Origin of the sequence: Janthinobacterium sp. HH102 (genome assembly GCF_001758625.2) — a bacterium.
In the GTDB taxonomy this organism is placed as follows: Bacteria; Pseudomonadota; Gammaproteobacteria; order Burkholderiales; family Burkholderiaceae_D; genus Janthinobacterium.
On record NZ_CP062062.1, the window covers coordinates 2057350 to 2114523 of the forward strand.

At 63.5% G+C, this 57174-nt stretch carries 49 protein-coding genes, 2 tRNA genes and 3 rRNA genes (2 of these 54 cut by a window edge); 18 read left to right on the forward strand and 36 right to left on the reverse strand.

Going from position 1 to position 57174, the window contains the following annotated elements; genetic code table 11:
* The 6 genes from JAB4_RS09365 to JAB4_RS09390 all read left to right on the forward strand — a co-directional run.
* A 16S ribosomal RNA gene (locus JAB4_RS09365) occupies positions 1-15 on the forward strand (it extends 1516 nt beyond the left edge of the window).
* A gap of 100 nt (positions 16-115) precedes the next feature.
* A tRNA-Ile gene (locus JAB4_RS09370) sits at positions 116-192 on the forward strand.
* 10 nt (positions 193-202) lie between these two features.
* Positions 203-278: transfer RNA gene (locus JAB4_RS09375), tRNA-Ala, on the forward strand.
* A 245-nt stretch (positions 279-523) separates the two neighbouring features.
* Positions 524-3413 (forward strand): 23S ribosomal RNA (locus JAB4_RS09380).
* Positions 3414-3549: 136 nt separating this feature from the next.
* Positions 3550-3662, forward strand: a 5S ribosomal RNA gene (gene rrf, locus JAB4_RS09385).
* Together the 16S, 23S and 5S rRNA genes with 2 tRNA genes alongside form the textbook arrangement of a ribosomal RNA operon.
* Positions 3663-3777: 115 nt before the next feature.
* Positions 3778-5076: a leucine-rich repeat-containing protein kinase family protein gene (locus JAB4_RS09390; RefSeq protein ID WP_070220058.1), complete on the forward strand. Its 1299-nt coding sequence runs from the start codon at positions 3778-3780 to the stop codon at positions 5074-5076.
* Positions 5077-5130: 54 nt separating this feature from the next.
* Here the strand turns inward: JAB4_RS09390 and JAB4_RS09395 are convergent, their stop codons facing one another.
* Both JAB4_RS09395 and JAB4_RS09400 read right to left on the reverse strand, forming a co-directional pair.
* Positions 5131-6396, reverse strand: a complete 1266-nt coding sequence (locus tag JAB4_RS09395; RefSeq protein WP_070220060.1) for a nitronate monooxygenase — start codon at positions 6394-6396, stop codon at positions 5131-5133.
* A 183-nt stretch (positions 6397-6579) separates the two neighbouring features.
* Complete coding sequence (locus JAB4_RS09400; protein ID WP_034759416.1) at positions 6580-7065, reverse strand: YajQ family cyclic di-GMP-binding protein; 486 nt, start codon at positions 7063-7065, stop codon at positions 6580-6582.
* A 185-nt stretch (positions 7066-7250) separates the two neighbouring features.
* Here JAB4_RS09400 and murB point away from each other — a divergent pair, with 185 nt between their 5' ends.
* Positions 7251-8279: a UDP-N-acetylmuramate dehydrogenase gene (gene murB, locus JAB4_RS09405; RefSeq protein WP_070220062.1), complete on the forward strand. Its 1029-nt coding sequence runs from the start codon at positions 7251-7253 to the stop codon at positions 8277-8279.
* A gap of 111 nt (positions 8280-8390) precedes the next feature.
* Here murB and JAB4_RS09410 read toward each other — a convergent pair whose 3' ends face one another.
* The 15 genes from JAB4_RS09410 to JAB4_RS09480 form a co-directional block, all read right to left on the reverse strand.
* Positions 8391-8705 carry a pyrimidine/purine nucleoside phosphorylase gene (locus JAB4_RS09410; RefSeq protein ID WP_070220064.1) on the reverse strand — a complete coding sequence of 105 codons (315 nt, stop codon included), beginning with the start codon at positions 8703-8705 and terminating at the stop codon, positions 8391-8393.
* 25 nt (positions 8706-8730) lie between these two features.
* Positions 8731-9756, reverse strand: a complete 1026-nt coding sequence (locus JAB4_RS09415; protein WP_070220067.1) for a diguanylate cyclase — start codon at positions 9754-9756, stop codon at positions 8731-8733.
* A 10-nt stretch (positions 9757-9766) separates the two neighbouring features.
* On the reverse strand, positions 9767-10819 hold the full coding sequence (gene cheB / locus JAB4_RS09420; protein WP_070220069.1) for a chemotaxis-specific protein-glutamate methyltransferase CheB: 1053 nt from the start codon (positions 10817-10819) through the stop codon (positions 9767-9769).
* A 10-nt stretch (positions 10820-10829) separates the two neighbouring features.
* Positions 10830-13139 carry a hybrid sensor histidine kinase/response regulator gene (locus JAB4_RS09425; protein ID WP_070290631.1) on the reverse strand — a complete coding sequence of 770 codons (2310 nt, stop codon included), beginning with the start codon at positions 13137-13139 and terminating at the stop codon, positions 10830-10832.
* Positions 13136-13822 carry a chemotaxis protein CheW gene (locus JAB4_RS09430; RefSeq protein ID WP_070220073.1) on the reverse strand — a complete coding sequence of 229 codons (687 nt, stop codon included), beginning with the start codon at positions 13820-13822 and terminating at the stop codon, positions 13136-13138. Before JAB4_RS09430 ends, JAB4_RS09425 begins: the two co-directional genes overlap by 4 nt.
* Before the next feature lie 9 nt (positions 13823-13831).
* Complete coding sequence (locus JAB4_RS09435; RefSeq protein WP_070220075.1) at positions 13832-15079, reverse strand: protein-glutamate O-methyltransferase CheR; 1248 nt, start codon at positions 15077-15079, stop codon at positions 13832-13834.
* Positions 15076-15534, reverse strand: a complete 459-nt coding sequence (locus tag JAB4_RS09440) for a chemotaxis protein CheW (RefSeq protein WP_070220077.1) — start codon at positions 15532-15534, stop codon at positions 15076-15078. Before JAB4_RS09440 ends, JAB4_RS09435 begins: the two co-directional genes overlap by 4 nt.
* 4 nt (positions 15535-15538) lie before the next feature.
* Positions 15539-17350 (reverse strand): methyl-accepting chemotaxis protein, encoded by a 1812-nt coding sequence (locus JAB4_RS09445; protein WP_070220079.1) that lies wholly within the window; start codon positions 17348-17350, stop codon positions 15539-15541.
* A gap of 312 nt (positions 17351-17662) precedes the next feature.
* Positions 17663-18898, reverse strand: coding sequence for an argininosuccinate synthase (locus JAB4_RS09450; RefSeq protein ID WP_034759383.1), 1236 nt, complete (start codon positions 18896-18898; stop codon positions 17663-17665).
* A 73-nt stretch (positions 18899-18971) separates the two neighbouring features.
* Positions 18972-19892 (reverse strand): ornithine carbamoyltransferase, encoded by a 921-nt coding sequence (gene argF / locus JAB4_RS09455; RefSeq protein WP_070220082.1) that lies wholly within the window; start codon positions 19890-19892, stop codon positions 18972-18974.
* 287 nt (positions 19893-20179) lie between these two features.
* Positions 20180-23035: an ATP-binding protein gene (locus tag JAB4_RS09460; RefSeq protein WP_070220084.1), complete on the reverse strand. Its 2856-nt coding sequence runs from the start codon at positions 23033-23035 to the stop codon at positions 20180-20182.
* 174 nt (positions 23036-23209) lie between these two features.
* Entirely contained in the window at positions 23210-23665 is a 456-nt protein-coding gene (locus JAB4_RS09465; protein WP_070220085.1) for a hypothetical protein, read from the reverse strand.
* A 267-nt stretch (positions 23666-23932) separates the two neighbouring features.
* The gene (rsgA, locus tag JAB4_RS09470) at positions 23933-24838 is read right to left on the reverse strand and encodes a ribosome small subunit-dependent GTPase A (RefSeq protein ID WP_034785059.1); all 906 of its coding nucleotides are present in this window, start codon (positions 24836-24838) and stop codon (positions 23933-23935) included.
* Positions 24835-25200, reverse strand: a complete 366-nt coding sequence (locus tag JAB4_RS09475; RefSeq protein WP_070220087.1) for a 4a-hydroxytetrahydrobiopterin dehydratase — start codon at positions 25198-25200, stop codon at positions 24835-24837. Before JAB4_RS09475 ends, rsgA begins: the two co-directional genes overlap by 4 nt.
* On the reverse strand, positions 25197-26477 hold the full coding sequence (locus tag JAB4_RS09480) for a M48 family metallopeptidase (RefSeq protein WP_070220089.1): 1281 nt from the start codon (positions 26475-26477) through the stop codon (positions 25197-25199). Before JAB4_RS09480 ends, JAB4_RS09475 begins: the two co-directional genes overlap by 4 nt.
* Before the next feature lie 56 nt (positions 26478-26533).
* Between JAB4_RS09480 and orn the strand changes: the two genes are divergently transcribed.
* Positions 26534-27130 (forward strand): oligoribonuclease, encoded by a 597-nt coding sequence (gene orn / locus JAB4_RS09485; protein ID WP_170846480.1) that lies wholly within the window; start codon positions 26534-26536, stop codon positions 27128-27130.
* 143 nt (positions 27131-27273) lie between these two features.
* On the opposite strand, the gene JAB4_RS09490 is transcribed toward orn, so the two are convergent.
* Positions 27274-27636 carry a hypothetical protein gene (locus tag JAB4_RS09490; RefSeq protein ID WP_070220091.1) on the reverse strand — a complete coding sequence of 121 codons (363 nt, stop codon included), beginning with the start codon at positions 27634-27636 and terminating at the stop codon, positions 27274-27276.
* On the reverse strand, positions 27633-28577 hold the full coding sequence (gcvA, locus tag JAB4_RS09495; protein WP_070220093.1) for a transcriptional regulator GcvA: 945 nt from the start codon (positions 28575-28577) through the stop codon (positions 27633-27635). Before gcvA ends, JAB4_RS09490 begins: the two co-directional genes overlap by 4 nt.
* A gap of 303 nt (positions 28578-28880) precedes the next feature.
* Here gcvA and JAB4_RS09500 point away from each other — a divergent pair, with 303 nt between their 5' ends.
* From JAB4_RS09500 to JAB4_RS09520, 5 genes are all read left to right on the forward strand, one after another.
* Positions 28881-29780 (forward strand): DMT family transporter, encoded by a 900-nt coding sequence (locus JAB4_RS09500; protein ID WP_070220095.1) that lies wholly within the window; start codon positions 28881-28883, stop codon positions 29778-29780.
* A 194-nt stretch (positions 29781-29974) separates the two neighbouring features.
* Positions 29975-31069, forward strand: a complete 1095-nt coding sequence (locus JAB4_RS09505; RefSeq protein WP_227742129.1) for a ChuX/HutX family heme-like substrate-binding protein — start codon at positions 29975-29977, stop codon at positions 31067-31069.
* Positions 31057-31983, forward strand: coding sequence for a helical backbone metal receptor (locus JAB4_RS09510; protein ID WP_070220097.1), 927 nt, complete (start codon positions 31057-31059; stop codon positions 31981-31983). The genes JAB4_RS09505 and JAB4_RS09510 overlap by 13 nt, the downstream gene beginning before the upstream one ends.
* The gene (locus tag JAB4_RS09515) at positions 31980-33032 is read left to right on the forward strand and encodes an iron ABC transporter permease (RefSeq protein ID WP_070220099.1); all 1053 of its coding nucleotides are present in this window, start codon (positions 31980-31982) and stop codon (positions 33030-33032) included. Before JAB4_RS09510 ends, JAB4_RS09515 begins: the two co-directional genes overlap by 4 nt.
* A gap of 10 nt (positions 33033-33042) precedes the next feature.
* Positions 33043-33831: an ATP-binding cassette domain-containing protein gene (locus JAB4_RS09520; RefSeq protein WP_070220114.1), complete on the forward strand. Its 789-nt coding sequence runs from the start codon at positions 33043-33045 to the stop codon at positions 33829-33831.
* A gap of 21 nt (positions 33832-33852) precedes the next feature.
* On the opposite strand, the gene JAB4_RS09525 is transcribed toward JAB4_RS09520, so the two are convergent.
* From JAB4_RS09525 to JAB4_RS09550, 6 genes are all read right to left on the reverse strand, one after another.
* On the reverse strand, positions 33853-34287 hold the full coding sequence (locus tag JAB4_RS09525; protein ID WP_070220100.1) for a hypothetical protein: 435 nt from the start codon (positions 34285-34287) through the stop codon (positions 33853-33855).
* Entirely contained in the window at positions 34284-35723 is a 1440-nt protein-coding gene (locus tag JAB4_RS09530) for an efflux transporter outer membrane subunit (RefSeq protein ID WP_070220102.1), read from the reverse strand. The genes JAB4_RS09525 and JAB4_RS09530 overlap by 4 nt, the downstream gene beginning before the upstream one ends.
* A complete protein-coding gene (locus tag JAB4_RS09535) occupies positions 35720-36796 on the reverse strand; it encodes an HlyD family secretion protein (RefSeq protein ID WP_070220104.1) in 1077 nt (358 codons plus the stop codon). The genes JAB4_RS09530 and JAB4_RS09535 overlap by 4 nt, the downstream gene beginning before the upstream one ends.
* 26 nt (positions 36797-36822) lie before the next feature.
* A complete protein-coding gene (locus tag JAB4_RS09540; RefSeq protein ID WP_227742130.1) occupies positions 36823-38370 on the reverse strand; it encodes an MFS transporter in 1548 nt (515 codons plus the stop codon).
* Positions 38371-38472: 102 nt separating this feature from the next.
* On the reverse strand, positions 38473-39393 hold the full coding sequence (locus JAB4_RS09545; protein ID WP_070220108.1) for a LysR family transcriptional regulator: 921 nt from the start codon (positions 39391-39393) through the stop codon (positions 38473-38475).
* A gap of 77 nt (positions 39394-39470) precedes the next feature.
* Complete coding sequence (locus JAB4_RS09550; RefSeq protein WP_070220116.1) at positions 39471-40169, reverse strand: UPF0149 family protein; 699 nt, start codon at positions 40167-40169, stop codon at positions 39471-39473.
* 103 nt (positions 40170-40272) lie between these two features.
* Between JAB4_RS09550 and JAB4_RS09555 the strand changes: the two genes are divergently transcribed.
* Positions 40273-41286, forward strand: a complete 1014-nt coding sequence (locus JAB4_RS09555) for a serine/threonine protein kinase (RefSeq protein WP_121670981.1) — start codon at positions 40273-40275, stop codon at positions 41284-41286.
* Between the two features lie 125 nt (positions 41287-41411).
* Positions 41412-43850, forward strand: a complete 2439-nt coding sequence (locus JAB4_RS09560) for a hypothetical protein (RefSeq protein ID WP_070300401.1) — start codon at positions 41412-41414, stop codon at positions 43848-43850.
* 165 nt (positions 43851-44015) lie between these two features.
* Here the strand turns inward: JAB4_RS09560 and JAB4_RS09565 are convergent, their stop codons facing one another.
* The 11 genes from JAB4_RS09565 to JAB4_RS09615 all read right to left on the reverse strand — a co-directional run bounded on the left by JAB4_RS09565 (position 44016) and on the right by JAB4_RS09615 (position 54812).
* Entirely contained in the window at positions 44016-44969 is a 954-nt protein-coding gene (locus JAB4_RS09565) for a hypothetical protein (RefSeq protein ID WP_070224712.1), read from the reverse strand.
* Between the two features lie 273 nt (positions 44970-45242).
* Complete coding sequence (locus JAB4_RS09570) at positions 45243-45617, reverse strand: hypothetical protein (protein WP_070224711.1); 375 nt, start codon at positions 45615-45617, stop codon at positions 45243-45245.
* 126 nt (positions 45618-45743) lie between these two features.
* Entirely contained in the window at positions 45744-46988 is a 1245-nt protein-coding gene (locus JAB4_RS09575; RefSeq protein WP_070224710.1) for a TerD family protein, read from the reverse strand.
* Positions 46985-47971, reverse strand: coding sequence for an HpcH/HpaI aldolase/citrate lyase family protein (locus JAB4_RS09580; protein ID WP_070224709.1), 987 nt, complete (start codon positions 47969-47971; stop codon positions 46985-46987). The genes JAB4_RS09575 and JAB4_RS09580 overlap by 4 nt, the downstream gene beginning before the upstream one ends.
* Positions 47964-49070: a cysteine protease StiP family protein gene (locus tag JAB4_RS09585; protein WP_070224708.1), complete on the reverse strand. Its 1107-nt coding sequence runs from the start codon at positions 49068-49070 to the stop codon at positions 47964-47966. Before JAB4_RS09585 ends, JAB4_RS09580 begins: the two co-directional genes overlap by 8 nt.
* A complete protein-coding gene (locus JAB4_RS09590) occupies positions 49067-49819 on the reverse strand; it encodes an HAD family hydrolase (protein WP_070224707.1) in 753 nt (250 codons plus the stop codon). The genes JAB4_RS09585 and JAB4_RS09590 overlap by 4 nt, the downstream gene beginning before the upstream one ends.
* Positions 49797-50960 carry a phosphoribosyltransferase domain-containing protein gene (locus JAB4_RS09595; RefSeq protein WP_070224706.1) on the reverse strand — a complete coding sequence of 388 codons (1164 nt, stop codon included), beginning with the start codon at positions 50958-50960 and terminating at the stop codon, positions 49797-49799. The genes JAB4_RS09590 and JAB4_RS09595 overlap by 23 nt, the downstream gene beginning before the upstream one ends.
* Positions 50957-51994: an ATP-grasp domain-containing protein gene (locus tag JAB4_RS09600; RefSeq protein ID WP_070224705.1), complete on the reverse strand. Its 1038-nt coding sequence runs from the start codon at positions 51992-51994 to the stop codon at positions 50957-50959. Before JAB4_RS09600 ends, JAB4_RS09595 begins: the two co-directional genes overlap by 4 nt.
* Before the next feature lie 212 nt (positions 51995-52206).
* A complete protein-coding gene (locus JAB4_RS09605; RefSeq protein ID WP_070224704.1) occupies positions 52207-52923 on the reverse strand; it encodes a TIGR00266 family protein in 717 nt (238 codons plus the stop codon).
* Positions 52924-53054: 131 nt separating this feature from the next.
* Positions 53055-53630: a TerD family protein gene (locus JAB4_RS09610; RefSeq protein ID WP_046682304.1), complete on the reverse strand. Its 576-nt coding sequence runs from the start codon at positions 53628-53630 to the stop codon at positions 53055-53057.
* Positions 53631-53729: 99 nt separating this feature from the next.
* Positions 53730-54812 carry a DUF475 domain-containing protein gene (locus JAB4_RS09615; protein WP_070224703.1) on the reverse strand — a complete coding sequence of 361 codons (1083 nt, stop codon included), beginning with the start codon at positions 54810-54812 and terminating at the stop codon, positions 53730-53732.
* Positions 54813-55058: 246 nt separating this feature from the next.
* Between JAB4_RS09615 and JAB4_RS09620 the strand changes: the two genes are divergently transcribed.
* The 3 genes from JAB4_RS09620 to JAB4_RS09630 all read left to right on the forward strand — a co-directional run.
* Positions 55059-55484 carry a divergent PAP2 family protein gene (locus JAB4_RS09620; RefSeq protein WP_070224702.1) on the forward strand — a complete coding sequence of 142 codons (426 nt, stop codon included), beginning with the start codon at positions 55059-55061 and terminating at the stop codon, positions 55482-55484.
* A 238-nt stretch (positions 55485-55722) separates the two neighbouring features.
* Positions 55723-56895 carry an efflux RND transporter periplasmic adaptor subunit gene (locus JAB4_RS09625; protein ID WP_070224701.1) on the forward strand — a complete coding sequence of 391 codons (1173 nt, stop codon included), beginning with the start codon at positions 55723-55725 and terminating at the stop codon, positions 56893-56895.
* Positions 56896-56898: 3 nt separating this feature from the next.
* Positions 56899-57174 carry the 5' portion of an efflux RND transporter permease subunit gene (locus JAB4_RS09630; RefSeq protein ID WP_070224700.1) on the forward strand. The gene runs 2946 nt beyond the window's last position, so only the first 276 of its 3222 coding nucleotides appear in the window; the start codon lies at positions 56899-56901; its stop codon lies off the right edge, out of view.

Genomic DNA, 57174 nt, shown 5'->3' on the forward strand with positions numbered 1-57174 from the left:
TGGATCACCTCCTTTCTAGAGTTTGCACGAATCAGGTAACTGGTTCACGCATCAAATGTTCACACTTATCGGCTGTTAGTCAAAGAAGAAACAGTAGTCGTAGAAGTTCCGCGTTGGGGCTGTAGCTCAGCTGGTTAGAGCACCGTGTTGATAACGCGGGGGTCGTTGGTTCGAGTCCAACCAGCCCTACCAGTCATACCCAGGGGGATTAGCTCAGCTGGGAGAGCACCTGCTTTGCAAGCAGGGGGTCGTCGGTTCGATCCCGTCATCCTCCACCAAGTACTTTGAAAGTGCAAACGTAAGCCGGTCAGTGACTCAGGTTTAGGTTTGATCTTTTAGCGATCAAAGCTGTTTCGTTCTTTAACAATCTGGAAGAAGTAAAGATTATTTATTGATCGGTTTGCCGTAACAAGCGAATCGATGGGTAATGATTGTATGTATCAACAAACAAGCAACAACGTTGTACTTTCTTATCCCTGTAGCGCTCTTTGATTATTTCGATAATCAGAGGCTAACGTTATAGGGACAAGCGAATAAGTGCACATGGTGGATGCCTTGGCGATTACAGGCGATGAAGGACGTAGTAGCTTGCGATAAGCTGCGGGGAGTGAGCAAACACACTTTGATCCGCAGATTTCCGAATGGGGCAACCCACCCTTTTAGGGTATTGCATACTGAATACATAGGTATGCAAGGCGAACGCGGCGAACTGAAACATCTAAGTAGCTGCAGGAAAAGAAATCAACCGAGATTCCCAAAGTAGCGGCGAGCGAAATGGGAAGAGCCTGTACGTGATAGTCGGACCGATAACAGAATCCTCTGGAAATAGGAGCCATAGCGGGTGATAGCCCCGTATGTGAAATCGGACCGGTGGTACTAAGCGTACGACAAGTAGGGCGGGACACGTGACATCCTGTCTGAATATGGGGGGACCATCCTCCAAGGCTAAATACTCGTAATCGACCGATAGTGAACCAGTACCGTGAGGGAAAGGCGAAAAGAACCCCGGAAGGGGAGTGAAATAGATCCTGAAACCGTGTGCATACAAACAGTAGGAGCGGACTTGTTCCGTGACTGCGTACCTTTTGTATAATGGGTCAGCGACTTACATTCAGTGGCAAGGTTAACCGAATAGGGAAGCCGTAGAGAAATCGAGTCCGAATAGGGCGATCAGTCGCTGGGTGTAGACCCGAAACCAAGTGATCTACTCATGGCCAGGATGAAGGTGCGGTAACACGCCCTGGAGGTCCGAACCCACTAATGTTGAAAAATTAGGGGATGAGCTGTGGGTAGGGGTGAAAGGCTAAACAAACTTGGAAATAGCTGGTTCTCTCCGAAAACTATTTAGGTAGTGCCTCAAGTATCACCATCGGGGGTAGAGCACTGTTATGGCTAGGGGGTCATTGCGACTTACCAAACCATTGCAAACTCCGAATACCGATGAGTGCGAGCTTGGGAGACAGACGTCGGGTGCTAACGTCCGGCGTCAAGAGGGAAACAACCCAGACCGCCAGCTAAGGTCCCAAAGATTGGCTAAGTGGAAAACGAAGTGGGAAGGCTAAAACAGTCAGGATGTTGGCTTAGAAGCAGCCATCATTTAAAGAAAGCGTAATAGCTCACTGATCGAGTCGTCCTGCGCGGAAGATGTAACGGGGCTAAGCCAGTCACCGAAGCTGCGGATATTGTTCTGTGATTTATCACAGATATATATGGTAGGAGAGCGTTCTGTAAGCCTGCGAAGGTGTCTTGTAAAGGATGCTGGAGGTATCAGAAGTGCGAATGCTGACATGAGTAGCGATAATGGGGGTGAAAAGCCTCCACGCCGTAAGCCCAAGGTTTCCTGTTCAACGTTCATCGGAGCAGGGTGAGTCGGCCCCTAAGGCGAGGCAGAGATGCGTAGCTGATGGGAAGCAGGTTAATATTCCTGCACCGTCGTATGATGCGATGGGGGGACGGATCGCGGAAGGTTGTCTGACTGTTGGAATAGTCAGTTTCTGTCTCATAGAAGGCGCTTAGGCAAATCCGGGCGCAGGATTCAAGGGGATGGGACGAGTGAATTTATTCACGAAGCAATCGGAAGTGGTTCCAAGAAAAGCCTCTAAGCTTCAGTCATACGAGACCGTACCGCAAACCGACACAGGTGGGCGAGATGAGTATTCTAAGGCGCTTGAGAGAACTCGGGAGAAGGAACTCGGCAAATTGGTACCGTAACTTCGGGAAAAGGTACGCCCCGGTAGCTTGATTGGTTTACTCCATGAGGGTGAAAGGGTTGCAATAAACTGGTGGCTGCGACTGTTTAATAAAAACACAGCACTCTGCAAACACGAAAGTGGACGTATAGGGTGTGACGCCTGCCCGGTGCTGGAAGATTAAATGATGGGGTGCAAGCTCTTGATTGAAGTCCCAGTAAACGGCGGCCGTAACTATAACGGTCCTAAGGTAGCGAAATTCCTTGTCGGGTAAGTTCCGACCTGCACGAATGGCGTAACGATGGCCACACTGTCTCCTCCCGAGACTCAGCGAAGTTGAAATGTTTGTGATGATGCAATCTACCCGCGGCTAGACGGAAAGACCCCATGAACCTTTACTGTAGCTTTGCATTGGACTTTGAACCAATCTGTGTAGGATAGGTGGGAGGCTTTGAAGCGGGGACGCTAGTTCTCGTGGAGCCAACCTTGAAATACCACCCTGGTTTGTTTGAGGTTCTAACCTTGGTCCGTTATCCGGATCGGGGACAGTGCATGGTAGGCAGTTTGACTGGGGCGGTCTCCTCCTAAAGTGTAACGGAGGAGTTCGAAGGTACGCTAGATACGGTCGGACATCGTGTTGATAGTGCAATGGCATAAGCGTGCTTAACTGCGAGACTGACAAGTCGAGCAGGTACGAAAGTAGGACATAGTGATCCGGTGGTTCTGTATGGAAGGGCCATCGCTCAACGGATAAAAGGTACTCTGGGGATAACAGGCTGATTCCTCCCAAGAGTTCATATCGACGGGGGAGTTTGGCACCTCGATGTCGGCTCATCACATCCTGGGGCTGTAGCCGGTCCCAAGGGTATGGCTGTTCGCCATTTAAAGTGGTACGTGAGCTGGGTTTAAAACGTCGTGAGACAGTTTGGTCCCTATCTGCCGTGGGCGTTGGAAATTTGAAGGGGGCTGCTCCTAGTACGAGAGGACCGGAGTGGACGAACCTCTGGTGTACCGGTTGTCACGCCAGTGGCATTGCCGGGTAGCTAAGTTCGGAAGAGATAACCGCTGAAAGCATCTAAGCGGGAAACTTGCCTTGAGATGAGATTTCCCAGAGCCTTGAGCTCTTTGAAGGGTCGTTCGAGACCAGGACGTTGATAGGCTGGGTGTGGAAGTGCAGTAATGCATTAAGCTAACCAGTACTAATTGCCCGTACGGCTTGTCCCTATAACCTTAGCAGGTGCAGAGGATAAGACGGTACAACGTTGCGTGTGTGTTGATACCATTCATTACCCCGATCTTTGCTTCTTCCAGATTCATGGCTTTGTCGTCCAACAGGAGACAAACGCCGGTACAAGTTATGCCTGATGACCATAGCAAGTTGGTCCCACCCCTTCCCATCCCGAACAGGACCGTGAAACAACTTTGCGCCGATGATAGTGCTGCAACCAGTGTGAAAGTAGGTTATCGTCAGGCTTGTTATACGCAGTAAGAGAAAAACCCCACCGGATTCCGGTGGGGTTTTTTTACGTCCAATGATTTATGCATGGCATCGACCGGGTGCCACCTTGAAAGGAATATCTTGTCTGCCTTGCATACACTGGAGCAATTACGCGCCGGCCAACTGGCCGGCCTGCGCCGCCTGAAGCTGTCGTGCGGCTTGACGGATTTCCCACGCGAGATATTCGACCTGGCCGACAGCCTGGAAATCCTCGACCTGTCCGGCAATGCGCTGTCCTCGCTGCCCGACGATCTGCCGCGCCTGCACAAGCTGCGCATCATATTTTGCTCGGATAATCTGTTCACCACCTTGCCAGCCGTGCTCGGTTCCTGTCCTGGGCTGGAAATGATCGGTTTTAAGGCGAACCGGATCGGCCACGTGCCGGCCGCAGCCTTGCCATTGGCTCTGCGCTGGCTGACGCTGACCGACAATGCCATCGAAGTCTTGCCTGATGAACTCGGCAAGTGCGGGCAATTGCAGAAACTCATGCTGGCGGGAAATTGCCTGAGCAGTTTGCCGGTATCGCTGGTGAACTGCCGCAAGCTGGAACTGGTGCGCATCGCCGCCAACCGCTTCACGGCGCTCCCCGATTGCCTGCTGGCCTTGCCACGCCTGAGCTGGCTCGCATATGCGGGCAATCCCTTTACGGAAGCGCGTGAACTGGCGGCCCTGAGCGGCGCCGGGACGGCGGGCCTGGCCTGGCCGCGCCTGCAACTGGCGCAGCCGCTGGGCGAGGGGGCATCGGGCGTGATTTACCGCGCCCGCCTCGATGGTATCGAGGATGTTGCCGTCAAAGTGTTCAAGGCGGCGATAACCAGCGACGGCTTGCCGCGCAGCGAAATGGCTGCCTGTGTCGGCGCCGGCGCCCATCCGGGCCTGATCCCCATCCTCGGGACGCTCGATGCGCATCCGCAAGGGGCGCTGGGACTGGTCATGCCGCTGATCGATGTTGCCTACCGCAACCTCGCCGGGCCGCCCAGCCTGTCATCATGCACGCGTGATGTGTATGCCGAAGGCGTGCGCTTTGAGGCACCGCAAGCCCTGGCCATTGCCCACGGCATCGCCTCGGCCGTGTGCCAGCTGCATGCGCACGGCATCGTGCATGGCGATCTGTATGCACACAACATCCTGCATGCGGACGCCGGCGCCTGCCTGCTGGGCGACTTCGGCGCGGCGTCCATGTTTGCGCCATGCACGCCGCAAGGGGAGGTACTGCAAGGCATGGAGGCGCGCGCCTTTGGCGTGCTGCTGGGCGAGTTGATCGCGCATTGCGCGACGTCGATGCCCAGCCTGCAGGCCATGATGGATGCTTGCCTGCAGGAAGAAGTATTGCGACGGCCCAAGTTCGACGTGATCGAACGGGCATTGCGGCAGATGCTCCCCGCATAAAAAAATGGCGCAGCCTTCGCAGGCTGCGCCATTTTCATGTCAGGCTGACAAGATTCAGCCCGCTACCAGTATTTCTTTTTCCGGCAGGGCGATCTGGTTGTCGACGCTGAACTGGTAATCCTTGAAGACGTGTTCGGCCGTCAGGATCTGGTATTCGCCGTTGTCGAGCTTATGCGTGGTGTCCTTCAGGCGATACGTGTAATGGCCGCAGGTCCAGCAGTTGAAGTTGCGCATGTGCGTGCACAGGCAAGTCTTGTCCATCACGACGACGGTTTTTTGTTCCGGATGGGCCGCCACTTCGCGGTTGTACGAGTTGATGTACGCGCAGTTGCCCGTCGCATCGAGCAGGTAGCCATACGATTCGCAGCCTGGACGGATGCCGGCGCCGATGGCGGGCGTGTTTTTCAGCATGCGCATCGGGTAACCGGTCGGCGAGACGCCGTTGACGATGATGTCTTCTTCCGAGGCCTTGTAGTATTCCTGCTTGACCTTGTTTGGCAAGCCGCATTCCTCGGTGACGGTAAAGCGCGTCGCCACTTGCACGCCGGCCGCGCCCGCTTCCAGGAAGGAGACGGCATCGCTGCCCGTGAAGATGCCGCCGGCGGCGATCAGCGGGATGTCCAGCTGTTCCGCTTTCAGGTAGGCCAGCAGTTCCGCCGTGATCGTGTGCAGGTCGTAATTGGCCCAGTCCATGCCGAAACCCAGGTGGCCGCCGGCCAATGGTCCTTCGACGATGATGAAGTCGGGCAAGCGGTCCAGCTTGGCGTTCTTGCGCAGGAAAATCTGCAAGGCGCGCACGGACGAGACGATGATGCCCAGCTTGGCGTCACGGAAACGCGGATGGTCGGCCATCAGGGCAAACGAACCGAAGTGCAGACCGGCCGACAGGGTGATGCCGTCGATGCCCGCGTCCAGCGCCGCATTCAGGCGCACGCGCAAGGTTTCACGGGGGCCGTTCATGGTCAGCTTTTCCATGCAATTGACGAAGATCAAACCATCGCCTTTTTTCGCTTCCATGGTGCGGCCGATATGCAGGCGCTGCGCTTCCGCCAGGCGGCCCAGGTCGAACTGCACCACGGCCTTGTCGCTGTTATTGATGTTGAACTTGTACAGTTTCGTCTTGTCTTTGACGAAGGTGGTGTCGAAACGGCGATCCGACACGTCTTCCACCATGGCATCGGAGATATGCCCGATACCGTTCAGCCGTGCCGCTTCCAGGGCCAGCTCCGACGTGGAAATATCCACACCCATTCCGCCTATCATGATGGGCACATATTCTTTTTTGCCAAATCGCAGGCGGAAATCATCAACACGTTTCATTGCTATCCTTAGACTACCGTGGTTATCACTGAGCCAGATGTACGGTCAAGCCCGCTGCCGGTCAGGCGCGCGGGCGCATGTAGCTGTGCGCAGCTTCAATTCTACCCCAAGCGGGCAGGTGCTCCGAGGCAGCTTGCCGCCATGCCGGTGCAAGCGCAGGCCGGAGCGTGCGCATCATCGAAATTAATCGCGGAAATTGTTAAATTCCAGCGGCATGTCGGGCACGTCCTTGCGCAGCATGGCCATGGCCGCTTGCAGGTCGTCGCGCTTGGCGCCCGTGACGCGCACGGCTTCACCCTGGATGCTCGCTTGCACTTTCATCTTGCTGTCCTTGATGACGCGCACGATTTTCTTGGCATCATCCGATTCGATGCCATTCTTGATCTTGATAATCTGCTTGACCTTGTCGCCGCCGATCTTCTTGATGTCGCCTTCGTCGAGGAAGCGCACATCGACCTTGCGTTTGGTCAATTTATTGGTCAGCACGTCGCGCACCTGGCTGAGCTGGAATTCCGAATCCGCGAATGCGGTCAATTCGTTTTCCTTGTGTTCGACGCGGGCATCGCTGCCCTTGAAGTCGAAGCGGGTCGTGATTTCCTTGTTGGATTGCTCGACGGCATTCTTGACTTCGATCATATCGGCTTCGGAGACTACATCAAATGACGGCATGGTCTGTTCCTTTTCTTGTTAAAGCGAGCGCGCGCTCGGCGCACTGGGCCTTGGCGGCTGATTCTGCACCATGGGACGGCCCTGTTAAAGATGCGACATTTTAACGGACAACGGGCAAGTCGCCCTTGTCCTGAGGTGGTTTTTTGTCGCTTTCGCTCTATAATCGAGCAAAATTTCCCTATCCCATGCATCCAGAGCTCACCATCGAACACAATTACAACCTCCAGCGCCTGAATACCTTCGGCATCGCGGCCCATGCGGCCGCCTACGTACGCATTACTTCGCAGGCCCAGCTGCAGGCCGCACTGCAAGATCCCGCCCTGTCCGCCATGCCGCGCCTGATATTGGGCGGCGGCAGCAACATCGTACTGACGGGCGATTTTCCCGGCGCTGTGCTGCACATGGCCACGCGCGGCATGCGCCTGGCGCAGGCGGACTTCGAGACGATACTCGTCACGGCCGCGGCCGGCGAAAATTGGCACGACTTCGTGCAGTGGACCCTGGCACAAGGCGTGGGCGGACTGGAAAACCTGTCCTTGATCCCCGGCACGGTGGGTGCGGCGCCTATCCAGAATATCGGCGCGTATGGCGTGGAAATCAAGGATTATCTGCATAAGGTGAGCGTCATGCACAGCGCCAGCGGCATCGTCTTCGACATGGACCGCGACGCCTGCCGTTTCGCCTATCGCGACAGCATCTTCAAGCAGGCCGACGGGCGCGAGCTGATCGTGCTGGAAGTGACGTTTGCCTTGCCCGCCGAGTGGCAGCCGAACTTGCGCTATGCGGAACTGGCGCAGGCCGTGGCCGAGCGCCATCTTGCCGAACCGACGCCGCAACAGGTGGCCGACACGGTGATGGCGATCCGCCGGAGAAAATTGCCGGACCCGGCCGTGATCGGCAATGCGGGCAGCTTCTTCAAGAATCCCGTGGTGTCACGCGAGCAATGTCTTGCCTTGCTGGAACGTTTCCCCGCCTTGGTGCACCATGCGCAGCCCGATGGCACGGAAAAGCTGGCGGCCGGCTGGCTGATCGATCAGTGTGGCTGGAAGGGGAAAAACCTGGGGCCCGCGGGAGTGTATCCCAAGCAGGCGCTGGTTCTGGTGAATAATGGCGGCGCTCGTGGCGCGGACATTACCCGGCTGGCGGAAGCGATACAGGATGATGTAGAGGCGAAATACGGCGTGCGCCTGTCGCCCGAGCCTGTGTTTATCTAAATAGTCAATCCGCGCTTGAAAAAATGTTCAGGGCAAGGCGCATTGCCGAAGACAGTACGCATAGTACGGCGAGGCAGTGCAACGCAGCCATGGACGTTTTTTCTGCGTGGATTAGCCGAAGTGGCAGACGTAATCGAGTGTTTCCACCGTTTCAATATCAAAATAGCTATTGCCCGGGATTTTGAATTCCGTGCCCGCGCCATAGCTGTTCCACTCCGTCGCGTCGGCCAGGCGCACCTTGCACAGGCCGCCGACGATTTCCATCGTTTCCGGCGCGCCCGTGTTGAAGCGCAGCGATGACGGGAAAATCACGCCCACGCTTTTCTTCGTGCCATCGGCGAGGATGACGTTGTGCGAGACGCATTTGCCGTCAAAGTAGATATTCGACTTCTTGACGACGCTGACATTGTCCAGTTGTGTGCTCATGCTTCACTTTCCTTGCTGTTAAAAATCAGTCCTGGACGTCATCGGCGCTCAGCACGCTGTTGCGTCCGCCGCGCTTGGCCGCGTACAGGGCCTGGTCGGCGCGGTTGATCAGTTGCTCGACCGTCGAGTCGGGCGAAGGCACGACGGTGGCCACGCCGATCGAGATGGTGACGATGCCCGTGCCTGCCGCCGGGTTCTCGATCTGCAAGCCTTCCAGATGGCGCCGGCATGCTTGGGCGATCAGCAGCGCGCCGGCCGCTTCCGTTTCCGGCAGGATCAGGGCGAATTCTTCTCCCCCGTAGCGGGCGGCCAGGTCGGCCGGGCGTTTCAAATGTTCCGTGAGCACGGCGGCAACTTTTTTCAGGCACAGGTCGCCGGCCAGGTGGCCGAAATGGTCGTTATAGCTCTTGAAATGGTCGATATCGCAGAACAGCAGGCTCAACGGTGCTTTGTCGCGCTGGCCCCGCTGCCATTCAAAATGCAGGGTTTCATCGAAACGGCGGCGGTTGGCGATGCCCGTCAAGCCATCGAGGGCGGCCAGTTTCTGCAATTCAATGTTCGCGTCCGCCAGGTTCTTTTGGCTTTCGCGCAGGAAACGAAAAGCCTGGTCGCGCTGCAGGCGGCTGATGTGCGCGTTGGAATGGTAGCGTATGCGCGCCAGCAGTTCCAGGCGGTCCGGCAGTTTCACCACATAATCGTTGGCGCCGACGGCAAAGCTGTGGGCCTTCAGTTTCGGGTCGTCCTTGGCCGACATCACGATCACCGGCACGTGCGCGAGCGCCTCGTTTTCGCGGTACTGCTGGATCAAGGCGAAGCCGTCGATGCCCGGCATCACCAGGTCTTGCAGGATGACGGTCGGTTGCAAACGCAGCGCCGTGTCCAGCGCCTGCGTGGCGTCGGTCACATAATGAAATTCGATATCCTGCTGGTCGCTGAGCATGCGGCGGACTGCCTCGGCAATGATCAACTGGTCGTCCACCAGCAGCACGCTGACCTTGAATTCGGTCAATGCGGGTTCATGCTGGGTGAAGCTGGAGGAGAATTCTGGCATTGCATTCTTTTCAGATGTTAGGGGAGGGCTCCCACCCATTGTTGAGTTTGGCGCCCAGGCGGCCGCGCAGGCTGGCGCCTATTCTATCCAATGGCAGGATTTGCTGCGCCGCATCGAGTTCAGCCGCCGCGCGCGGCATGCCGTACACGGCGCTGCTGGCCTGGTCTTGCGCGATCGTCGTCTTGCCTGCGCGGCGCATGGCCAGCAAGCCGTCGCCGCCGTCGCGCCCCATGCCTGTGAGCAATACGCCGATGGCGTCGCCGCGCCAGTGCTGCGCCACGCAGTTGAAGAAGACATCGACGGACGGGCGGTAAACATAGTCGCGCGGTGCTGCATCGTAACCCAAACGATAATTTTGATCTAGCAGCAAGTGGTCATTGGTCTTGGCGATCAGTACCGTGCCGGACACCAGTTCATCGCCTTCGGCGATCACGCGCACGGGCATGCTGAGCTGGTCATCGAGCCATTTGGCGAAGTGCGAGGCGAAGGTTTCATCGATGTGCTGCACCACCACGATGGCGCAGCCGGGCGGCGCCGTCCAGCCGGCCAGCACCTTGGCCACGGCCGAGGGGCCACCCGTCGAGGCGCCGATGGCCACCAGGGTCGATACCTGGCCGTCGCCCCGTTCGCCGTTATTGCCGTTCGCCGGGCGCGGCGGCGGTGCTTCGGCGCTGTGGCGTATCAGCTTGCCGATGGTCTTGATCTTGGCCAGCAGTTCGCTGTCGCCGCCCACTTCCCCCTGCAGCACCGGCGTGGCCGTGACGTCGAGCGCGCCCGCGCCCAGCGCGCGGAAGACCTGGTTGACATTGTCCTGCGGGCGGCCCGTGACGACGAGGATGGCGCACGGGCTTTGCTCCATGATCAGGCGCGTCGCTTCCACGCCATCCATCTCCGGCATGTTCAGGTCCATCAGGATCAGGTCGGGGCGGTTGCCCTCGCACATGCGCACGGCCTCGAGCCCCGTGCGGGCGATCCACAGCACCTGGTGTTCCTGCGTACTGGCGACCACCCGGCGCAGGGCCTCGGCGGCCATGGCGACATCGTTGGCAATGGCAATTTTCATGAATGACGGCTCATAAGCGGGCATCTCCTATCAGGTCGGCCACCGCGTCGAGCAAGGTCTCGTCGTGGAAGCTGCCTTTGGTCAGATAATAATCGGCGCCGGCGGACAGGCCGCGCGCGCGGTCTTCCGGGCGGTCCTTGTACGAGACGATCATCACCGGCAGCTTGTGCAGGTGCAGGTCCTTCTTGATCAGCGAGACCAGTTCGATGCCATCCATGCGCGGCATGTCGACGTCGGTGATCACCAGGTCGTACTCGCCGCTGCGCACCACGTTCCAGCCGTCGATGCCGTCGATGGCCACGTCGACCTCGAAACCGCGCGCCAGCAGCAGCTTGCGCTCCATCTCGCGCACCGTCAGCGAATCGTCGACGACGAGGATGCGCTTGGCGCGGCGCTGCTGCGCGTGGCCCGCCTGCGCCAGCTGGTGCAGGCCGCCTTCGTGCAGCAGCTTGTCGATCGACAGCAGCAAATCGGGCACGTCGAGGATCAGCACCGGCTCGCCGTCGTCGAGCAGGGCGGCGGCGGAAATGTCGCGCATCTTGCCGAAGATCGGATCGATGGCCTGCACCGCCAGGCTTTGCTCGCCGCGGATGGCGTCGACCACCAGCGCATAGCTTTGCTTGCCGCGCCCGATCACCACCACCGGCAAATCGTCGGTCTGGCTGGCCGCTTCGCCCAGTTCCAGCACCTGCGCGGCCGACACAAGGCCCAGATGTTCGCCCTTGAGTTCGAAGAACTGCTTGTTTTCCAGGGTATGGATGGCCGCTTGCGGCACGCGCACCACGCTTTCCACCTTGACGATGGGGATGGCATAGGCTTCGCCGTGCACGTCGACCACCAGCGCGCGCACGATCGATTGCGTCAGCGGCAGGGTGATCAGGGCGCGGAAGCCGCGGCCCGGCTCCGATTCCAGGCGCACCGTGCCGTTTTGCTGGCGTATCGTCTCGTGCACGATGTCGAGGCCCACGCCGCGCCCGGACAATTGATTGGCCGTCGCCTTCAGGCTGAAGGCGGGGAGGAACAAAAACTCCAGCAGCTCGCCCGGCGACAGCGCGGCGGCCATGGCGGGACTGGCCATCTTGCGCTCGATGACGGACTGGCGGATTTTTTCCAGGTCGACGCCGCGCCCGTCGTCGCTGATCTCGATGCTCAGCATGCCGGCGCGGTGGCGCGCCTCCATGCGTATCGTGCCCATCGCTTCCTTGCCCGCGTCGATGCGTTCGTACGGGCCTTCCATGCCATGGTCGATGGCATTCCTGAGCATGTGGTTCAGCGGGCTTTCGATCTTCGCCAGGATGTCGCGGTCGACCAGGGTGTCTTCGCCTTCGATCTCCAGCTGCACTTCCTTGCCCAGGCTGCGCGCCAGGTCGCGCACCATGCGCGGAAACGCATGGATGCCGTCGCGGAAAGGGCGCATGCGCAGGGCCAGCACTTCGTCGACCATGCCTTGCGAGACGGCCAGCAGGCGCCGCTCATAGGTTTCGATGTCGGCGATGTGCTCGAGCATGAACTGCTTCAGCGGTTGCGTCTTTTGCAGCGCCAGCAGGGACTTTTCCATCAGGCCCGGGTCGGCCAAGCGGGCAATGGCTTCGTGCAGGTGCTCGATGGCGGAAAACAGGCTGCTCTGGTTGCGCTTGAAACGCTGCAGGGCACCGACGAACGGGTGCATCTGGTGCGCATTGATGCGCGATTCGCTGGCCAGCGACAGCAGCTTGTCGAAGTTTTGCGCCACAGCCTTGGCCGGTGCGGCACCCGCACGCGGGGCAGGCGCGGCCGCCGACTCAGGCTCTTCGCCTGCCAGGCCGCTGGCCACGGGAGCCTGCAGTTCGGTCGGGTTGGGCGTTTCCTGCGGCAAGGGGGCGGGAGCGGAGGCAGGCAACGAGGGCAGGGCCGGCAATTCGGGCAGGTCGGCGATGCCGGCGATGGCGTTCAGGGTCTGGTCGATCTGCGCCGCATTGGCGGCCAGCCACGCTTCGGCGCCCGCATCGTCCAGGCGCGACAGCTGCACGATCAGGTCGACGCCCGACAGCAGTACGTCGACCCGTTCCGGCGTCAGCTTCAAGCGGCCGTGCTGGGCGGCGACAAAGCTGTCTTCCATGCCGTGCGCCAGCTGCACCACTACCTGCAGGCCGACGATGGCGGCGGCACCCTTGATCGAGTGCGCCGCGCGCATCATCGCCTCGACGGCCGCCGCGTCGCCCGCATGGCGCTCCATGGCCAGCAAGCCGTCGGTGAGAATCTGGGTCTGGCTGTCCGCCTCCATGCGGAACAGGTCCAGCATGGAAAAGGCGCTCAGGTCGCCGTGCTGGTCCTGGCTCATCGTAATAGTCTCGCAAGTTGAAAGCCGATCAGCGCCGTGTCGAGGCAGCCGATGCGCATGTCGCCCTCGGTGATGACGCCGGACAGGAAGCGCGACAGGCCCTTGTTGATGGTCGCCGCCGGCGCCTGCACCTTGGCCGAGGCGTAGCGCACGATGCCGTGCAGGTCGGCCACGGGCAGGGCGTAAGCTTGTTCTTCCCAGCGCAGCAGCAGCAGGCGCGCAAAGGTGTGGCGGCCGCGGGCCGGCGGCGCGCCCTGTTCGTCGATGCCAAGCAGGTGTGCCAGCGACATGCATGGATACAGCTTGCCGCCGATATTGACGATGCCGGACAGGCCGCGCCCGCTGCGGTGCGGCAGCACATGCGGCTTGGCTTGCGGCGCCACGGCGTCGAACACGCGCGTGGGCAGCGCCAGCCATTCGCGGCCGATGCGAAATACCAGCGCCGAGCTGTCGCGCACTTCGCCGCCCGCATCGATCTGGCGGAAGTGGCTGGCCCAGTCGCGCTGGTAGTGTTCGTCCACGGGGCGTTGCAGGTTGCGCTGGGCGGCGCCCGCGTACACGTCGCAGTTGCGGCAATGCACGTTGGCTGGCAGCTTGGGGCAGCTCTGGTCGCCGACCACGCCGATATGGTTCCAGCAGTCGTCGATGGTGGCGGGGGACTCGGTGGCGATGAGATTTGTCATGCTTGCCCCTTAGTTGGACGCCTGGCGGCGCTCGTAAATGCGTGCCGCGCGCGCCTTCAGGGTGGCGGCGGCCGTTTGGTTGCCATTGCGTTCGGCCAGCAGGGCCAGATGGCACAGCGCCTCGTAATGGTCGGGCTGCAGGTAGATGCAGCGGCGCCAGTAGTCGTCGGCCAGGTCCATCTTGCCGGCCAGTTCGTTGATGATGCCCAGCATGAAATACGCTTCCGCCGCCTCGGGCACTTTCGCCAGGTGCGCGTGGCATTTGTCGCCGGCCTCGCGCAACTGGCCGCGGTCGGCCAGCAGGCGCGCCTCTGCCAGCAAATCGGCTTGCGCTGCCGGCGCGGGCGATGGCACGGACACGGGGCGCGTGCGCGGCACCGCCGACGCGGCGGAAGAGGGGGCTGCTACTGCAGCGCGCCCTGGCGCGGGCGGCACGCTGCGCAGGGGACGCGCGACAGGCAGCGGCGCCACTAGCACGGGGCTGGCCGGCGCCGCTGTTTCCTTCTTCAGGGCGAAAGCCTGGCGGAACTGCAGCGGCGCAAAGCCGTTCTGGCAGAACGACGGCACTTCCGCATAACCGGCCAGCAGCATGCCGTCGTCGGCCAGCAGGGCGGACAGGTTGGCGATGGCGGCGCGCGTGGTCGGTTTGTCGAAGTAAATCAGCAGGTTGCGGCAGAAGATGACGTCGTAGTGTTTGCTGCAGCTGGCGGTATCGAACTGCAGCAGATTGCCCTGCCTGAAGGTCACCTGGTCGCGCAGGGAGTCGATGATGCGGTAGGCGTCGTCGGCCACGTGCGTGAAATAGCGTTCGCGGAAGGCCACGTCCTGCGCGCGGAAGGCGTTGCGGCCATACACGCCGGCCTGCGCCCGCTCGATGCAGCCGGGGCTCAGGTCATACGCGTCGATGCTGAACGCCTGTTTCGGCACACCGCCGTCGCGCAGCGCCATGGCCATCGAATACGGTTCCTCGCCGCCCGCGCACGGGATCGACAGGATGCGCGTGGCGCGTCCGCGCGCCCAGCGCTCCTGCACCAGTTCGACGGTGGCGTAGAACGCTTGCGGATCGCGGAACAGCCACGATTCGGGCACCACCACCAGTTCGATCAATTGCGTCATTTCGGCCGGCGTGAGCGCCTGCAGGTAAGCCTGGCTATCGGCAAAGCCCGTCCGCTCCATGCGCTGATTGACGGCCCGCTCGGCCACGGATTTGGACACCGACAGGCCGGTCGCGCGGCGCAGCAGGGCTTGCGCCGTCATGCCGCGCTCGCTTCCTGAAACAGCAGCGCGCGCACGTCCGGCGGCAGCAGGTGATCCAGCTCGACCAGCTGCACGATGCCGTCGGCGTCGCTGGCCACCTGGCCCAGGAAGGGCGCCGTCGCCACGCCGCTGTCCTCAAGCCCTTGCGGGTCGATATCGGCGATGCCGCGCACCTGCGAGGCCAGCAGGCCCAGCGCGTGCGTCGTCCCGCCGCCCGGTGCGCGGTAGTCGACGATGACGATGCGCGTGTCGAATTGCGCGGCGGCGGGCGACAGTCCCGCCAGGCGCGACAGGTCGATCACGGGCACGGGCGTGCCGTGCAAGTCCATCAGGCCGGCCACGTAGTCTGGCGTGAGCGGCAACTGTTTCAGCTCCAGCAGCGGCAGCACGCGCACGATGCCGGCCAGGGGCAGGCCGTAGCGGTCGCGTCCGATGTGAAAGAGCAGCACTTTCATGGGATCAGATGGTGACGGCGAAGGTCGATACGCTCGACTGCAGGTCGCCCGCCGCATATTGCAACTGGTGCACCGCCTCGCTGGTGGCTTTTAATGACTCCACCGTCTGCTGCGTGGCATCGTTGAGCTGCATCATGGTGTCGGAAATCTGCGACGCGCCGATCGCCTGCGACTGCATGCCTTGCAGCACGGCGTCGAACTGCGGCGTGAGTTTCTGCACCTGGTCCATGACGGACGACAGCTGCTCGGCCACTTGCCGCACTTCGCCCACGCTGCGGCGAATTTCTTCCGAGAATTTATCCATGCCCATCACGCTGGCGGACACCGCCGACTGCATTTCCTTGAGCATTTGCTCGATATCCCAGGTGGAGACGGAGGTCTGGTCGGCCAGGCGGCGGATTTCCGTCGCCACGACGGAGAACCCGCGGCCCGCCTCGCCCGCCTTTTCCGCCTCGATGGCGGCGTTCAGCGACAGGATGTTGGTCTGGTCCGCCACCTTCGTGATGGTGATCAGCACGCTATTGATATTGCTGGCTTTTTCCGACAGGGCGGCCAGCTTGGCGTTGATGGAATCGGTGGCCGAGACCATGTGCTGCATGGTCGAATCCATGCGTTTGAGGTTGTTCTGCGCTTCGGCCGTCGCATTCGTCGTGTAGTCGGCCACGGCGGTAGCGTCTTCCATGGTTTTGAGCAACTGGCTCGTGTTGGCCGAGATTTCCTTGGTGGTGCTGAGAATTTCCACGCTCGTTTGCGCTTGTTCAATCCCCGTGGCTTCCTGCTGGCGCGCCGAGGCGGCGATTTCGGTGGCGGATGTCGTCACCTGGATGCCGGCCTTTTGCACATTGTTGAGCAGGCTGCGCAGGTTTTCGAACATCTTCGCCAGGCCATTGCCCAGCTGGCCGATGGCATCGCTGCCCGTGATGCCGACCTTGCCCGTCAGGTCGCCCGAGGCTGCCTTGGACACCACTTCCAGCAGGGAATCGACCTTGGCCCGCAAGGTGTTGGTGGCGGCCAATTCGTTGGCCTGGTTGTCCTGGATGGTTTGCGCCATACGGTTGAACTCTTCCGTTACCTTGCCCAGTTCGTCGCGCGAGAGGATGGCGGCGCGCGCGCCTTGCTCGCCGCCGGCGATGCGCCCGACGGCGTCCGTCAGGCTGTTCAGCGGGCCGAGGATGGCACGGCCCAGCAGATAGGAAATGCCCAGCGCCAGCACCACGCACAGCAGGCCGCCCAGGGCCAGGGTCAGCATCATGGTTTCCTGCAATTTTGCCGTGGTGGCCGTGCGTTCGGCCAGCAGGCGCGATTCTTCCGCCGCAACCTCGTCGAGCAGCTTGTTCGCTTGCGCGACAGCCGGGTAGCCGCTTGGCGGCATGGAGCGCGCCACCGCTTCCGTGGCGCCCGGGGCATTGCCCAGCGCGCGGCGCTTCTCGATCAGGGGAGTGATCCATTCCTTGACCCAGGTGGTGGTCAGCTGGTCGATCTTGCGGAAGCGTTCCGACTGCAGCTTGTTGTCGACCGTCATGGCGATGGCTTTTTGCGTGTGTTGGCTCAGCATTGCCGTTTCATCGGTTTCCGGCGTCAGCGAGGCTTCGTTGCCGGTCAGGATGAAACCGCGCGCTTCCACCTGGATTTGCAGGATGGAATTGTGGATCTTGTCGATCTCGACCAGCACTTCCATCGTATGGCGGTCCCATGCATTAGCCTCGGACAGCCGCGAAAAGCTGTTGTAGGCCACGCCCAGCAGGATCAGGATGATGGCCACGATGGAGCCGAAGCCCAGGTACAGTTTATTCTTGATACTCAGGTCTTTGAACATGGTGGCTCCGGAAGCGGGAAGTTTTCGACTAAGAGCGCCTAACAGAACCGTAGCGAGCGGCAGCGAGTTGCGGCTGAGAAGCGCAACTGTGCGCATGCACAGTGAGCATCGCAGGCCGCAAATCGCGCCGCGCAGTAGGTTATGTTAGGTGCTCTAAATTGCACTGTAGCATTTTGCCACGGGGACAGCAAAATGGGGGTGATCCGGGTGCGCGCAGGGCCGTAAATCGCGGCCGAGTGCGTTTCAAACGCAAAAAAGCCGCCCGTGGGCGGCTTGAGCTGGCGCGGGAGCAGGTGCCCCCTGGCTAACTAATTACTTCTGGCCCCGTTTTTCGCGGGCGATGGCGGCGATGCGCATGCGCAAGGCGTTCAGCTTGATGAAGCCGCCGGCGTCGGCCTGGTTGTAGGCGCCGCCGTCTTCGTCGAAGGTGGCGATGTTCATGTCGAACAGCGAATCGGTCTTCGAATCGCGGGACACAACGATGACATTTCCCTTGTACAGCTTGATGCGTACCCAGCCGTTCACGGTTTCCTGCGTGTGGTCGATCAGGGTTTGCAGGGCAACGCGCTCGGGCGCCCACCAGTAGCCGTTGTAGATCATCGATGCGTAGCGCGGCATCAGATCATCTTTCAGGTGGGCCACTTCGCGGTCCAGGGTGATCGATTCGATGGCGCGGTGGGCCTTGAGCATGATGGTGCCGCCCGGGGTTTCATAGCAGCCGCGCGACTTCATGCCGACGTAGCGGTTTTCCACCAGGTCCAGGCGTCCAACGCCATGCTTGCCGCCAACCTTGTTCAGTTCGGCCAGCACGGTCGCCGGCGACATGCGCACGCCGTTGATGGCGACGATGTCGCCTTTTTCGTATTCGATGTCCAGGTATTCCGCTTCGTCCGGCGCCTTTTCAGGGCTGACGGTCCAGCGCCACATGGTTTCTTCCGCTTCGGCGCTCGGGTTTTCCAGGTGGCGGCCTTCAAAGCTGATGTGCAGCAAGTTGGCATCCATCGAGTATGGCGCGCCGCCGTTCTTGTGCTTCATGTCGATTTCGATGCCGGCGTCTTCCGCGTACTTCAGCAGTTTTTCGCGCGACAGCAGATCCCACTCGCGCCATGGGGCGATGATCTTCACGCCTGGCTTCAGGGCGTAGGCGCCCAGTTCGAAACGCACCTGGTCATTGCCCTTGCCGGTCGCGCCGTGCGAGATGGCGTCGGCGCCCGTGGCGTTGGCGATTTCGATCAGGCGCTTGGCGATCAGCGGACGGGCGATCGAGGTGCCCAGCAGGTATTCGCCTTCATACACGGTGTTGGCGCGGAACATCGGGAAGACGAAATCGCGCACGAATTCTTCGCGCACGTCTTCGATATGGATGTTTTCCGGCTTGATGCCGAATTTGATGGCCTTGGCGCGCGCCGGTTCCAGTTCTTCGCCCTGGCCCAGGTCGGCCGTGAAGGTGACGATTTCGCACTGGTAGTTATCTTGCAGCCATTTCAGGATGACGGAGGTGTCGAGTCCGCCGGAATAGGCCAGGACTACTTTTTTAATGTCGCTCATATTGCTTCCAGTTGTCGTTGTCGATGTATGTATTGCGATGCTGCCAGGTTTTTTTTATGCAGTGCCGGGCGAATTATTCGATTTTACCGAGTAACAGGTATTCGATCAGCGCTTTTTGCACGTGCAAGCGGTTTTCCGCCTCGTCCCACACGACCGATTGGGGGCCGTCGATCACTTCGGCGGCCACTTCCTCGCCGCGGTGGGCGGGCAGGCAGTGCATGAACAGCGCGTCGGGCGCCGCGCGGGCCATCTTCGCGCCATCGACGATCCAGCCGTCGAAGGCGGCGATACGGGCCGCGTTTTCCGCTTCGTAACCCATGCTGGTCCACACGTCCGTGTTGACCAGGTGCGCGCCTTCGCAGGCGTCGGACGGGTTGGCGAAGAAGGTGTAGCGCTCCGTCTTGACTTGCGACAGGTCGATGTCGTAACCCTTCGGCGTCGATACGTTGACGTGGAAGCCGAACACTTCGGCCGCCTGCAGCCATGAGTACAGCATGTTGTTGGCGTCGCCGATCCAGGCGACGACCTTGCCGGCGATCGAGCCGCGGTGTTCGATGTAGGTGAAGATGTCGGCAAAGACCTGGCACGGGTGGTGTTCATTGGTCAGGCCATTGATCACCGGCACGCGCGAATTGGCGGCGAAACGCTCGATGATTTCCTGGCCGAAGGTGCGCACCATGATGATGTCGCACATGCGCGACATGACCTGGCCCGCGTCTTCCACCGGCTCGCCGCGGCCCAGCTGGGAGTCGCGCGTGTTCAGGTAGATGGCGGCGCCGCCCAGCTGGTGCATGCCGGCTTCGAACGACAATCGCGTGCGGGTGGAGTTCTTTTCAAAGACCATCACCAGGGTGCGGTCGATCAGCGGATGGTAGATTTCGTAATTCTTGAACTTGCGCTTGATCAGATGGGCGCGTTCGATCACATATTCATACTCTTCCAACGTGAAATCGGAGAACTGGAGGTAGTGCTTGATCGGTTTTTTTGTCGACATAATGACCACTTGAAGATGCGCAGGCCGCCGGCGGCGTGCCTTTCCCGCCGGGTTGCATCAGCGTACAACATCTCGTCTGATGACTGCCTCGCCCGGCGCGCTGCTGTGTTGATCGGTGCCCGCGCCTGTTTGTCGCGCGGGTCGATGCGGTTTGCCAAGTTGTAAATCATGCAATGGCAGGGACTTCAGCCATTCAATTATAAGGGTTTTGCTTTTAGATTGGAAAGACTGGCCGGACGGGTACTTGTGTAGACAAGTATCCGCGTCCAGCCATGGTCTTGCCGGCATCAATAGATGCTGGCCGGGCTGGCCGCATCGATCTGCGGCGCCACCAGGGGCAAGTCCAGCGTGAAATGCGTGCCGGCGGGGCTGCTGGCCACCTGGATGGTGCCGCCCAGCAGGGCCGTGACGATGTTGTAGCTGATCGACAAACCGAGGCCGCTGCCGCCCTGGCCCAGCTTGGTGGTAAAGAACGGGTCGAAGATGCGCGACAAATGCTGTTCGGCGATGCCGCCGCCATTGTCGGCGAAGACGATCCGCACGCGCGCGCCATCGGGCGTGGCGGACAAACGCATGCAGCCCTTGCCGGCGGCGCCGTCATTGGGCGCGGGAGCGAAGGCGTGCAGCAGGGCGTTGTTGATCAGATTGGTGATCACCTGGCCGAACGGGCCCGGATAGCTGTCCAGCGAGATGCCGAACGCGATATCCGTCTCGATGCGGTGGCCCGAGCTGCGGATGCGGTTCATGACGGTGGCGATGATTTCATTGCTCACCTGCTGCAGGTCGAACTGGCGCCGTTGTTCGGTGGTGCGGTCGACGGCCACCTGCTTGAAGCTGTTGACCAGGTCGGCCGCGCTGTGCAGGCCGCGCATGACCAGCGCCGATGCCTTGCCCGCATCGTCGATGTAGGCGGCCAGGTCCGAGCGTCGCAGGCCGGGACCGTTCATCAGGCGTTCCACGTCTTCCGTCTTTTGCAGCATGGTGCTGGCGATCAGCAGGCTGTTGCCGATCGGGGTGTTGAGTTCATGCGCCACGCCCGCCATCAGCGAACCCAGGGCGGCCAGTTTTTCCTGCGATACCAGTTGCGCCTGGGCGTCTTGCAGTTGCCGGTAGGCGCTGGCATTGTCGAGCGCGATGGCGCCATACGCGCACAGGGTGCGGAAGATCAGGCGTTCGCGTTCGCCGTAGGCATGGGCATGGCAAGCCTGCACCGTCATCACGCCCAGCACGCGTTCGCCCACCGTCAAGGGCACGTACAGCACGCTCTGGTTATGCAGCGTGCCGGGCACGGTGTAGGCGTGGCGCTTGGGCGGTACCTGGTCGATATACACTTCGCGCCGGCCCAGCAGGCAGCGCACGGAATAGGCGCGTGGGTTGCTCAGTGGAATGGCGTTGTCGGACAGGGGGCGGCCCGCTTCCATGCCGTGCGCGCGGCGCAGCGCCGTGCCCGCCGCATCGAGCATGTAGACGGCGAAGGTGTTGACTGGCAGCAAGGCATGCACGTGGCGGTCCAGTACCTGGAACACGGCGCTGGCGTCGAGGTGGGTGGTGATTTCCTGGCCGATGGCCGACAGCCGCTCTAGGGTCTCGCTGGTCTGCTGCAATACTTCGGCGCGGCGCGCTTCGGAGGCGGCCAGTTCGCGGTGGTGATAGCCTTCCGAGCGCGCATGTTCCGTCTGGTGGTAAACCTGCATGGCGGTGGCGCGGTTGCTCGCCTGCTGGGTGTGGCTTTTTTCGCGCGCCACGCCCGCATCGAGGGCGATATCGTAGGCGCGCGCATAGTCGCCAGCATGCGCGTACTCGCGCGCCAGCGCATCGAGCAGTTCGCCCGGCGGCACATAGCCTTCGATGGAGTCGGCCACCTGCAGTGCCTGGTGCAGGAAATGCAGGGCGGGATTGCGTTCCTGCATGCCTGCGGGCGGCGGCAAGTCGTGGCGCGCATGCAGCATGGACAAAACGCGCAGCGCCGCCACCTGGTGCATGGCGTCGCCCTGCGCGGTGGCCAGCTGGCAAGCCCGTTCGGCCGCCTGCAGCGCTTCGTCCGGGCGGTCCAGGTAAGACAGCGCGTGGGCGCTGCCGCGCTGGGCCATGCTGCGGAAATCGGCCTGGCCCAGCGCTTCGGCGCGCTGCGCCAGGCGGCTGAAGGCGTCGAGCGCCGTGTCGTAGTCGCCCTTGTCCAGGCTCAGTTCGCCCAGGTGGAACAGGGCGTTGGCATAGGTGCGCGCGCCGGCCACGGGGGCCAGGATGTGCAGCGCTTCGCGCAGCAGTGTTTCGGCGTCGGCCAGGCGCCCCAGCTTGCGCATGGTTTCGGCCGTATGCGTCTGGCAGGCGCCGATGCTGCGCGGCCAGCCGGTGGGACGCGCCAGGTCCAGCGCGCACTGCATCCATTCGAGGGCCGATTCGTTGTCGTTGAGGCTGGAGAAACAGTCGCCGATATTGATGGCGGCCGTGATCGCGCCGCGCAGTTGGCCGCTTTCCAGGGCCGCCTCATAGCTTTGCATGTAGTGGCCGGCGGCCGTGCCCAGGTCGCGCGACGTGTGCGCCAGCAAGCCGCGAAAGTCGTGCACCCAGGCGGCCAGCGGCGCGGGCAGCTTGCCGCTGGCGCCGTCGGTCTGGAAGTGGCCGCCCCATCGGACCTGGGCGGCCGGCGCGTCGTGCAAGACGGCCCAGCGCGCCGTGGCCGCGTCGGCCAGGCCGGCGCGCATCGCATCGCCGGCGCTACGCGCTTGCTGCGCCGCGGCCAGCAGTTCGGCGTCGCAGCGGGCATGGTCGCCCCGGTCGACGGCGATCGAGGACAGCAGCCAGTGGGCGTCGGCGCAGCCGGCGCCGTCGCCATGCGCGCACAGGATGGCGTGCGCCGCCATGGCCAGGCTTTCGGCCGCATCGAGTGCGCCTTGCAGCCATGCCACTTCCGCCTGCACCAGTTGCAGACGCGCTTGGGCGCTGGCCAAGGCGGGGGGCGGCAGTTGGGCGTGGGGCAGCAAGGCTGCCGCTTCGGCTGCATGGTGCAGAGCCTGTGCGCAGTTGCGCTGGCGCAAATGCCATGCCAGCAACAGCAGCAGCGGTACGCGCCCGGCACCGCGCAACGGCAGCAATGCGCTTTCCCACTGCGCTACGTCATGTTCGAGCGCGAACATTTCCATTCAAGCATTCTCCCCGCAAACAGTGGCGCCAGCCTGCGACCGCACAGGCCATGCGTCATCGCATTGTAAGCTGCATTCAGGGGAATTGTTCAGTCCGCAGGGCAGAATTGTGCGTCCCGCCCGGCCGCCACGACAGGGCGTTTCTCCGGCCGTGCTACGGCCGGCCGCAGGCGTCTAGCGTGACACGAGGCGGATGCGGGCGCTGCCGTCCATGGTGCTGGCGCTGCGCATGTCGGCAGGCATGCGCAAGCCGGGCAGGAACTGGGCGTCGTCGATCACCACGCGCTCGCCCGTATTGCTGAAAACGAAGGTCGAGCCCTTTTTGCTGACAAACTGGCCCGGCCCGGTGGGATAGATTTCCACGCTGGGCTTTGCATGCAATTCCCTGTCGTCGATCAGGCGGCCAAAGAAATGGGTGTCCTGCTGCTGGACTTCCAGCCGTTGTCCATTCGACAGGCGGTATTGCTGCTCGATGTCTAATGCTTCCTGTGCCGTGACGTGATAGTAGGTGCCAGAGGTGACGCGCACGCTGTCTGCGGCTTGCGGCGTCATCGCGGTTTGGGCCTGGGCCGTGCCGCCGGCAAGGGCAAAGATAGCGACGAGGAGGGGGAGTAAGCGTTTGGTCAGCATGACATTCACCTTCGATCAGGATGGCAGGATTGGTTGGAGTTAGATTGTGTGGTCGCTGGCGGGTTTCCGGCAGCGACTGGTGTCAAGTTAGCAAACGCGCCTGGCCATCGCCAGCGGCAGGCGACGGGCGGCAGGTTTGACGCGCTAAAATGCCTAAAACGGCGGATGAACGGTTTTGGGATTAAAGTCGAAAAGCAAGCTCGGCCGCAAAATTAAATTTTGCCGGCCGAGGTTTTGTTGTGGTTTTATTCGTGCTGCGGCATTTTCTTAATACAGTGTCTGCGCCGATTCGTGCAGCAGCTGGCCATACAGGGTATGGCGCATCTTGGCGATCTTGCCTTCCGACAAGGCTTGCAGGATGGCGCATTGCGGCTCGATCAGGTGGCGGCAGTTATAAAACTTGCAGCCGCCCAGGTAGGGCTGGAACTCGCGGAAAGCCCGCTCGAGCATGCCTTCGGACAGGTGATACAGACCGAATTCCTGGAAGCCGGGCGAGTCGATGATGGAACTGTTGGCGCCCAGTTCATCGAGCTTGTACAGCCGCGTAAAGGTCGTCGTGTGTTTGCCCGTGTCGAGCGCGGCCGAGATTTCGCGCACGGCGATGTCGGCGTCCGGCACCAGCAGGTTGATCAAGGATGACTTGCCCATGCCCGACTGGCCGATCAGGATCGACGACTGGCCCGCCAGCAGCGGCGCCAGGGTGGCCACGGCGTGCTCGGGCTCGGCGCGCGCCGACACTTCATCGACGGGATAGCCCATCGAGGAATACGGCAGCAGGCGCTCGCGGGCGCGTTCCAGCGAAGCGGTCACGTCCGTTTTATTCAGGATGATGCGCGCCTCGATGCCGGCCGCGTCGGCCGCCACCAGCGAGCGCGAGATCAGGTCATCGGCAAAGCCCGGTTCCGTCGCCACGACGATGAACAGCTGCGTCAAATTGGCGGCCAGCAGCTTCGATTTGTACTGATCCGAGCGGTACAGCAGGGTCTTGCGTTCCTCGATGCGGTCGATGACGGCCTGGTCGTTCGAGGTGCGCGTCAGGTGCACAATGTCGCCCACGGCCACATTGGTTTTCTTGCCGCGCGTTACGCATTGCAGCTTGGCGCCGTCCACGTCGGCCAGGTAATGGCGGCCGTGGGCGGCGATGATGACGCCCGTCAACTTGCCTTCGCTCATGGGGCCACCTGGCTGCTCTGGTAAATGAGGTCGGCCTTGGCGGCGCAGATGAAGTCGTTTTCGGACAGGCCGCCCGCGCCCTGGTTGACCGAGTGCGTGTCGTAGCGCACGGCGCAGGTTTTGTAAGTAATGATGAGCTCCGGATGGTGGTCTTGCGTATGGGTCATATAGGCCAGGGCGTTCACGAACGCCAGGGTCTGGTAGTAATTCTTGAAGCCGAAGTCGCGGCACAGCTTGCCATTTTGTACTGTCCATTGCGGCAGCAGCGCGTGCAGGGTGGCGACGCCGGTGTCGCCCAGCGCGTGCTGGCGCGGCGCGCAGGACAGTTGGGCCAGCTCTTGCAGTGTGGATGGCGTATTCATGTCGTAGCCCCTTTCAGGTGGCGGATGCGCACGCTGGCCGGCGGGTGGCTATCGTAAAAGGCCGAGTGCAGCGGGTCGGGCGTCAGGGTCGACGCATTGTCTTCATACATTTTCACGAGGGCCGAGACCAGGTCGTCCGCCTGCGTGTGCGTGGCGGCAAAGGCGTCGGCTTCGAATTCGTGTTTGCGCGAGCTGAGCGAGGTCAACGGTCCCAGCAGGAAGGTGAAGACGGGCAAGGCCAGCATGAACAACAGCAGGGCCAGCGCGTCCGTCGGCTGGCCCGTCAATGCCAGCGCTACCGGATCGACGCCCAGGCCCGCGTAAAACCACGGCTGCGTTTTCAGGAAGCCCAGCAGCGCCAGAAAGCCCAGCGAGATGACGAACATCATGGCGATGCGCTTGACGATGTGCTTGAGCTTGAAGTGGCCCAGTTCATGCGCCAGCACGGCTTCGATCTCCTGCGGCGCCAGGCGCGACAGCAGGGTGTCGAAGAAGACGATGCGCTTGTTGGCGCCAAAGCCCGAGAAATACGCATTGCCGTGGGCGCTGCGCTTCGAGCCGTCCATGACGAACAAGCCTTTCGAAGCGAAACCCACGCGCTGCATCAAGCCTTCGATGCGGTTTTTCAGCGCTTCGTCGGCCAGCGGCGTGAATTTGTTGAACAGCGGGGCGATGACGGTGGGAAACAGCACCATCATCAGCAGCTGGAAGCCGCTCCAGACGAACCACGCGTACAGCCACCACAGGCCGCCCGACTTGGCCATCAGGGTCAGCACGACCCAGATCAGCGGAAGGCCGATGGCAGCGCCCAGGCCCACGCCCTTGAGCATGTCCGTGAAGAACAGCTTGCGCGCCATGGTATTGAAGCCGAAGCGTTGTTCCAGCACAAACTGGCGGTAGTAATCGAAGGGCAGGTCGATCAGGCCCGAAATGACGGCAAAGGCGGCGATCAGGCCGATCTGGTACAGCATGGGCGAACCCGCTCCCATCCATTCATTCAGGTGCAGCGCCAGCCATTGCAGGCCGCCCAGCAGGGTAAAACCGATCAGCACGGCATAGTTGACCAGCAAGGTCAGCAGGCCGAACTTGGTCTTGGCCACCGTATAGTCGGCCGCTTTCTGGTGCGCCGCCAAGGGGATTTTTTCCGCGAATTCGGGCGGGACTGCCGCGCGGTGCGCCAGCACGTGGCGGATCTGCCGCGAAGCGAGCCAGAAGCGCACGGCCAGGGTCAAAACGAGGATGGATACAAACAAAATCGAAAACGCGAGTGAATACATTCTGTGCCTGTGAGAAAATGGCTGATTATTTAGTTTGATTAGGCCAAGAGAGAATTATGTCACAAGCGACCGACTTAACCGCATCCACCCCCGCACCCGCCGTGCCCGCACGTCCCAACGAGATGAACCTGGTCTGGGTCGACATGGAAATGACGGGCCTGGAGCCTGATACCGACCGCATCATCGAGGTGGCGGTGGTGGTGACGGACATGCACTTGAACCTGCTGGCCGAAGGCCCCGTGTTCGTGATTCACCAGTCGGATGAAACCCTGAACAAGATGGACGCCTGGAACAAGGGCACGCACGGCCGCTCGGGCCTGATCGACAAGGTCAAGGCGTCGACCGTGACGGAAGCGCAGGCGGAAGCGGAACTGATCGCATTCCTGAAGAAATACGTGCCTGCTGGCAAGTCGCCCATGTGCGGCAACACCATCGGCCAGGACCGCCGCTTCATGGTGCGCGGCATGCCGAAGCTGGAAGCGTTCTTCCACTATCGCAATGTTGACGTATCGACATTGAAAGAGCTGTGCAAGCGCTGGAAGCCGGAAATCGCCACCGGTTTCAAGAAACACCAGAAGCACACGGCGCTGGCCGATATCCTCGAGTCGATCGAAGAACTCAAGTACTACCGCGAGCACTTTATTAAGCTGTGATGGGGTTGTCGGCTTACGCGCTGCGCGCTAAGCCGACCTACCTGCTCTGATCGGTTTCTCCGGTTGCTTTCCGGGTGTTGTCGGCTTACGCGCTGTGCGCTAAGCCGACCTACGGGGCATTGCAACCTCTGGCGTAGGTCGGGTTAGCGCCTTGGCGCGTAACCCGACACAGCCGCCTCAAAGGCAAGGCTGTGCCAAACCCCATCCTCACCCCGCCACTCCAGCGCAAACGCTCCCGTTTGCCGCAAGTCCGTAATCCAGCGCACTTCGCCAGGCTGGCGGTAGTATTCCGCGCACTGGCCGAACCCCTGTTCCAGCCGGCAAATCACCAATCCTTCGCCCGCCACGGCGCACCATTGCTCATGGTCATCGATCAAGGCCACGGCCGGGTCGCCATAGAATTCGCCCAGGCTGGCGTGACGCCCATCGGCGGCCGTCACCCTGGCCTGTTCGTATTCGTGCTGGACAATATAGTCGGCGCTGCGCGCCAGTTCGTGTGTCGTCATGCTGTCTCCACGGTGGGCCAGACGGTTTCCTGGTCGGCGCGCGCTTCGGCGATCAGCCATTCGCAAAACGCGTGCACGAGGGGCCGCGTTTCCGCCTGGGGCGAACGCAGCAGATAATAGCAGTGGGGGCCGCGCACGGCGTGTTCGAACACGCGCACCAGGCGGCCCGAGCGCAGGTCGTCGCCGATCAGGGGACTGGCGGCAATGGCCACGCCCTGGCCGCTGGCGGCTGCGTCCAGGCATAAATACGTGTGTGAAAAGCGCGCGCCGCTGTTGCCGCTATTGCCGCTGTAATGCACGCCGCAGCTGTGCAGCCAGCGCGTCCAGTCGATTTCGCCGGGCAGGTGCACTTCCGGCTCGTCGTGCAGCAGCGGATAGCGCAGCAGGTCGGCCGGCTGGCGCAGGCTGGCCGCGTTGGCGCGGAAACCGGGGCTGCAGACGGCGGAAAACCATTCTTCCATCAATAAATCCACTTTGAGGCCCGGATAGCGGCCTGGTCCCAGGCGGATGGCCACGTCCACGCCATCGCGCGCCAGGTCGACCGGGTGCATGGACGCCAGCACGCGCAGTTCGATCTGCGGGTAGCGGTCGCGCAGCCGGCCCAGGCGCGGCATCAGCCAGCGCGAGACGAGCGAGCTGGTGGCCGTCACCGTGACGACCTTGTCGTCGCCCTGGCGCCGCGCCTGTTCGGAGACGTCGGCCAGCTGGTTGAGTATCGGCCCCAGCGAGGCCGCATAGCGCTGGCCGGCGCTGGTGAGCACCACGCCGCGCGGCAGACGCTGGAACAGCACGATGCCGAGCCACGCTTCCAGCTGTTTGACGTGGTGGCCGATGGCGCCGGCAGAGACGTGCAATTCTTCGCCCGCGCGCTGGAAACCTTCATGGCGGGCGGCGGCCTCGAAGGCGTGCAGGGCGGCGAGCGGTGGCAAGGGACGTGACATGGCGTTCTTAATAGAATTGAGCCTCAGTAATATTCGGCCTATCCGTGAAGAATATTGGTTTGTTTCATTTTGCGCAAGCGAATATGATGCCGCTCATGCGTGAAACGACCCGCAACAGGATTCACGCATGCATCATCTTCCAGCCTTGCTTGGCATTAATATTTACAACGCCTGGGAAAACCGTCGCGAGCGGCAGTGATTTGTGGCTGAGAAGCGCAACCGTACTTCAGTACGGTGAGCATCGCCGGCCGCAAAGCGCGACGCGCAGCAGGTTTACCCTGGCGTACTCATAGAGGTTTAGTCATGTCTGATCGCCGCGCCGTTGCGCTGGTGTTGCTGTCGGCTGCCGGTTTCGGCAGTTCCGCCGTGTTTGCCAAGGCGGCCTATGCGTCCGGGGTCAACCCGTCGACCATGCTGGCCTTGCGTTTCGTCATCGCCGCCATGCTGTTGCTGCCGCTCGTGTGGTTCGGTGGCTGGCGCTTGCCGCGCGGCCGCCTGCTGGCCGGCTACATGCTGATGGGCCTGATGTACACGGCCCAGTCGCAAGGCTATTTCAATGCCCTGATGTACGCCAGCAGCGGCCTGTGCGGCATGTTGCTGTACGTGTATCCCGTGCTGGTCACCATCCTCGCGCTGGCCCTGGGCTGGGAAAAGCTGGACCGGCGCATGCTGGTGCTGATGGCGCTGGCCATTGCCGGCATGGCCATCACCTTGGGCGGCAAGCTGCAGGGCCAGCCCATCGGCATCGCCCTGGCCCTGATGGCGGCCGGCGTGTACGCCGTGTACATCCTGTTTGGCAACAGCCTGTCGAAAAGCCGCGAGAATATTCACCCATTGGCCGCTTGCGTGGTGATTTTGGGCACGGCGGGTCTGTCGAACAGTGCGATTGCCTTGTGGCAAGGCGTGTCCTTGCCGGGCACGGCGACGGGCTGGCTGGCCGTCAGCGCCATCGCCCTGTTCTCGACGGCCATCGCGATCGCCGCCTTCTTTGCCGGCGTGGCTCAGATCGGCGCGGCCAAGGCGTCGATCATTTCCACCTTTGAACCCGTCATCACGATGGCGTTCGGCGTGACCTTGCTGAAGGAATCCGTCAGCGGCACGCAGTTGCTGGGCGGCGCCATGGTGCTGGCCGCCGTGGTCTTGCTGGCGCAGCGGCCCGCGCCCAAGGCGGCGGCCATGCCGGGCGTGCAGGCCAGCGCCTGATCCTGTTTTTCCCGAACTGATCGGTTGTCTCGATCGGTCTCCTTTGGCGCCGCGACGGGTTTCCTGTCGCGGCGCTTTTTTTATGCGCGCACAAATAAGACTTGATTGCGAATGATTCTCATTTATAATTAGCGTCAATTTCCCCACCACCAGCCAGCCCATGCCAGCCAGTGTTCGCCTTGAAAGGAGACACCGTGTCGAGCACGTTCCCCATTTGCAATATCGAGCTGGTCACCAGTGAATTTGCCCGCCTGCGCCGCGAAAAGAAGGCCCGCCACCGCGACATCGCCGAGGAACTGGGCATAGCCGAAGGCGAGCTGATCGCCGCGCATGCGGGCCTGTCGCTGGCCGATGGCGCCTTGCTGGGCGCCGAGCGCCTGCAGGCCGACTGGCCCGCCATCGTCGCCGCGCTGGAGCCGCTGGGCGAAGTCATGGCGCTGACGCGCAACGCCTCGTGCGTGCATGAAAAGACGGGCGTCTACCGCAAGGCCAGCCACACCAACCACGTGGGCCTGGTGCTCGGTGGCGACATTGACCTGCGCGTGTTTTACCGCCAGTGGGCGCATGGCTTTGCCGTTCGCGAGATGGGCGAGCACGAGGTGCAGCGCAGCCTGCAGTTTTTCGATGCGGCCGGCCATGCCGTGCACAAGATTTTCCTCAAGCCGCAAAGCGACCTGGCCGCCTACGACGCGCTGGTGACGCAGTTTGCCGACGCGGACCAGACGGCCGGCATCGCCGTGACGGCGCCGGCGCCGGCGCCGGCCGAACTGCCCGATGCGCAGATCGACGTGGCCGGCTTTCGCGCCGCCTGGGCCGACTTGCGCGACACGCATGAATTTTTCACCTTGCTGAAAAAATATGCGGTCTCGCGCCTGCAGGGCCTGCGCCTGGCCGAAGCGCGCTTCGTGCAGCAGATCGACAAATCCTGCGTGCTCGACCTGCTCAACGATGCCGCGCTGGAAAAGGTGTCCATCATGGCCTTCGTCGGCAATGCGGGCATGATCCAGATCCACTCGGGTCCCGTGCACAAAATCGCCGTAATGGGGCCGTGGATCAATGTCCTCGACCAGCGCTTCAACCTGCATTTGCGCGAAGACCATATCGCCAGCGCCTGGGTGGTGAAAAAGCCGACCGTCGACGGCCTGGTGACGTCCGTGGAACTGTTCGACGCGAAGGGCGACACCATCGTCATGTTCTTCGGCGAACGCAAGCCGGGCGTGCATGAATTGTGCGAATGGCGCCATATCGTCGACAGGGTGGCGCGGGAGGGCGAACTATGCGCCGCATGATCGCCGCCAGCGTGGCGCGCCGCATCGCGCTGAAAAAAATGGGGGCGGGAGCATTGGCCCTGGCCGCGCCGATGCAGGTGCTGGCGGCAGTGACCGACGCGGGCAAGCCGCTGGCCAAGGCGCGGCGCATCGTCAGCGTGGGCGGCGCGCTGACGGAAATCGTCTACGCGCTCGAGGCGCAGGGCGAACTGGTGGGCGTCGATACGACCTCGCTGTATCCGGCCGTGGCGCAGCAGCTGCCGCAGGTCGGCTATGCGCGCACCTTGTCGGCCGAAGGCGTGCTGTCGCTGGCGCCCACGCAGCTGATCGCCACCGAGGAAGCGGGGCCGCAAGCGGTGCTGCGCCAGGTGCGCGAGGCGGGCGTGCCGGTGGCGGTGCTCAGCGCGAACAACCAATTCGAAGGCTTGCTCGAACGGGTAAAACAGGTGGGCCGGATTACGGGCCGCCCCGAGCCCGCCGCGCGCCTGGCGCAAAGCCTGCAGCAGCAGTGGAGCGGCGCCCTGGCCAAGGTGCAGCAGCGCCAGCATGCGCCCGTACGCGTGCTGTTCATCCTCGCCCATGCGCCGAACCAGGTGATGGTGGGCGGGCGCGAGACGGGCGCCGACGCCATGCTCGCGTATGCGGGCACCGTCAACGTGATGGGCGGGCAGGGCGGATTCGCCGGCTACAAGCCGCTGACGCCCGAAGCCGTGATCGCCGCGCGGCCCGACATCGTGCTCGTCACGGACCAGGGCTTGAAAGCTTCGGGCGGCGTGGACGGCATCTTGAAACTGCCAGGCCTGGCGCAGACGCCGGCCGGGCGCAAGCACCGCATCGTCTCGCAGGAAGCCATGCTGCTGCTGGGCTTTGGCCCGCGCATGCCGCAGGCGCTGGCGGAACTCGACGCCGCTTTCGCCAAAGCCATGGCCGCATGAACGTGGCCTCCCTGGTCTCCGCCGCGCCCTGGCGCTGGCCACGCTGGGGCGCCGGCGGGCTGCCGGCCGCCGCACTGGCTGGCGGCCTGCTCGTCGCCGTGCAGGCGGGCGCCGTGCCCGTGACCCTGGCCGACTGGCTGGCGCCGTTTCAAGCGGGCGACGAGGGGCTGTCCGGCGGCGCGTACGTGCTGTGGCATATCCGTTTGCCGCGCGCGCTGTTCGCCGCCCTGATCGGCGCCGCGCTGGCGCTGGCCGGCGGCCTGACGCAAGGGCTGTTCCGCAATCCGCTGGCCGATCCGGGCCTGCTGGGCGTGAGCAGCGGCGCCGCCTGCGCGGGCGCGGCCACCATCGTTTTCACGGCCAGCCTGCACGTGGCGCCCGAGCTGCGCGTGTGGCTGCTGCCGGCCGCCGCGTTTGCCGGCGCCATGCTCATTTGCGTGCTGCTCGACCGGGTCGCCCGCTGGGCCACGCCCGGTTCCATCGTCGGCCTGCTGCTGACGGGCGTGGCGCTGAACGCCATCACGGTGGCCGTCATGGGCCTGTGCATCTACCTGGCCAGCGACGATCAATTGCGCACCCTGACTTTCTGGACGTTAGGCTCGCTGTCGGCCGGCAGCTGGCGCCAGGTGGCTGCCCTGCTGCTGGTGCTGGCGGGCGCGCTGTGGGCCACGCGCTTCCTGATGCGCTCCCTGAACGCGCTGGCGCTGGGCGAGGCGCAGGCGCTGCACGTGGGTATCGACGTGGGCCGCCTGCGCACGCAGGTGATCGTGCTGGTGGCCGTGCTGACGGGGTTTGCCGTCGCCTGGTGCGGCGGCATCGGCTTCATCGGCCTGATCGCGCCGCACCTGGTGCGCACCTGGCTGGGCGCCGACCAGCGCAAGGTGCTGCCGCTGGCGATGCTGATGGGCGCCTTGCTGCTGCTGTTGGCCGACACCCTGGCGCGCACGGTCGCCATTCCCGCGGAAGTCCCCGTCGGCATTTTCACGGCCTTGCTGGGCGGGCCATTTTTCCTGATGCTGTTGCGGCGCTTCCGCCACGGCACCGCCTGAAAGGATGCGCATGACGCCCCTGCTGGAACTCTCTTTCGCCACCACGCAACTGGGCCAGCAGTATTTCGGCCCGTTCAATCTGCAGGTGGCACCCGGCGAGCGCGTCGCCATCCTCGGCCCCAGCGGCGCGGGCAAGTCGACCCTGTTGAAACTGATGGTGCGTGAACTGCATCCGCAGTCGGGCCAGGTGGTCTTCGCCGGCCGGCCGCTGGCGCAGTGGCCGCTGGCGGAACTGGCCCTGCGCCGCGCCGTCCTGCCGCAAGGTTCGACCGTGGCTTTCGGCTTGCCGTGCGAACTGGTGATCGGCCTGGGGCGGGTGGCGCGCCTGGCCGACCCGCAGCTGGGACGGATCGTGCAGGACGCGGCCGCCCTGGCGCACGCCGCGCATCTGCTGGGGCGGCGCCTGGACACCCTGTCCGGCGGCGAGCAGGCCAGGGTGCAGCTGGCGCGCATCTTCGCGCAGATGTGGGATGTGCAGGATGGCTTGATACTCGTCGACGAACCGCTGGCGGCGCTCGATCCCGGCCTGCAATTCGATTTGCTCGACAGCCTGCGGCAGTTTTGCGCCGCGCGCGGCCACGCCGTCGTCGCCATCCTGCACGACATCAACCACGCCTTGCTGGGCTTCGAGCGCTTGCTGCTGGTGCGTTCGGGCCAGCTGGTGGCGGATATCGCCAGCGATGCCGGCGCCGTGCCCGCGCTGGCCGCGCTATATGGCATCGCCCTGACGACGGCGACCAGCAGCGACGGCCACGTGTGCGTCATCCCCGCCAGAAGCGCCATACGCAGGGCCGCCTGACCGACACATATATTTACTCGCTCACCACACGTCCGCCGCGCGCGGCCGCGCCATCTGGCCGCTGCCCAGCAGCCAGACCATCAGGGCATCGGCCTGTTCGCGCGTGGCCGTCACCTCCTGCACGATGCCGAACGCTTTCATGGCGCCGGCCGCCAGCGCCTGCAGACGCGCGCGCTGCTCCGCGTCCGCCTCGACCGATACGAGGCCGCGGCAAAGGGCGGCCAGCGCCACCTTGTTATGCTTGAGCCACAGGCCGCGCCGCTTGCGGTCGATGTGCGCTTCGTCGCTGCGCTCTGCTTCGAACAGCATGACGAACGGTTCGCCGTGGCGCAGCAGGGCGTCCATGTCGTTTTCCCACAGCGGGGCATAGCCGGTGACGGCCGTTTCAGGGCGAAAGCGCACGATGGGAAAGTCGCTGACGTCGTGGATGGAGAAATGGGCGGGATTCGGTTTCATGGAGCGCTTCCTTGCGAGGTGGTTGAAAATGCTTGCCAGCCGCCGCCCAGCGCCTTGTAGACCTGGACCAGCGACAGCGAGGCGGTGGCGCGGCTGTCGACCAGCGCCGCTTCGTTGTTCAATAAGGTGTTTTGCACGTGCAGCACGTTGATCAAGTCCGTGCCGCCCTGGCGGTACCGCAGTTCCGCGCTGCCCAGCGCCCGCCGTCCCTGCCTGACGGCTTCATCGAGGCTGGCCTGGCGGCGGGCGTTGGCCTGGTAGCCAGAGAGCGCGTCTTCCACTTCGTGCCAGGCGGCCAGCACCGTCTGGCGGTAGGCGATGGCCGCTTCCTGCTGCTGCGCCTCGCGCAATTGCAGTTTGCCGCGCAGGCGGCCGCCATCGAACAGGGGCACGCTGAAACCGGGGCCGAAGGCAAAGCGTTTGGCGTCCCAGCCGATGTCAGACAGCTGCATCGCTTGCAGGCCGATGCTGCCCGACAGCGTGATGCGCGGATAAAAATCGCCTTGCGCTACGCCGATGGCGGCCGTGGCCGCGTGCAGCTGCGCTTCGGCACGGCGGATGTCGGGACGGCGCTCGGCCAGGCCGCTCGGCACGCCCAGTTGCATCTGCATGGCCACGGCCGGAATGTCCTTGCCCTCTGCCAGTTCCGCCTGCAAGGCTTGCGGCGGCAGCGCCAGCAAGAGGGCGAGGGCGTTGCCCAGGCGCGCTTCGCGCTGCTGCAGCGGCGGCAGGCGTGCTTCGATGGTGGCCACGTGGGCCGCCGCCTCGGCTTCGTCGAGTTGCGTCGCCACGCCTTCGCGCAGGCGGATGCGGGTCAGGTCCAGGGTATGGCGGGCGATATCGAGCAGCTGCTGCGTGATGGCCAGCGTCTGCTGCGCGCCGCGCAGCTCGATGTAGTCGCGCGCCGTCTCGGCCAGCACGGCCAGCAGCACGCCGCGCTGCGTTTCCAGCGCCACGTCGACGCGCGCGTCAGCCGCTTCCACTTCACGGCGCACGCGGCCCCACAGGTCCAGCTCCCAGGCGGCGTCGAGGTTGCTTTGCCACAGGTTGTAGGCTGACTGGCCGTTGTTGCGCGACGGGTCGCTCAAGCCTTGCTCGCTGTTGCGCGCGCGGCCGTAGCTGCCATTTGTGCCCAGGGACGGGCCTTGCGCGGCGCCCGCCACGCCGCGCGCGGCGCGGCTTTGTTCCAGCCGGCTGCCGGCCGCCCGCACGTCGAGGTTGGCGCCGGCGGCGCGCCGCAGCAGGGAAGACAGGGTAGCGTCGCCGAAGCCGTCCCACCAGCGCTGCTCGATGGCGGCGTCCTGCTGGGCGGCGAAATGGGCATCCTGCGCCTGGCGCCATTGCTGCCCCAGCTCGTGGTGCGGAGGCTGGAAGTCGCTGCCCACGCTGGCGCAGCCGGCCAGGCCCAGGGCCGTGAAAATGATCAGTGCTTTCATCGCGCGCTCACCTGTTGCAGCAGTTGACGGCGCATGGCCGCAGCTGTACTAATGCGCACTTCGGCCGACATGCCCACGCGCAGGCGGCTGCCGTCATCCTGGCCGGGATCGAGCGCGATCCTGACGGGGATGCGCTGCACCACCTTGGTGAAGTTGCCGGTGGCGTTTTCCGGCGCGATGGCGGCAAACGTCACGCCCGTGGCGGGCGCGATGCTGTGCACCGTGCCGCGCAGGAGCATGCCCGGATAGGCGTCGACGGCGATGCTGGCGCGCTGCCCCTGGCGCACGTGGGTCAGCTGGGTTTCCTGCAGGTTGGCGACGACGAAGCTGCGGTTCAGGGGCACTACGGCCATCAGGCTGGCGCCGGGCGCCACCAGGGCGCCGACGCGCACGGCGCGGCGTCCCACGATGCCGTCGATGGGGGCGCGCAGCTGCGTATGCGACAAATCAAGTTCGGCCCGCTGCAGGCTGGCGCGGGCGCGCAGCAGGGCCGCTTCGGCCGCGCCTTGCTGCGCCTGCAAAATGTCCGTCTGCTTGCGGGTGGCGACGAGGGCGGCGCGGTTTTGCGCCAGGCGCGCCCGGCTCACGTCGAAGCGCGATTGCGCCTGCTGCGCGTTCTGCACGCTGCCCGCGCCCTGGCCTGCCAGGTGCGTTGAGCGGGCCAGTTCCTGCTGCGCCAGCTTGTCTTCCGCCTGGTTGGCGTCGACCAGGGTCGTGGCTTGCTCGATCACCGATTGCTGGCGCTGCAAGGTGGCGCGGGCATTGGCCAGCTGCGCCTCGGCGCCGGCGACCTCGGCGCGGGCCGAGGCGGCGGCGGCCTGATAGTCGCGGTCGTCGATGCGCGCCAGCAGCTGACCCGCCTTGACAGTCTGGTTGTCTTCCACCAGCACTTCCCGCACGATGCCGCCCACCTTGGGGGAGAGCACGGTGTAGTCGGCGCTGACGAAGGCGTCGTCGGTGCCTTGTTCGTCGCCGCGGGCGAACAGCAGTTGCCAGGCGCAAAAGGCCAGGGCGCAGGCCAGCAGGGCCAGGCCGAGGAGGAAGGCGCGTGAGCGCAGTATGGTTGTTTGCATGGGGATGCTCTTTCTTGAAATAAAAGTCAGGCTGCGCGCGGCGGATAGACGCGCGTCGGAAGAATGGGAATGATCACAATCATGGCCAGCGCGATGGCGGCGACAATGAGGTACAGGTCGGACGAGGTCAGGGTGACGACTTGCGCATGCATGCGCGCACTCAGGCCCGGCACGTCCACGACGCCAGGCAGGTTGCCCAGGCGCTCGCTGAGCACCGTCGAATGAAAATGGTTGCGGCGCGTGATCAGCGCGTCGAGCACGCCGGTGGCGACGACGGCCGACATGCCCTTGATGGTGTTGAACCAGGCCGAGGCGAAGGGGCCATCCTGCGGCGCCAGGCCCGTGGTGGCCAGCAGCAGCAAGGGAATCACGGCCATCGGTTGCGCGAAGATCTGCACCGCCTGCAGCAGGTAGAAATGCGTGCGTATCCAGTCCGGCGACATGCGCGCACCGAGCACGCAGGACAGGGCCAGCAGGGCCAGGCCGATGGCCAGCACCCAGCGGCAGTCGACGGCGCGCAGATTGCACAGGGCGGCCACCAGCGACAGGGCGACCAGCTGCGGCAGCGCCACCATCAGCATCACGGGCGCCGTTTGCAGCGGACGGTAGGCGTGCACCTGCGCCAGGTAGGACGAGGGAATCAGGATCACGGCCAGCAGCACGAACAGCACGCCGCCCAGGGTCAGCAGGGCGTGGCTGAGGTTACGCCGCGACAGCAGCTGCAGCTTGAAGAACGGCAGCGGATGCGACCACTCATTGACAAAGAACAGCACCAACAGCAATAGACCGCCACCCAGCAGCACGCAGATCAGCGGCGAGGCGAACCACGCCAGACGCTCGCCCTGCAGCAAGCCCACCACCAGCATGCTGATGGCGGGCAGACCCAGCAGCAGGCCGCGCCAGTCGAATTGACGGAAACGCTCGAGGCGCAGCGGATCTTGCGGCAAGCCCCACGACACCATCAGCAGGGCGACGATGCTGCCCGGGACGACTTGCCAGAACGCCCATTGCCAGCCCAGGTACTCTGTCCAGAAGGCGGCCAGCGGCGTGCCCAGGCTGGGACCGAAGGTGGCGCTCAGCGCGTAGCCGCCCAGGCCATACAGCTTGATGTTCGGCGGCAGGAAGCGCAGCGCCACCGTCATCAGCATGGGCGGCAAGGCGCCGCCGGCCGCGCCCTGCACCACGCGCAGGAACATCAGCACGGACAGGTTCGGCGCGAACGGGCAAAGCACGCCGGCGGCCATGCAGACGACGATGGCGGCGGCCGTCAGGCGGCGCAGCGAGAAGGTGACGGAGCACCACGGCGCGAACGCCATGGCCGACACCGAGGCGGCCGCATACAGGGCCACGAGCCAGCTGGCGTCGTCGCGCGCGATGCCCATGGCGCCGCGGATGTCGGCCAGCGCGACCTTGGTGATGTTTTCATTCAGGCCCGATACCAGCACGGCCAGCAGCACGCCGGTCAGGCCCGTGGCCAGGCGCAGGCCGAATGCGGGCGGGGCGGGTGGCGCCGGCGGTGAAGGGGGAGGCGGCGCCATCGTCGGGATGGCGCCAGGAAGCAATACAGCGGACACAGGGAACTCCGTGGATGAGAATCAGTTCACGCAGTATAGGTAGCCGTTAATCTTGTGAAAATTGATAATTGATGAAGTCTCGATTGCGTCTGGCGCAATGATTCATTCGTCTGGCGGCGCGCTGCCGCACAGCTCCTTGATCATCCGCCGCAGCCAGCGGTGCGCATGGTCGTGATCGAGGCGCGGATGCCAGGCCTGGAACACGTCGACGTTGTCGACGGGAATGGGCAGCGCGAAGGTGCGCAGCTTCAATCCCAGCCGCTCGACGATGGGCAGCAGGGGCGTGGGCATCAGGGGCAGCAGCAGGCGCGAATCGGCCACGGCGAAGATGGCGGACTGGAAGTTGGGGCTGATCAGCGAGACGCGGCGTGTGTAGCCCCGCTCGGCCAGGGCCGTGTCGAACGGGCCGCGCGCCAGGCCGCGCCGCGACACGCTGATATGTTCGTACTCGGTGAAGCTGTCCAGGTTCATGGGGCCGTCGAAGATCGGGTGGTCGCTGCGGGCGATGCCGACAAAGCCGCTGCTAAACAGCTGTTGCAGCTTGATGTCGGGCGCAAAGGCGCGTCGCGCGCTGATGTATAGGTCGATGCGGCCCGCGTGCAGGGCGTCGTTTTCCGTGGCGCCATCGCCTTCGGGCACGAAGCGCAGCACCGTGTTCGGCGCATGGCTGGCCAGCAGGTCGCGCAGCTTGCCACCGTAGGAACCGACAAATACGTCGTTGGCGCACAGGCTGAAGGTGCGTTCCAGGGTGCGCAGGTCGATTTCACGGCCGGACGTGAAGACGGCGTGCGCCTGCTCCACCACGCCGCGCACCTGCTCGCGCAGTTCCAGCGCGCGCGGCGTCGGCGCCAGGCCGCGCCCGGAGCGCACGAAGACGGGGTCGCCGATGGCGTCGCGGATGCGCGCCAGGGTGCGGCTCATGGCCGGCGCGCTCAGGTTCATGCGCCGCGCGGCGGCCACGGCGCTGCCTTCCTCGAGCAGGATGTCGAGGGCGACTAGCAGATTCAGGTCTGGGAGTTTCATGCGGCGATTATAGCCCGGGGGGCAGCGCCAGCGCTGCGCCGGCAGGACGCCGGCGCAGAGGGGATGCTATTGCGGTATTACTCGGCTGCCGGCTCGGCGCCGCAGCATTTCTTGTACTTCTTGCCGCTGCCGCAAGGGCAGTCGTCGTTGCGGCCCACTTTCGGCTCTTCGCGCTTCAGGGTTTGCACCGGAGCCTTGCGGCGCGGGACCCAGAAACGGTGGATGGCCGGCAGGTTCGCTTCCAGTTCCTGCGCCAGCTTGTGCGCCTTGACCGGGTCTTCCACCAGTTTCAGCTCTTCTTCCTTGATTTCGTCGGCGCCCAGCAGGTAGATCGGCTGCATCAGCGCGGCCACTTCGGAATCCCAGATTTCGTTCCACGAACCGGGACGCAGTTCCATGCCGTCCCAGAAGCCCCAGCACCATGCTTCGGCGTCGATCAGGGTCTGGCCTTCGTAGTCGTGTTCGACGAACAGGGCTTCGAATTCCTTGGGTGCCACTTCAAACGTCACCAGCACTTCGTTCATGAAGCGCATGATCAGGTTGACGATGCGCTCTTCTTCCTTGCTGTTCTTGAATTTCGGCGCATCTTCGGCATCTTCGCCCCACACGCGCGGCAACCACTCGGCCGGCATGATCGGTTCCGGACCGATGGCGACGGCCGTCAGATAGCCGTGCAGCATATCCATGGTCATGGCGTCTTCGGAGCACCGGTCCGACAACAGGAATTGGTCTAATTCGTCAAATTCTTTTTCTGATAATGGCTGTTCGAGTGACATGGCTTGCTCTTTGATGAAATGTAAGGCGCCAGTATACGCCTTGCGGCGCTTCATCACCGAAGTGTTTGCACCGGCGGCGCGCGCGCGCCTTACAATGTCGCTTATGCACAATGAAAACCAGCCGCACGAGGACGACCGGCCCGTCCATCCCTTTTCCGCCCTGAGCCCCGATTGCGTGCTCGACGCCCTCGACAGCGTGGGCTTGCGCGGCGATGGCCGCCTGCTGGCGCTGAACAGCTATGAAAACCGCGTCTACCAGGTGGGCATCGAGGACAGCGCGCCCCTGGTGGCCAAGTTTTACCGCCCCGCGCGCTGGAGCGATGCGGCCATCCTGGAAGAACACGCGTTCGTGTCCGAGCTGGTCGAGCGCGAAATTCAAGTCGTTCCCGCGCTGGCGATCAACGGCAGCACCCTGCACCAGTACCAGGGCTTCCGCTTTGCCGTCTTCCCCCGCCACGGCGGCCGCGCGCCAGAGCTGGACGACCCGGCCACCCTGGAATGGATAGGGCGCTTCATTGGCCGCATCCACGCCGTCGGCGCGCTGTCCACGTACAAGGAACGCCCGGCGCTCGATCACCAGACGTTTGGCGTCGAACCGCGCGAGTTCTTGCTGGAGGGTAACTTCCTGCCGCCCGAGCTGCTGGCCGCGTATTCCAGCGTGGCGCAGCAGGCGCTCGACGGCGTCAAGCGCTGCTATGACCGCGCGGGCGACGTGGCCGTGCTGCGCACGCATGGCGATTGCCATGGCGGCAACGTGCTGTGGACGGACGCCGGCCCCCATTTCGTCGATTTCGACGATAGCCGCATGGGCCCGGCCATCCAGGACCTGTGGATGATGCTGTCGGGCGAACGCGGCGACCAGGTGCGCCAGATGAGCGACATCCTGGCCGGCTACGAAGATTTCTGCGATTTCGACCCGCGCCAGCTGTACCTGGTCGAAGCGCTGCGCACCCTGCGCCTGATCCATTATTCGGCCTGGCTGGCGCGCCGCTGGGACGATCCCGCCTTCCCCGTCGCCTTCCCGTGGTTCAACACGCAGCGCTATTGGCAGGACCGCATCCTGGAATTGCGCGAACAGGTGGCCTTGATGGACGAAGCGCCGTTGTGGCCCATTTGACCTAAACGTGGGAAAAGGGCGGTAAACGTCCTTCTTCTTGCCGCGCTGATTTGTGCATGCCTGTTCGATAATGGTGGTAATAAATTCCCATAAGCAACGGAATTCACCCGAATAAGCGAGAAATCATGCAAGCACAGCAAAATCAGCGCCAGGCCGCCTCCCTCACCGTCGCGTATTCCGCCGACGACGAGTTCGACCAGGACAGCATCGTTTCGCTGCATGATTTCAAGGACCTGGAGCGCAAGGCCGAGGCGCCGGCTGTCGCCATCGCGCCCGACCCGCAAGCCGAATTGCAGACCGAGCCGGCAGCCGAAGCCGATGCCAAGGCGCCCGCCGCCGAACGCCAGAAAATGGAATTGAAAGCCATCCACGAGGCGATTGCCCGCGTGGAAGCGGAAGCGAAGGCCACCTGCGCCGCCGAAAGCCGGGCCCTGGCCGAGGCGCGCGTGCGCTCACTGGCCGAGGACCGCGCCGCCATCGACGCGGCCGCCGCCGCCGCCGCGCAGCAAAATGCGCAGGCAGCCGAGGAAGCGATCGCCGCCAACCGCGAACGTCTCGACACCATGCGCGCCGCCGCGCAGGCCAGCGTGGCCCGCCTGGAAGCCGTCAAGCAAGAGACGGCCGAACTGCGCGCCCGCGTGGAATCGGATAATGCCATCCGTCTGGCCGCGGAACAGCGCGCCCGCGCCGAGCAGGAAAGCCGCTTGCGCGCCAGCGAGCAGGTGGCGGTGCAGTCGGAACTGGCCGAGCAGGCAGCCCGCGCCGCCGAGGAATTGCAGGTGCAGACGGAGCAGGCGCGCTTGCAGGCCGTCGAGCGCGTCGCCGCCGTGCAGGCGGCCAAGGAAGAAATGGTGGGCATCGCTTCGGCGGACGCCCGTGTCGCCGTGCTGGCCCGTGAACGCGAGCGCCATGCGCACGGTGCGCGCCAGACGGCGCAGATGCTGGCCGAAGCGGAAAGCGAAGCGCTGGATCTGACGGTGCAGCGCGAGCGCGCCGACCAGATCGCGCTGGAATCGGCCTTCAACCGCGCTGCCGCCGAAGTGCGCGCCCTGGAAGAAGCGCGCGCGCTGGCGCACCTGGAGCAGGAACGCGAAGCCATCGCGCTGGCGCAGGCGGAATCGGAACGCCATGCGGCGCAGTCGCTGCGTTTGCGCCTGCAGACGGAAAAGGAATTGCGCGACGCGGCCATCCACCGCGAGCGCCTGGAAATGGTCGCCGTGGCCAGCGCGCAGGCGCGCCGCGACGCCGATGTGCGCATCCTGGCCGCCACCGAGGCGCGCATCGAGGTGGACCGCCAGCTGCGCGCCGTGGCGCTTGCCCGCGTGACCGCCGAACAGGATGCGGAAATCGCCGGCCACGCCAAGCTGGAAGCGGAAACGGCGGCCCTTGAAGAAACCAAGGCCCGCGAAGTGGCCGAGCAGGCAGCGGCCGTGGCAGCGGCCCGCGAACTGGAAGAGCAGCAGCGCGCCGCCAGTCTGGCGCAGGAACGCGCCGAACTGGCGCGCCAGGCGGCAGAACTGGCCGCCAGCCAGAATGAAGCCGAGCAGGCCGAGGTCGATGCCGGCAAGGCGACACTGGCTGCGCAGGAACAGGCAGCGCAACTGGCGCAGGAAAAAGCCCGCCAGGCAGAGCAGCTGCTGCAGGCGGAGCAGGAACGCCTGGCCGCCGAACAGGCCGCCATCGCCGCCTTGAAAGAAAAACTGGAAGCGGAAGCGCTGGCGTGCCACGCGGCGCAGGAACGCACGGCCGCCGAAGCGGCGCAAGCGGAACTGCTGCGCGGCCAGCAGGCGGCCGAACAGGCTTTGCGGGAGGCGGCGCAAAAGGAAGCCGATGCCATCCGTATCCTGATGGACCAGGCGCTGGTCGAGGGCGAAAAAAAGGCCGCTGCCGCGCAAGCCGTGCAGGTGCAGGCGCGCCTGGCCGTGGAACTGGGACAAGTGCATAGCGAGCGCGCCCGCGTGGAGGAAGACAAGGCGCAAGCTGCCGAAGCGCTGCTGGCGTCCGAGCGCGATTTCGTCGCGGCCGAACGCGAGTCGCTGGCGCTGATCGCGCAAAAACTGGTGCAGCAGCGTCAGACCAGCAGCGCCGAAGAGCGTGCCTCGCAAGCGATCGCCGGCCGCCTGGAAGCGGAAAAACAGGCGACGGCGGCAGCCGAAGCGCGCGCCGCCATGGAACAGCAGGCGCTGGAAGCCGTGCGCCAGCGCGAGCAGCTGGAACTGGCGGCGCAGCAGGCCGCCAGCGAGAAACTCGACGCGCAGCAAGCCTTGCTGGCCAGCGCGCAAGCCCATGCCGCCCTGCAGCGCAAGGCGGCCGAGACGACGCGCGCGATGGCGGCTGCCAAACAGCAGTTGCTGGAACGCGATACGGCCCGCGCGCAGCAGCAGGAGCGCGAACTGGCCGCCCTGCGCGCCAGCCTGGAGCAGCCGCAAAGCGCGTTTTCCAGTTCATTGACCGCCGCCCGCGCGAAAGCCGAACAGGTCAGCTCGGCCAGTCTGACGCGCGAAGTGATCGAGCGGCTGACGCAGCCTAACGAGTCGGCCGGTGCAGTCTGGCGCTCGCGCTAGGCAGGATACCGAACCAAACCTACTGCGCGGCGCGCTTTGCGGCTGGCGATGCTCACCGTACTGGAAGTACGGTTGCGCTTCTCAGCCACAAATCACTGCCGCTCGCTACGGTTTTGTTCGGTATCGTTACTTTAGCGGAAGAGCAGGATTTTTTACGTTTTTCCATCAGAACTTGCGTCCTACCCCCACCAAAATGACATCCGCATCGCGGTGATAATCGGTGATGACCCGGTTCCACGCCACGTGCGTCACCCAGCGGCGGTCGACGTGGTAGCGGGCCACGGCCGACAGCAAGCCCGTCAGGCGCGTGCTGTGGCCCTGTGTGTCTCGGCCGTCCCACGCCACGTAGGGCCCGCCGCCCATGCCGAATTCCACCTTTTCATTCAGTGAGCGGATCAGCCACAGCTGGGCGGCGATACCGCGCCGGTGCGCCAGGTCGGTGTTGCCTTCGTCGAGGGCGGTGACCGTCCAGTCCACGTATTTTCCCGCCGCGCGCCGGTATTCCAAGGTGAACGGGCGCGAGGACTCCGAGCGCAAGCTGTTGACGATGGTGTGGCCGGTCGATAAGGTCAAGGTGTCGTCGTGCGCCCAGTTCTGCAAGTGCAGCTTGGCACCCGGCACGCCGTCATAGCGGTAGCCGGCGCCGATCAGCAGGTGCGTGGTGTTGTCCTTGCCGCTGGGCTTGATGCGGTTGAGCTGCGCTTGCGCATACCAGCGGTTGTCGAACTGCCAGCGCGCCTGCAGGCTGACGATGGAGCCCCAGCCGTGGTCATTGTCGAAGTTGTGCAGGCCGTCGTCGGTCTTGGCCGTGTCGAAGAAAAAGTAGCGGCCCGCGCCGGCGCCCAGCATCAGGCCCTGCTCCACTTTTTTCGTGCGCAGCCAGACCTGGCCCGCCATGCCGTCGCGGTGATGGTCTTGCGGGTGGCCTTCATTGATGTACGACAGGCTGACGGCGCTGTAGTCGCCCACCGGCTGGGTGTAGCTGATGGCCGCGACAAAGGTACGCTCGTTGGTCGAGTTCACTTTCAGGGCGCCGGCCATGCCGGAGATATCCTGTGCCTGGGCGGACAGGGCGAGAGAGGCGGCCAGCAAGGCCAGGGCGGCGGGGCATATGCGCATGGTATTTCCGATAGTGGTGATACACGCTAATGGTGGGCTGGCTGAACGTGTTGCGCTAGCGCAAGCATTGTGTGTTTTTACTACAGCAATGAACAGTTCCAGTCAGAACTAATTGCGAGTGTATAAGAAAGTGAGAATGTGTGAGGCGCGCCATGCATTGCTTGCTGGAGCGGGCCGGCGGCGGGAGCGGAGGAAGGGGGCGCCGGCGCGAGTATGGCTGGCCGGCGCGATGCTGCTGAAGTTGCTGGACTTGCGGTGGTATTGCTGTCGGTATTACTGACTCAGGACGACTTTATCGGCAAAATATTCCGTCTCGCCGAAGCATTGCGTGGGCACGCCCTTGTGCTGGCTGTAGGTGACGAGGATGCGCTTGCCGGCGGCGGCCGACAGCTGCTTCGCCACTTCCTCGTCGCGCACGCTGAACTGGAATTTTTCCGGGATGGTACCCGGCAGCGCCGTCAGCAGCAATTCACCCTCCCAGGTCTTGCAAATCCAGCCCCGCTTGGAAAACTTTTGCAGGTAACCCGCCCGTTCGCCTTCCGAGTACGAGAAGCTGAGGGCCATCCACGTGTAGGCGGCCAGCAGCAGGAAGCCGGCTACGAGGAAGATGGCGAAGGCGAAGGTGACTTTTTTGGTCGTAGGGGTCATGGTAGGGTTATCTAGGTAAAAAATGGGGATGCTTAAAAATGTTCAGGGCAAGGCGCATTGCCGAAGACAGTACGACTAGTACGGCAAGGCAATGCAACGCCGCCATGGACTTTTTTAAGCGTTCCCTCAGTCTTTGCGGCCGGCTTTCCAGTTCAGGCCAAAATTGTATCGCTCGTCCATGGCCTGGTGCGCCGTGATTTTACCTTGGCCGCCGAAGTATTCCACCAATTTTGTCACCTGCAGGTTGCCGCCGTGGTTTTCCAGCATGGCGATGGCGCACATGGCGTGCGGGCTGTCTGTGTCGAGGCGTACTTCCACGGTCGGCTGGCCGGGAATTTCGATCGTCACGACGCCATCCGTGGCGGCCCAGTTCGGCACGCCTTCGTAGATGAACGCGTACACGAGCACGCGCTTGATCTGGTCGAAATGGGTGCCGTTGATGAAGATGTTTTCACCGCTGCTGACGCTGCCCGTGCGGTCGTCGCCTTCCAGGTGGATGTACGGTGGCCTGTCATACGCGCCCCAGCTGTTGCCCAGCGCCTGCACGGCGCTCTTGGCGCCATTGCTCATCTCGAACAGGCAGCCGATGTCGAGGTCGATGCCGCCCGAACGGCCGGCCGGCTTGTTGAACAGCTTGCCGAGGAAGCCCGTGTCCAGTTTCGAGGCGGGCGCCTGGCCTTGCGACGCGTTCTGGTTCCAGTTCAGATTGACCCGGATGCGGCCATAGCCGCCGCTGTCGCGCTTGTCGAGCGAGATCTTGTCGCCGCGCTTTTCCAGGCGAATTTTTGAGAGCGAGATTTTATTCGCCGCTGGCGGGGCCGCTGGCGCCGGCGCAGGCACGGGAGCCGGCGACGGAGAGGATTGCGCTGCCTCGCTGCCGCCGAAGTGCTTCAGCAGCGCCGCCAGGCCGCCCGCGAAACCCTGGCCCACGGCGCCGAAGCGCCAGCTGCCGTCGCGGCGATACAGTTCGCCGATAATGACGGCTTTCTCATCCTGGAAGTCATTGCCCGTGAAGGCAAACGTGGCGGCCTGGCCCAGTGCCATGCTGGAGTTGCCCAGCGCGCGCATGCTGCCCTGTTCCGTCGCGGCCGTGAAGACCAGCTTGTCGATCGAGGCGGGCAGGCGGGAAAGGTCGACCTGGAAGGTGGAGCGGGGACCGTTCAGCTCCACCGTGACGGCGTTGTCCGGCGCGCTTTTCTGGTTGTAGAACACCATGTAGCGGTCGTCCGACAGCTTGCCGGCCGCATCGACGCCGAAGCAGCTGACGTCCACTTCCATCGAGCCCGAAACGATATCGAGCGTGACGGCAAACGGGCCGTTCAAGCCCAGGTCAGCCAGTTTGCCTTTTTGTCCGCGTGTGAAATTGGTCATGGTCGTGCAATCCCTTCGTCGCTTGAGAGTTGAGTCAATGAGGTATTCGCCTGGTGCGCGGCGGCGTTGTCGGCCGCATGGCGGATGCCGAACAGGCGCGCCTGCTCGATGATGCGCAGCGCCCAGCTGCTGTGCGTGGCCACTTCGCACATCGATTCCTGCATGCGGAACACGGCCGGGCTGTCGGGGTCGATGATGCGCAGCGCCAGTTCGATGTCCGACTGCGCCACCTGGTAATGGCGCTCGATCTGCGGCACCTGGTCCGGGTGGATGGCCGTCTTGGCGATCATGCCGTGCGCCATGTCCTGCGCCACTTCGGCATCGAGCCAGCTGCCCTGCGACAGGTGCTCGAAGACGGGCGCCGTCAGCTGGAAGCCGTGCGGCTTGAAGATCGTCACCAGGCGGCCGATGACCTGGCCCAGCGGCGTTTGATAGATGGTGCCGCTGGTGGGGCGGCGCAGGCCCAGCAGGGCCAATAAATCGTTGCCGCCGATGCGCAGGGCCAGGATGCGGCGCCGCACTTCCGGCGCCGACAGGAGGATGCGGAACTGCTTCATTTCCTCGTCGTCGAACACTTCCGCCGTTTCCAGGGTCGGCATCAGCAAATGATGCGTGTGGCGCACCAGCTCGAAATACGTGGCGAAATTGTGGCGCGTGGATTTCGGCAGCACGAAGCCGCTCAATTTGTCGGCGCCCGGCATGGCCAGCACGCGCGCCAGCACCTCGAGATTACGCACGCGCACGAAGCGCAAGGTATCCGATTCGTCGGCCATGTTTTGCAGCGCCAGCGACAGGTTGAACAGCGCGTAACTGAGGTCGCGTTCGGCGATGGCGTCTTCGGTGCACAGGATGACCGAACGCAAATGGCTGAATTTGTCGCCATTGGCGATCGCCAGCAAGTCCTTGTGCGTGGTCGGCACATACATGGAGGCGCCCAGCGCCGCTTTATGTTCGCTTTGCGGGTGTAGGGAGTTGTTATCCATCGACTGCGCTCCTGATAAGGGCGACCGCCTGGTAAGGCAGCGCCGGTTCTACTATGACGGGTATGGCTTTTTCCTGCGCCAGAAGCAGCAAATGTGCCACGTCCGGCGCATTCGTGTCGCGCACGATCAGGCGCTCGGGCACGCGGCGCAGCAGCACGCGCGTCGCTTCGCCGATGCCTGGCTTGATCAGGTTGATGTCGCTGATGCCGTATTGCTGCTGCGCGGCGGCCATGTAGGCTTGCGAGCGGGCCGCCATGGCTGGCGCATCGCTCGCTTCGGCCAGCGGGATACCGCTGCTGGCGGCAATCGCCATGGCGTCGGCCACCAGGCCGTCGGCGAAAGCGCGCGACTGGTCGTGCTGCTCGAACTGCGCGTAGTACACGCAGCCATGGAAGTCGTCCGGGCCGATGGCATCATTCAATACGGAGCGGCTGACCAGGCCCGAGACGGTGGCATTCAAGATGCTCGACGGGATCAGGTAGTCGCCCGACGAGGCGGCGCAGGCGGCCGTGCCGGCCAGGTCGGACAACACGAACAGGCCGCCATCGATCGCCGTGCCATTGGCCGCGTTGAAATCGTGGACCGTCTGGCGCAGCTCGCGCGAAATCACGCCCTTGCCCGTCCAGCCGTCGACGAAGACGAGGGAGTCGGCCGCATGGCCCTGCGCCAGGATGTGCTGCAGGGCGTTCGCGTCGATGCCGCGGTCGCGGATGATGGAGACGGAATAATGGCTGCACTCGCGCTGGAAGACCTGGCGCAGCAAGTGCCCGAGGATGACGCCCACGGGCGTGCCGGCGCGCGCCAGCGACACGAGCGTGATGGGCCCCGTGCGGCGCGCCGCGATCAGGGCGGCCAGGCGCAGGCAGTCGCGTGCCATCTGCAGGCGGTTGGCCGCGAACGCGTTCTGGAACAGGGCCAGGTAGGCGGGCGAAGGCAGGGATTCCGGCGACAGCATCTCGCTGTAATGGCGCTGGCCCGACTGGATCAAGCGCTCTTTTTCGGCCAGGTCGAGGATGGGTTCGAGCGCCATCGGCGTCAACAGAAACTCCACGTCTTCCTGGCGGTAGCTGCCGCTGAAATGCAGCGTGCTGTCGGTCATAGCGCCGCCACCGTGAGGGCCGCCAGCTGGGTGCCGTTGGGGATGATGGCGTAGTCGCAGGCGGCCATGAAGCGGGCGTCCGAACGGCTGTCGCCCATGCCGAAGCTGACGATGGGGCCATGTTCGGCTTCCAGTTCCGCGCGCAGGTAGGCCACGGCGCGCGCCTTGTTCAAGGTTTTCGGCAGCACGGCCAGGTTGTTGCCGTTGCGGTGGATGAAGTAGTCGGCGCCTTCGCCGGCGATCCACTGCTGCAGCACTTGCTCCTCGATGTCGGCCAGGCGCTCGCCGCGCGCTTCATGGTCCTTTACGACAATGTAGAACGGCGTGTTGTAATCCTCGATCAGGCGCGCGCGCGAAGGCATGCCCGTCTTGATTTGAAAATCGTCGATGATACGCATGGCGTCCCGCAGGCCGGGCAGGGCCGTCTGCATGTCGTTCTGCATCAGGGACAGCCAGCCAGCGTCGAGCGCGCCGCCCGGCTGCAGCACGATGCCGCCGTAATCGAGCACGCTGTAGCTGGTAAACGGCAGGTCGACACGGCGGAATGCGTCGCCATTCCTCGCCGTGGCGGGGATCAATGTCATGCCGCTTTGCGCGAATTCAAAGAAGGCGCGCTGGCGCGCCGTCGTAAACGAGCAGGCGTCGCCATTTTTCAGATAGGCGGCCGCTTGCAAATCGGTCTCGCCAGGGCATTTTTTCGGGGTCTGGAACAGTGTGTCGTCCAGATCAACAAACAGGAATTTCTTCAATTTTGGTCTCTGACTGAAAGTGGAACAGGCGGCCGTTCAATTGGCCGGCGAGTTGCATGAGGGCGGGGCTGGTCGGGGTTTCATGGCAGATGAACACGTGCTGGTACTGGCCAGGCGCCACGTTGTACAGGTAATTGGCGATGCCTTCGCCGTAATTGTCGTCGCAGTGGACGATATGGCCGACGGAGCCCCACGACAAAATGGGCGAGCGCGTGGTCGACTGCACCACGACGTTCTTGCCCAGCGCTTCGAGTTCGCGCGCCAGCAAAAACGACGGGTGCATGAATTCGCCCGTGCCCAGCACCAGCACGGAATCGCCGGCGCCGATTTCCTGCGCCAGCTGCACCGCCAGGCCCTGCGGCGGCGCCAGGGCGCGTCCCACGCCGATGCGGCCAAAGGCGGGGCTGGCACCCCGTTCTTCATTCGCCTCGAAGCGCTGCGCGCTGGCCGCCACGGGGGCTGGCGCATCGCCGGCCTGGAAGGCGTAGTGGCCGGACAGCGCCGCGCCGATGGTCGTGGGCAGGCCGAAACGCTCACTCAAGCCCGCGTTGGCGGCTTGGCCCATGAAGTTGGTGATCACGCCCAGGTGCAGCTTTTCCAGTTGCGGATAGCGCGCGCGGCACACTTGCACCAGGTTGGCGAAGGTGTTGCCGGTCGACGCTTCATCGTCGATCAGCACCAGGCTGCGGGCCGTGGAAAACAGGGCGCTGGCCGCGTCCGACAAATGCAAAAACTGGCGCGGCGCGTGGCTGTGCGATTCCTCGAATTCGAAGAAGGGCACCGTGCCCACGCGGTAGCGCGAGCTGTGCAAAAACAGAGCCTTGCAGGAAGAGCCGGGGTTGGCGCGCAACCACGCTTCGAACACGCCCTGGCCCAGGCCGACGGCCGTTTCCGCCATGGCGATGAAGACGACGGGGCCGGGCAGGCTGGGGGGAATCTGCGCGGCCAGGTCGTCGTGGATGGCTTGCATGGCGCGCGGCGTGACGGGCCAGTGCTTGCCCAGCACCTTCGAGAGGAACAAAAAGCCGCGTTTGGCGTTGGCGCGCGCGGCAAAGCCGATCAGCCAGTCCAGCGGAAAGCGCGCCTCGTCCACTTTCAGGGTCAGCTCGCCCGTGGGCATTTGCTGCTTGACGAGGTTCATGGCAGCTCCACGGCATAGGCGGCTTCGCCCACGCGCATGCCCTCGCGGATGGCGGGCACGGCGAGCTTGTCGAAACCGTGGTCGAAGCCGGCCAGCGCCAGGTAGGGCAGGTTGGGGCCGGCCGCGCAGGCCATGCCGATGCCGCCCGACATGCGCGGATTGATCTCCAGCAGCGCCAGGCCGTTCGCCCCTTCGCGGAACTGGATGTTGAACACGCCATTGAGCCGGTAGTCGCGCGCCAGTTTGTCGCAGGCCGCCAGCAGGTCGGCGCGCAGTTCGATCAGCTGGCCGCTGCCGCCCCCATGCAGCTTCTTGCGCGGCACGGCGCAAATGAGCTTGCCCTGGTCGGCGACGCAGTCGGCGCTGTATTCGTGGCCGTCGAGGTATTCCATCAGCAGCAGGGTTTTAAATGTACCCATCTGCGCCAGGCCGGCGCGCAGCTCCTGCGCATTGATCTGGTAGGCGGCGCCGGCCAGCAGCAGCTGGGCGCTGGTGCGTTCTTCATCGAGTATGGCAAAGCCCAGGGCATACACGGATTCGGACGGTTTGATGCACAGCTTAGGGTAGCGGGGGCGCAGTTCGGCGTAGGCGGCGTCGTATTCTTCAATGGTGGTGACGGCGCGGTAGTCGGCCGGGCGCGCCATGGGCAGGTCGAGGCCCTCGCAGAAGCGCGCCTTGTCATGCATCAGGGTCAGGGTGTCTTCGCTGGCCACGCTGAGCACGCGCGTGCCGATGGCGGCGAAGCGCGCGCTGGCGCTGCCGATCAGGCCCGCTTCCTTGCCGGGCCAGAAAATCGTGATGCCCCGGTCGCGGCAAAATTCCAGGCACCACTCGACATAGTTGTGGCCCGTCAGGCCCGACGGTTCGACCGCGTATTCGTGCGCCGACAAAAAGGCGGCCGCATGCGCGTTCGTATTGCTGCACACGATGTGATAGCGGGGCGCGCCACTGGTGGCGGCCATATCGGCTTCGCGGATCAGGCGCATCGCCGTGCCGACCGAGGAAAATGTTTTGTTGAACCAGACTCTTTGCATGTACGGGGACCGGGTGGAAATAGGAGAAGCCGCGCGCAGGTGCGCGCGCGGGCAGTGTAGCCAGAAAAACTTAACATGGCCTTAGAAAAACGCCAGCCCAAACCTGCTGCGCGTCGTGGACGCGGCCTGCGATGCTCACTGTGCCTCCGCACAGTTGCGCTTCTCGGCCACGTCCCCATCCGCTCGCGACGGTTTTGGCGGGCGTTTGGGAATCAGCCAGCCTTGCCGCTGGCCGTCCACTTGAGGAATGCGTCGCGGTTGCGCGAGCAGATGAACACCTTGCCCGAGCCGGAAAAGCGCAGCACGATGCCTTCGCCGCTGGTCACGCTGTTGACGATATTGCCGAGGAAGCCGCCGATGCCGCCGCCGCCCGAGCCGCCGCCCGTGGTCACGGAAATCTCGTACTTCAGGCTGTTGTCCCAGCACACGACGTGGGAATTGTCGATCACGACGTCCTTGCCCGGCTCGACGTCGAGCTGGAACATGGAGCCGAAGCCCGACACCACCACTTGTCCCGTGCCGGCCGTCTCCATGACGAAGAAGCCGCCCGACTGGGCGAACAAGGCGTTGCCGATGCTTTGCGTGCGCACTTTCATTTCCGTGCCCGAGGTGGCGGCGACAAAGGCGCCGTCGTTGAGCAGGTACTGGCGCGCGCCCACGTCGACCACTTCGATGGCGCCCGGCAGGGTGGGCGAGAGCAAACAGTCGCCGCTGCCGCGCACCGCTTCGATGTGCTGCTGGAAGAATGATTCGCCGTTGGCGAAGCGGCGCATGATGGCGCTGCCCAGGCCACCCGTCATCTTGCCCTTCAAATCGAGCGCCGTTTCCATCATCACCATCGCATCGGATTCGCAATAGATGGTTTCGCCCTGCTTCATGCTGACGTGCAGGAAGGGATCGACGTCGCCCGTGACACTAAATACTGGCATGATAAATCTCCAAAAAAAAGCCGCCTGATCTGTGCAGGCGGCAGTAATGATATGACAAAAGTGCAATTCACCCCGGAAAACCGTCGCGCGCACGCTCGATGCGCGGCGCAGCAGGTTTAACGAGCGTAAATTTAAGCGTTGACGCCGAACGAGCGGGCGAGGGGACCGAGGCCGCCGTTGAAGCCCTGGCCGATGGCCTTGAACTTCCATTCGCCGTTGTAGCGGTAGATTTCGCCAAAGATCATCGCCGTTTCCGTCGAGCTGTCTTCGGACAGGTCGTAGCGGGCGATTTCTTTTTCGCCTTCCGCGTTCAGGCAGCGGATGAAGGCTTTCGAGACCATGCCGAAGTTCTGGCGGCGCGCGTCGGCGTCGTGAATGGTGACGGTGATGCTGATGCGGTCGATGTCGGCAGGTACGCGGGTCAGGTCGATTTCGATGCGCTCATCGTCGCCTTCGCCTTCACCGGTCGTGTTGTCGCCCGTGTGCACGACGGAGCCGTCGGTCGACTTCAGGTTGTTGTAGAAGATGAAGTCAGAGTCGCCACGGACTTTGCCGTCGCTTTTCAGGAGGAATGCACTGCCGTCAAGGTCGAAGGTGGCGCCATCCGTCGAACGAGGATCCCAGCCGAGGCCGACGATGATCTTCTTCAGGTTCGGTGCTTCCTTGCTCAGGTTGACGTTGCCGCCTTTTTGCAAACTGATTGCCATGTGGTGCTCCTTAAATAATTAAACTTGATCATGCCTTCATGGGATGAGCGCAAGGCGCTCGTGCCATCACTCTCTCAATTGGGGGCGGAACCCCCGATTTCAAGCTTGTGCCGCGTGCCGTTTGCGGTAACGCAAGGACGACCACAGCGAGACCAGGATGAAGGCCACGCCCGACAGGCCCGTGAACCACTCCGGAATATGGTACTTGACGGACGCCAGCATGATCAAGGCGAGGATGCCGATCGCATAGTGGGCGCCGTGCTCGAGGTAGACGAATTCGTCCAGGGTGCCCTTGTGCACGAGGTACACCGTCATCGAGCGCACGAACATGGCGCCGATGGCCAGGCCCAGCATGATGATGACCACGTCGTTGGTGATGGCGAACGCGCCGATCACGCCGTCAAAGCTGAACGAGGCGTCCAGCACTTCCAGGTACAGGAAGCCGCCGATGCTGCCGCGCGCCACCGTTTTTACCAGGTCGCCATTGCCGTTCTTGGCTGGCGCGGCGCTTTCTTCTGCGTCATCCTGCAAGTCCGGCTCGCCTTCTTCCAGCAAGCCGCTGATCCAGTTCACGCCGATGTAGACGGCGATGCCGACGATGCCCGAGGCGAGCACGCTGTATTTGGCTTGCGCAGGACCCATCGCCACGCAGGCGGCCACGGCGCCCATGGTGATCAGGACGGCCAGGCTTTCCGTGCCCAGCGCGTTGACTTTTTCCTCGGCCCAGCCCAGCCAGTGCAATTCCTTCTCGTCGTCGAACAGGAAGTTCAGGAACACCAGCAGCAAAAAGGCGCCGCCGAAGGCCGCCACTTGCGCGTGGTTGTCCGTCAGGTGCTTGGCATACACGTCCGGCGTCGTGGTCGCCATGGTCCACACGTCGACCAGGCCCAGGCCCGTGGCGACGGATACGATGACGAGTGGGAACAGCAGCCGCATGCCGAAAACGGCCACGAGGATACCGACCGTGAGGAACAGTTTTTGCCAGAATTCATTCCAGTGGCGCAAGACGGAGGCATTCACCACGGCATTGTCGAACGACAGCGACACTTCCATGACGCCCAGCACGCCCGTGATCCACAGCGCATTGATCAGGCCGGGCATGCCGCCATGGCTGTAACCCCACCAGCCCGACACCGCCATCAGGATAAAAGTGACTAAAAAGGAAATTCTGAAATGCCGCATGAGTACCCCGTTGCAAGTGAAAGACGTTTGATTATCCGCGCCGCTGTGCGCGCCGCGCTCAGTGTTGATATACGTCAATTATTGTATATGCCATGATTTTATATTAGTTGCCGCCCGGGGCGGCGTTTTATAGACCGGCGACAGACAGTTCTGCTGGCGCGGACGATCTGCGATAATTGCGGCGCGCCCATCCGGCTGCCGCAGTCTCTTGCACACTCTCGACATATATAGAAGAAGGAATACCCCGTGGATATCGCTTACCTCGTCACGCCCCTGATCACCTGGATCCTGGTCGGACCGATCAAATTCCTGATCAACAGTGTCCGCACGCGGCAATGGGCGTTCGGCCTGGTCGGCAATGGCGGCTTTCCCAGCAACCATAGCGCCGTCGTGTCCAGCATGGCCACCTTGATCGCCTTGCGCGAAGGCATAGGCCATCCCGCCTTCGGCGTGGCCGTGACCCTGGCCTTCATCGTCATCATCGACGCCAACAGCCTGCGCCAGCACGTGGGCAAGCAGGCGGCCGCCATCAACCGCCTGGCGGGGGAAGCGGCCAGCCCCGCGCACAAGACCTTGCGCGAGCGCATGGGCCATACCCTGGTGGAAATCGCCGGCGGCCTGTGCACGGGCGTGGCCATCGGTTTCCTGATCAACTACGTGTTTGCCCGCTAAGCACTCGTTTCCTCTAGTCAAAACCCCGCTTCAAGGCGGGGTTTTGCGTTTCAGGGCGCAAAAACTACGTTTCATCCACTGATTAAAGCATTACAGGAAACGGCCGATTGACATGGCCGGATGCGCTCATGGATACTTTGGCGCTTGTGGTTTTAATAAAAATATATGCCTGCCATCGCCTGCAGCCCTATCCGGGCCGCCGGGACGGCCGTGGCGCTATCTATCCGGAGAATTACCCATGTTGCGCAAAACCCTGTTTGTTCTGGCAATTGCTTCTGCCTTGGCCGCCTGTGGCAAAGAGTCCAAAGATCCCGGCAAGGGCGGCAAGGATGGCAAGGAACAGGCGGGCGCTAGCGTCAATCTGCTGGTGTCCCCGGAAGACTTGCTGACCATCCAGAGCAATGCGCTGGCATCGGGCCCCGTCATCACCGGCTCCGTGCAGCCCGAGCGCAACGCGGACTTGCGCGCCGAAGTGTCGGCCGTGGTGATCCAGGTGATGAAGGAAAACGGCGAAATCGTCAAACGGGGCGACGTGCTGGTGCGCCTGGACGAAACGGCCATCCGCGACAGCCTCAATTCGGCCGAGGAAGCCAGCCGCGCCTCGAGCCAGGTGCTGGAGCAGTCCGAACGCATGTTCCAGCGCATGAAAACCCTGCGCGCCTCGGGCATGACGTCGACGCAGGCGCTGGAAGACGCGGAAATCCGCCGCAACAATGCGCAAAGCGATTTGTCCGCCGCGAAGAGCCGCGCCGCCCAGGCGCGCCAGCAGCTGCAGCGCACCCTCGTGCGCGCGCCGTTCGACGGCATCGTGAGCGAGCGCAAGGTATCGAATGGCGATACGGCGCAAATCGGCAAGGAATTGATCAAGGTCATCGATCCGACCAGCATGCGCCTCGAGGGCCTGGTATCGGCCGACAAGATCGGCGTCGTCAAGGTGGGCCAGCCCGTGCTGTTCCGCATCAATGGCTATCCCGGCCAGGATTTCGCGGGCAAGGTGCGCCGCGTCGATCCTGCCGCGAACGCCGTCACGCGCCAGGTGGCCGTGCTCGTCGATTTCAATGACAAGCAACAGCCGCGCGTGGCCGGCCTGTACGCGGAAGGGCGCATCGAGACGGAAACCGTCAGCGCGCTGATGATCCCCGATTCGGCTCTGGTGAAGGCCGGCGACGTCACGTACACGTGGAAAGTCAAGGACAAGGCCTTGCATAAAGTCACACTGCGCATCGGTGCGCGCGACGTGCGCACGGGCCAGTGGGAAGTGCAAAGCGGCCTGGCCAGCGGCGACACCGTGCTGCGCACGCCCGGTTCGACCTTCAAGGATGGGCAGAAAGTGGAATTGACGGCAGCCAAGGCCGTACCGGCAGCCGCCATGGCCAGCAGCAGCGCCGCCGTTGCCGGTAAAGGAAACTAAGCCATGTTCCTTTCCGATTTCAGTATCAAGCGGCCCACCGCCACCATTGTCCTGATCCTGGCGATGATGTGCGTCGGCTTGCTGGCGCTCAAGAAACTGCGCGTCAACCAGAATCCGGACGTCGAAGTGCCGTTCATCGTCGTCAGCATTCCTTACCCTGGCGCATCGCCCGACACGGTCGAGCGAGAAGTAGTGAACCGCCTGGAAAAGTCGCTGCAAAGCATTTCCGGCGTGACCGAAGTCAACAGCGATTCAAATGAAGGTGCGGCCAGCATCTTC

Coding starts and splice junctions, on each gene's coding strand:
- JAB4_RS09395 (WP_070220060.1), bottom strand. CDS start 6,396: ATGAAACGTGTTGATGATTTCCGCCTGCGATTTGGCAAAAAAGAATAT.
- JAB4_RS09400 (WP_034759416.1), bottom strand. CDS start 7,065: ATGCCGTCATTTGATGTAGTCTCCGAAGCCGATATGATCGAAGTCAAG.
- murB (WP_070220062.1), top strand. CDS start 7,251: ATGCATCCAGAGCTCACCATCGAACACAATTACAACCTCCAGCGCCTG.
- JAB4_RS09410 (WP_070220064.1), bottom strand. CDS start 8,705: ATGAGCACACAACTGGACAATGTCAGCGTCGTCAAGAAGTCGAATATC.
- JAB4_RS09415 (WP_070220067.1), bottom strand. CDS start 9,756: ATGCCAGAATTCTCCTCCAGCTTCACCCAGCATGAACCCGCATTGACC.
- cheB (WP_070220069.1), bottom strand. CDS start 10,819: ATGAAAATTGCCATTGCCAACGATGTCGCCATGGCCGCCGAGGCCCTG.
- JAB4_RS09425 (WP_070290631.1), bottom strand. CDS start 13,139: ATGAGCCAGGACCAGCACGGCGACCTGAGCGCCTTTTCCATGCTGGAC.
- JAB4_RS09430 (WP_070220073.1), bottom strand. CDS start 13,822: ATGACAAATCTCATCGCCACCGAGTCCCCCGCCACCATCGACGACTGC.
- JAB4_RS09435 (WP_070220075.1), bottom strand. CDS start 15,079: ATGACGGCGCAAGCCCTGCTGCGCCGCGCGACCGGCCTGTCGGTGTCC.
- JAB4_RS09440 (WP_070220077.1), bottom strand. CDS start 15,534: ATGAAAGTGCTGCTCTTTCACATCGGACGCGACCGCTACGGCCTGCCC.
- JAB4_RS09445 (WP_070220079.1), bottom strand. CDS start 17,350: ATGTTCAAAGACCTGAGTATCAAGAATAAACTGTACCTGGGCTTCGGC.
- JAB4_RS09450 (WP_034759383.1), bottom strand. CDS start 18,898: ATGAGCGACATTAAAAAAGTAGTCCTGGCCTATTCCGGCGGACTCGAC.
- argF (WP_070220082.1), bottom strand. CDS start 19,892: ATGTCGACAAAAAAACCGATCAAGCACTACCTCCAGTTCTCCGATTTC.
- JAB4_RS09460 (WP_070220084.1), bottom strand. CDS start 23,035: ATGGAAATGTTCGCGCTCGAACATGACGTAGCGCAGTGGGAAAGCGCA.
- JAB4_RS09465 (WP_070220085.1), bottom strand. CDS start 23,665: ATGCTGACCAAACGCTTACTCCCCCTCCTCGTCGCTATCTTTGCCCTT.
- rsgA (WP_034785059.1), bottom strand. CDS start 24,838: ATGAGCGAAGGCAAGTTGACGGGCGTCATCATCGCCGCCCACGGCCGC.
- JAB4_RS09475 (WP_070220087.1), bottom strand. CDS start 25,200: ATGAATACGCCATCCACACTGCAAGAGCTGGCCCAACTGTCCTGCGCG.
- JAB4_RS09480 (WP_070220089.1), bottom strand. CDS start 26,477: ATGTATTCACTCGCGTTTTCGATTTTGTTTGTATCCATCCTCGTTTTG.
- orn (WP_170846480.1), top strand. CDS start 26,534: ATGTCACAAGCGACCGACTTAACCGCATCCACCCCCGCACCCGCCGTG.
- JAB4_RS09490 (WP_070220091.1), bottom strand. CDS start 27,636: ATGACGACACACGAACTGGCGCGCAGCGCCGACTATATTGTCCAGCAC.
- gcvA (WP_070220093.1), bottom strand. CDS start 28,577: ATGTCACGTCCCTTGCCACCGCTCGCCGCCCTGCACGCCTTCGAGGCC.
- JAB4_RS09500 (WP_070220095.1), top strand. CDS start 28,881: ATGTCTGATCGCCGCGCCGTTGCGCTGGTGTTGCTGTCGGCTGCCGGT.
- JAB4_RS09510 (WP_070220097.1), top strand. CDS start 31,057: ATGCGCCGCATGATCGCCGCCAGCGTGGCGCGCCGCATCGCGCTGAAA.
- JAB4_RS09515 (WP_070220099.1), top strand. CDS start 31,980: ATGAACGTGGCCTCCCTGGTCTCCGCCGCGCCCTGGCGCTGGCCACGC.
- JAB4_RS09520 (WP_070220114.1), top strand. CDS start 33,043: ATGACGCCCCTGCTGGAACTCTCTTTCGCCACCACGCAACTGGGCCAG.
- JAB4_RS09525 (WP_070220100.1), bottom strand. CDS start 34,287: ATGAAACCGAATCCCGCCCATTTCTCCATCCACGACGTCAGCGACTTT.
- JAB4_RS09530 (WP_070220102.1), bottom strand. CDS start 35,723: ATGAAAGCACTGATCATTTTCACGGCCCTGGGCCTGGCCGGCTGCGCC.
- JAB4_RS09535 (WP_070220104.1), bottom strand. CDS start 36,796: ATGCAAACAACCATACTGCGCTCACGCGCCTTCCTCCTCGGCCTGGCC.
- JAB4_RS09545 (WP_070220108.1), bottom strand. CDS start 39,393: ATGAAACTCCCAGACCTGAATCTGCTAGTCGCCCTCGACATCCTGCTC.
- JAB4_RS09550 (WP_070220116.1), bottom strand. CDS start 40,169: ATGTCACTCGAACAGCCATTATCAGAAAAAGAATTTGACGAATTAGAC.
- JAB4_RS09555 (WP_121670981.1), top strand. CDS start 40,273: ATGCACAATGAAAACCAGCCGCACGAGGACGACCGGCCCGTCCATCCC.
- JAB4_RS09560 (WP_070300401.1), top strand. CDS start 41,412: ATGCAAGCACAGCAAAATCAGCGCCAGGCCGCCTCCCTCACCGTCGCG.
- JAB4_RS09565 (WP_070224712.1), bottom strand. CDS start 44,969: ATGCGCATATGCCCCGCCGCCCTGGCCTTGCTGGCCGCCTCTCTCGCC.
- JAB4_RS09570 (WP_070224711.1), bottom strand. CDS start 45,617: ATGACCCCTACGACCAAAAAAGTCACCTTCGCCTTCGCCATCTTCCTC.
- JAB4_RS09575 (WP_070224710.1), bottom strand. CDS start 46,988: ATGACCAATTTCACACGCGGACAAAAAGGCAAACTGGCTGACCTGGGC.
- JAB4_RS09580 (WP_070224709.1), bottom strand. CDS start 47,971: ATGGATAACAACTCCCTACACCCGCAAAGCGAACATAAAGCGGCGCTG.
- JAB4_RS09585 (WP_070224708.1), bottom strand. CDS start 49,070: ATGACCGACAGCACGCTGCATTTCAGCGGCAGCTACCGCCAGGAAGAC.
- JAB4_RS09595 (WP_070224706.1), bottom strand. CDS start 50,960: ATGAACCTCGTCAAGCAGCAAATGCCCACGGGCGAGCTGACCCTGAAA.
- JAB4_RS09600 (WP_070224705.1), bottom strand. CDS start 51,994: ATGCAAAGAGTCTGGTTCAACAAAACATTTTCCTCGGTCGGCACGGCG.
- JAB4_RS09605 (WP_070224704.1), bottom strand. CDS start 52,923: ATGCCAGTATTTAGTGTCACGGGCGACGTCGATCCCTTCCTGCACGTC.
- JAB4_RS09610 (WP_046682304.1), bottom strand. CDS start 53,630: ATGGCAATCAGTTTGCAAAAAGGCGGCAACGTCAACCTGAGCAAGGAA.
- JAB4_RS09615 (WP_070224703.1), bottom strand. CDS start 54,812: ATGCGGCATTTCAGAATTTCCTTTTTAGTCACTTTTATCCTGATGGCG.
- JAB4_RS09625 (WP_070224701.1), top strand. CDS start 55,723: ATGTTGCGCAAAACCCTGTTTGTTCTGGCAATTGCTTCTGCCTTGGCC.